Origin of the sequence: Siphonobacter sp. BAB-5385 (genome assembly GCF_002261125.1) — a bacterium.
Lineage (GTDB): Bacteria > Bacteroidota > Bacteroidia > Cytophagales > Spirosomataceae > Siphonobacter.
Genome location: NZ_NMPS01000089.1, coordinates 1 through 57,671, shown reverse-complemented (window position 1 = coordinate 57,671; position 57,671 = coordinate 1). Strand labels below are relative to the sequence as shown.

At 47.2% G+C, this 57,671-nt stretch carries 44 protein-coding genes (1 of these 44 running past the window's edge); 16 read left to right on the top strand and 28 right to left on the bottom strand.

From position 1 onward, the window contains the following. On the bottom strand, positions 1 to 1,346 hold the 5' portion of the coding sequence (locus BWI93_RS08870) for an NADP-dependent malic enzyme (RefSeq protein ID WP_094810336.1). Its footprint begins 919 nt before the window's first position; only the first 1,346 of its 2,265 coding nucleotides appear in the window; its start codon is at positions 1,344 to 1,346; the stop codon falls past the left edge of the window. 388 nt (positions 1,347 to 1,734) lie between these two features. Beyond that, on the bottom strand, positions 1,735 to 3,015 hold the full coding sequence (locus tag BWI93_RS08865) for a citrate synthase (protein WP_094810333.1): 1,281 nt from the start codon (positions 3,013 to 3,015) through the stop codon (positions 1,735 to 1,737). 192 nt (positions 3,016 to 3,207) lie between these two features. On the opposite strand from BWI93_RS08865, the gene pepT reads away from it, so the two are divergent. Together pepT and BWI93_RS08855 are read left to right on the top strand one after the other, a co-directional pair. Continuing rightward, positions 3,208 to 4,461 (top strand): peptidase T, encoded by a 1,254-nt coding sequence (gene pepT / locus BWI93_RS08860; protein WP_094810331.1) that lies wholly within the window; start codon positions 3,208 to 3,210, stop codon positions 4,459 to 4,461. Between the two features lie 123 nt (positions 4,462 to 4,584). Next, positions 4,585 to 5,418, top strand: coding sequence for a DUF3298 and DUF4163 domain-containing protein (locus BWI93_RS08855; RefSeq protein WP_094810329.1), 834 nt, complete (start codon positions 4,585 to 4,587; stop codon positions 5,416 to 5,418). 54 nt (positions 5,419 to 5,472) lie between these two features. Here the strand turns inward: BWI93_RS08855 and miaA are convergent, their stop codons facing one another. The 4 genes from miaA to BWI93_RS08835 form a co-directional block, all read right to left on the bottom strand. Further along, complete coding sequence (miaA, locus tag BWI93_RS08850; RefSeq protein ID WP_094810327.1) at positions 5,473 to 6,390, bottom strand: tRNA (adenosine(37)-N6)-dimethylallyltransferase MiaA; 918 nt, start codon at positions 6,388 to 6,390, stop codon at positions 5,473 to 5,475. Positions 6,391 to 6,419: 29 nt separating this feature from the next. Further along, positions 6,420 to 7,193 carry a hypothetical protein gene (locus BWI93_RS08845; RefSeq protein WP_094810325.1) on the bottom strand — a complete coding sequence of 258 codons (774 nt, stop codon included), beginning with the start codon at positions 7,191 to 7,193 and terminating at the stop codon, positions 6,420 to 6,422. Between the two features lie 128 nt (positions 7,194 to 7,321). Continuing rightward, a complete protein-coding gene (locus BWI93_RS08840) occupies positions 7,322 to 7,939 on the bottom strand; it encodes an LEA type 2 family protein (protein ID WP_094810323.1) in 618 nt (205 codons plus the stop codon). Positions 7,940 to 8,049: 110 nt separating this feature from the next. Continuing rightward, positions 8,050 to 8,592: a ferritin-like domain-containing protein gene (locus BWI93_RS08835; protein ID WP_094810426.1), complete on the bottom strand. Its 543-nt coding sequence runs from the start codon at positions 8,590 to 8,592 to the stop codon at positions 8,050 to 8,052. 299 nt (positions 8,593 to 8,891) lie between these two features. Here BWI93_RS08835 and BWI93_RS08830 point away from each other — a divergent pair, with 299 nt between their 5' ends. Next, the gene (locus BWI93_RS08830; RefSeq protein ID WP_141217401.1) at positions 8,892 to 9,494 is read left to right on the top strand and encodes a hypothetical protein; all 603 of its coding nucleotides are present in this window, start codon (positions 8,892 to 8,894) and stop codon (positions 9,492 to 9,494) included. Between the two features lie 1,226 nt (positions 9,495 to 10,720). Beyond that, entirely contained in the window at positions 10,721 to 11,263 is a 543-nt protein-coding gene (locus tag BWI93_RS08825) for a TonB-dependent receptor plug domain-containing protein (protein ID WP_141217400.1), read from the top strand. Here the strand turns inward: BWI93_RS08825 and BWI93_RS08820 are convergent. Further along, positions 11,253 to 12,005, bottom strand: a complete 753-nt coding sequence (locus BWI93_RS08820) for an NUDIX domain-containing protein (protein WP_369679127.1) — start codon at positions 12,003 to 12,005, stop codon at positions 11,253 to 11,255. The genes BWI93_RS08825 and BWI93_RS08820 overlap by 11 nt on opposite strands. Before the next feature lie 272 nt (positions 12,006 to 12,277). Between BWI93_RS08820 and BWI93_RS08815 the strand changes: the two genes are divergently transcribed. Both BWI93_RS08815 and BWI93_RS08810 read left to right on the top strand, forming a co-directional pair. Beyond that, entirely contained in the window at positions 12,278 to 15,103 is a 2,826-nt protein-coding gene (locus BWI93_RS08815; RefSeq protein ID WP_094810319.1) for a PQQ-dependent sugar dehydrogenase, read from the top strand. Positions 15,104 to 15,302: 199 nt separating this feature from the next. Next, the gene (locus tag BWI93_RS08810; protein ID WP_094810317.1) at positions 15,303 to 16,565 is read left to right on the top strand and encodes an Hsp70 family protein; all 1,263 of its coding nucleotides are present in this window, start codon (positions 15,303 to 15,305) and stop codon (positions 16,563 to 16,565) included. Between the two features lie 13 nt (positions 16,566 to 16,578). Here the strand turns inward: BWI93_RS08810 and BWI93_RS08805 are convergent, their stop codons facing one another. Further along, the gene (locus tag BWI93_RS08805) at positions 16,579 to 17,046 is read right to left on the bottom strand and encodes a response regulator (RefSeq protein WP_094810315.1); all 468 of its coding nucleotides are present in this window, start codon (positions 17,044 to 17,046) and stop codon (positions 16,579 to 16,581) included. A 781-nt stretch (positions 17,047 to 17,827) separates the two neighbouring features. Here BWI93_RS08805 and BWI93_RS08800 point away from each other — a divergent pair. Continuing rightward, entirely contained in the window at positions 17,828 to 20,218 is a 2,391-nt protein-coding gene (locus tag BWI93_RS08800) for a PAS domain S-box protein (RefSeq protein WP_176454176.1), read from the top strand. A 2-nt stretch (positions 20,219 to 20,220) separates the two neighbouring features. Here BWI93_RS08800 and BWI93_RS08795 read toward each other — a convergent pair whose 3' ends face one another. Then, positions 20,221 to 20,613, bottom strand: coding sequence for a hypothetical protein (locus BWI93_RS08795; protein ID WP_094810311.1), 393 nt, complete (start codon positions 20,611 to 20,613; stop codon positions 20,221 to 20,223). 230 nt (positions 20,614 to 20,843) lie between these two features. On the opposite strand from BWI93_RS08795, the gene BWI93_RS08790 reads away from it, so the two are divergent. Then, positions 20,844 to 21,062 (top strand): hypothetical protein, encoded by a 219-nt coding sequence (locus BWI93_RS08790; protein WP_094810309.1) that lies wholly within the window; start codon positions 20,844 to 20,846, stop codon positions 21,060 to 21,062. A 1,042-nt stretch (positions 21,063 to 22,104) separates the two neighbouring features. Next, complete coding sequence (locus BWI93_RS08785; RefSeq protein ID WP_094810307.1) at positions 22,105 to 22,338, top strand: hypothetical protein; 234 nt, start codon at positions 22,105 to 22,107, stop codon at positions 22,336 to 22,338. Between the two features lie 104 nt (positions 22,339 to 22,442). On the opposite strand, the gene BWI93_RS08780 is transcribed toward BWI93_RS08785, so the two are convergent. After that, the gene (locus tag BWI93_RS08780; RefSeq protein WP_094810305.1) at positions 22,443 to 24,347 is read right to left on the bottom strand and encodes a T9SS type A sorting domain-containing protein; all 1,905 of its coding nucleotides are present in this window, start codon (positions 24,345 to 24,347) and stop codon (positions 22,443 to 22,445) included. A gap of 802 nt (positions 24,348 to 25,149) precedes the next feature. Between BWI93_RS08780 and BWI93_RS08770 the strand changes: the two genes are divergently transcribed. Further along, complete coding sequence (locus BWI93_RS08770) at positions 25,150 to 25,461, top strand: isochorismate lyase (protein WP_094810301.1); 312 nt, start codon at positions 25,150 to 25,152, stop codon at positions 25,459 to 25,461. Between the two features lie 368 nt (positions 25,462 to 25,829). On the opposite strand, the gene BWI93_RS08760 is transcribed toward BWI93_RS08770, so the two are convergent. The 3 genes from BWI93_RS08760 to BWI93_RS08745 all read right to left on the bottom strand — a co-directional run bounded on the left by BWI93_RS08760 (position 25,830) and on the right by BWI93_RS08745 (position 28,638). Next, positions 25,830 to 26,183: a hypothetical protein gene (locus tag BWI93_RS08760; protein WP_141217399.1), complete on the bottom strand. Its 354-nt coding sequence runs from the start codon at positions 26,181 to 26,183 to the stop codon at positions 25,830 to 25,832. Positions 26,184 to 26,900: 717 nt separating this feature from the next. Beyond that, the gene (locus BWI93_RS08750) at positions 26,901 to 27,308 is read right to left on the bottom strand and encodes a Fur family transcriptional regulator (protein ID WP_158242661.1); all 408 of its coding nucleotides are present in this window, start codon (positions 27,306 to 27,308) and stop codon (positions 26,901 to 26,903) included. Between the two features lie 124 nt (positions 27,309 to 27,432). After that, complete coding sequence (locus tag BWI93_RS08745; RefSeq protein WP_094810291.1) at positions 27,433 to 28,638, bottom strand: GTP-binding protein; 1,206 nt, start codon at positions 28,636 to 28,638, stop codon at positions 27,433 to 27,435. Between the two features lie 124 nt (positions 28,639 to 28,762). On the opposite strand from BWI93_RS08745, the gene BWI93_RS08740 reads away from it, so the two are divergent. From BWI93_RS08740 to BWI93_RS08725, 4 genes are read left to right on the top strand one after another with little or no spacing between them, the layout of a single operon-like run. Next, positions 28,763 to 31,468: a TonB-dependent receptor gene (locus BWI93_RS08740; RefSeq protein WP_094810289.1), complete on the top strand. Its 2,706-nt coding sequence runs from the start codon at positions 28,763 to 28,765 to the stop codon at positions 31,466 to 31,468. 30 nt (positions 31,469 to 31,498) lie between these two features. Further along, a complete protein-coding gene (locus BWI93_RS08735) occupies positions 31,499 to 32,725 on the top strand; it encodes a DUF4876 domain-containing protein (RefSeq protein ID WP_094810287.1) in 1,227 nt (408 codons plus the stop codon). Further along, a complete protein-coding gene (locus BWI93_RS08730) occupies positions 32,722 to 34,206 on the top strand; it encodes a DUF6850 family outer membrane beta-barrel protein (protein WP_094810285.1) in 1,485 nt (494 codons plus the stop codon). Before BWI93_RS08735 ends, BWI93_RS08730 begins: the two co-directional genes overlap by 4 nt. After that, positions 34,203 to 35,048 (top strand): hypothetical protein, encoded by an 846-nt coding sequence (locus tag BWI93_RS08725; RefSeq protein ID WP_094810283.1) that lies wholly within the window; start codon positions 34,203 to 34,205, stop codon positions 35,046 to 35,048. The genes BWI93_RS08730 and BWI93_RS08725 overlap by 4 nt, the downstream gene beginning before the upstream one ends. Positions 35,049 to 35,761: 713 nt before the next feature. Here the strand turns inward: BWI93_RS08725 and BWI93_RS08720 are convergent. Further along, positions 35,762 to 36,370 carry a hypothetical protein gene (locus tag BWI93_RS08720; protein WP_094810281.1) on the bottom strand — a complete coding sequence of 203 codons (609 nt, stop codon included), beginning with the start codon at positions 36,368 to 36,370 and terminating at the stop codon, positions 35,762 to 35,764. Between the two features lie 184 nt (positions 36,371 to 36,554). On the opposite strand from BWI93_RS08720, the gene BWI93_RS08715 reads away from it, so the two are divergent. Further along, positions 36,555 to 38,036 carry a T9SS type A sorting domain-containing protein gene (locus BWI93_RS08715; protein WP_094810279.1) on the top strand — a complete coding sequence of 494 codons (1,482 nt, stop codon included), beginning with the start codon at positions 36,555 to 36,557 and terminating at the stop codon, positions 38,034 to 38,036. A gap of 375 nt (positions 38,037 to 38,411) precedes the next feature. Here BWI93_RS08715 and BWI93_RS29495 read toward each other — a convergent pair whose 3' ends face one another. The 7 genes from BWI93_RS29495 to BWI93_RS08685 all read right to left on the bottom strand — a co-directional run bounded on the left by BWI93_RS29495 (position 38,412) and on the right by BWI93_RS08685 (position 50,073). Continuing rightward, positions 38,412 to 39,386: a glycoside hydrolase family 32 protein gene (locus BWI93_RS29495; protein ID WP_369679126.1), complete on the bottom strand. Its 975-nt coding sequence runs from the start codon at positions 39,384 to 39,386 to the stop codon at positions 38,412 to 38,414. Continuing rightward, positions 39,329 to 39,973 (bottom strand): glycoside hydrolase family 32 protein, encoded by a 645-nt coding sequence (locus BWI93_RS29490; protein WP_369679125.1) that lies wholly within the window; start codon positions 39,971 to 39,973, stop codon positions 39,329 to 39,331. Before BWI93_RS29490 ends, BWI93_RS29495 begins: the two co-directional genes overlap by 58 nt. 60 nt (positions 39,974 to 40,033) lie before the next feature. Further along, positions 40,034 to 41,752 (bottom strand): RagB/SusD family nutrient uptake outer membrane protein, encoded by a 1,719-nt coding sequence (locus tag BWI93_RS08705; protein WP_094810276.1) that lies wholly within the window; start codon positions 41,750 to 41,752, stop codon positions 40,034 to 40,036. Between the two features lie 14 nt (positions 41,753 to 41,766). After that, positions 41,767 to 44,871 carry a TonB-dependent receptor gene (locus BWI93_RS08700; protein ID WP_094810274.1) on the bottom strand — a complete coding sequence of 1,035 codons (3,105 nt, stop codon included), beginning with the start codon at positions 44,869 to 44,871 and terminating at the stop codon, positions 41,767 to 41,769. A gap of 25 nt (positions 44,872 to 44,896) precedes the next feature. Further along, entirely contained in the window at positions 44,897 to 45,787 is an 891-nt protein-coding gene (locus BWI93_RS08695) for a carbohydrate kinase (RefSeq protein WP_094810272.1), read from the bottom strand. A gap of 46 nt (positions 45,788 to 45,833) precedes the next feature. Beyond that, on the bottom strand, positions 45,834 to 47,147 hold the full coding sequence (locus tag BWI93_RS08690; protein WP_094810270.1) for a sugar porter family MFS transporter: 1,314 nt from the start codon (positions 47,145 to 47,147) through the stop codon (positions 45,834 to 45,836). Positions 47,148 to 47,340: 193 nt separating this feature from the next. Next, entirely contained in the window at positions 47,341 to 50,073 is a 2,733-nt protein-coding gene (locus BWI93_RS08685) for a substrate-binding domain-containing protein (RefSeq protein WP_255157778.1), read from the bottom strand. Between the two features lie 455 nt (positions 50,074 to 50,528). Between BWI93_RS08685 and BWI93_RS08680 the strand changes: the two genes are divergently transcribed. Further along, on the top strand, positions 50,529 to 51,047 hold the full coding sequence (locus BWI93_RS08680; RefSeq protein WP_094810267.1) for a hypothetical protein: 519 nt from the start codon (positions 50,529 to 50,531) through the stop codon (positions 51,045 to 51,047). Between the two features lie 141 nt (positions 51,048 to 51,188). On the opposite strand, the gene BWI93_RS08675 is transcribed toward BWI93_RS08680, so the two are convergent. The 7 genes from BWI93_RS08675 to BWI93_RS08640 form a co-directional block, all read right to left on the bottom strand. After that, positions 51,189 to 51,701, bottom strand: coding sequence for a DUF998 domain-containing protein (locus BWI93_RS08675; protein WP_176454175.1), 513 nt, complete (start codon positions 51,699 to 51,701; stop codon positions 51,189 to 51,191). A gap of 530 nt (positions 51,702 to 52,231) precedes the next feature. Then, positions 52,232 to 53,002: a hypothetical protein gene (locus tag BWI93_RS08670; protein ID WP_094810263.1), complete on the bottom strand. Its 771-nt coding sequence runs from the start codon at positions 53,000 to 53,002 to the stop codon at positions 52,232 to 52,234. 148 nt (positions 53,003 to 53,150) lie between these two features. Next, complete coding sequence (locus BWI93_RS08665) at positions 53,151 to 53,876, bottom strand: hypothetical protein (protein WP_141217398.1); 726 nt, start codon at positions 53,874 to 53,876, stop codon at positions 53,151 to 53,153. A gap of 632 nt (positions 53,877 to 54,508) precedes the next feature. Then, a complete protein-coding gene (locus BWI93_RS08660; RefSeq protein WP_094810259.1) occupies positions 54,509 to 54,700 on the bottom strand; it encodes a hypothetical protein in 192 nt (63 codons plus the stop codon). 160 nt (positions 54,701 to 54,860) lie between these two features. Further along, positions 54,861 to 55,391 carry a hypothetical protein gene (locus BWI93_RS08655; protein ID WP_094810257.1) on the bottom strand — a complete coding sequence of 177 codons (531 nt, stop codon included), beginning with the start codon at positions 55,389 to 55,391 and terminating at the stop codon, positions 54,861 to 54,863. Positions 55,392 to 55,521: 130 nt separating this feature from the next. After that, positions 55,522 to 55,932, bottom strand: coding sequence for a VOC family protein (locus BWI93_RS08650; protein ID WP_094810254.1), 411 nt, complete (start codon positions 55,930 to 55,932; stop codon positions 55,522 to 55,524). Between the two features lie 659 nt (positions 55,933 to 56,591). Then, on the bottom strand, positions 56,592 to 56,891 hold the full coding sequence (locus BWI93_RS08640; protein ID WP_094810250.1) for a hypothetical protein: 300 nt from the start codon (positions 56,889 to 56,891) through the stop codon (positions 56,592 to 56,594). Positions 56,892 to 57,671: the final 780 nt, after the last annotated feature.

Here is a 57,671-nt window from a genome sequence, read left to right as displayed (position 1 = left end):
TCGGCAAATACGACTTTCTTAGGATCCTTTTTGGCTTTGTTGACAATGGCCCGCGTCAACTGGTTGTCCTGACCGAGGCGTTTGGCCAGTACCTGTTCGTAGGCTTCCCAGTCTTCAATGGGTTGCGTCGCCAGTCCTGATTCCATCGCGGCTTTCGCCACGGCCGGAGCTACCGTCGTCAGCAAACGAGGGTCCATGGGCTTCGGAATGATGTACGTCCGGCCAAAGGTTAGATTCTTTTCGTTGTAAGCGATATTGACAATATCGGGGACGGGTTCTTTCGCCAGCTCGGCCAGAGCGTACGTAGCAGCCATTTTCATGGCTTCGTTGATGCCCGTAGCCCGTACGTCGAGGGCACCCCGGAAAATGAAGGGGAAACCGAGTACGTTGTTCACCTGGTTAGGGTAGTCACTACGACCGGTGGCCATGATAATATCCGGACGAGCGGCGGTAGCGTCTTCATAGCTGATTTCCGGTGTCGGGTTCGCCATCGCGAATACGATCGGATTGTCTGCCATGCTGCGTATCATGTCCTGCGAAAGCACGTTTGCCGCACTCAGTCCGATGAATACATCGGCACCTTTAATGGCCTCAGCCATCGTGATATGCGTCGGAACGGCAAAATCCTTTTGCTTGCCAAACAGGTTGGTACGCTCCAGACAAATCACGCCGTCTTTATCAAACATGGTGATGTTTTCTTTGCGGGCTCCCAGTTGTACGTACATCTGGGTACAGGAAATGGCCGCAGCTCCGGCTCCACTCACAATGAATTTGGCGTCCTGAATATTCTTCCCAACGATTTCCAGAGCATTCAGCAGAGCCGCACCAGAGATGATGGCCGTACCGTGCTGATCGTCGTGCATTACCGGAATTTTCAACTCCTTCCGCAACCGATCTTCGATTTCAAAACATTCCGGAGCCTTGATGTCCTCCAGGTTCACGCCTCCGAAGGTAGGTTCGAGAATTTTTACCGTCCGAACAAACTCATCGACGTCTTTGGTATTGAGTTCAATGTCGAAAACGTCAATGTCCGCGTAGATTTTGAATAGCAGACCTTTTCCTTCCATCACGGGTTTACCGGCTTCCGGACCAATATCGCCCAGCCCCAGCACGGCCGTACCGTTGGAAATTACCGCCACCAGATTTCCCTTGGCGGTGTATTTATAAACATCTTCCGGATTTTCGGCAATGGCCAGACAGGGCTCGGCTACTCCCGGCGAATACGCCAGAGAAAGATCGCGTTGCGTGGCTGTTTCTTTCGTCGTAACTACTTCAATTTTTCCCGGACGACCCTTGGAGTGATAATCCAGAGCGTCCTGACGGCGAAGATTTTTTTTCTCTTCCATTACTACGTTTGTTGTTGAATGAGCGTCTTCCGATTGCTTTATACAGACGCCTTAAACCGCTAAGGTACTAGATTTGTCCGCTGGGCGGTTTGAAATTTTTGCATTCTTTCTCCCCCCGTTCAATGCCTTTAAAAAGTGCATTTGGTGGTTTTAAGAATACAATTGGCCCGTAAAACACCGTACCGACACAGGCCAAAACAACCTTTGGAATTTCAGCGGAATGACTTTTCAAAAATTTGGCCGTGCGTATTCAGGCAAGTTACCCGACTTTGCCCCCGGAAATCAAAGAAGGCTTTCCCGAACCGAGAAAGCCTTTCCCATAAAAGCCATGAAAAAGTAAAAAGCATAAAAAATGTGGGACGGTGCCCACATTTTGAAAATTCAGTAACTAGCGTTGTTCCATGGGAACGAAATCACGCAGGGTAGCTCCCGTGTAAATCTGACGGGGACGACCAATGGGTTCTTTCGCGGCCCGCATTTCTTTCCACTGGGCAATCCAGCCCGGCAGACGGCCAATGGCGAACATCACTGTAAACATATTGGTCGGAATACCGAGGGCCCGGTAGATGATTCCAGAATAGAAATCGACGTTCGGGTACAGCTTGCGAGCCACGAAGTATTCGTCGTTCAGAGCGGCCTCTTCGAGTCCTTTGGCGATTTCCAGTACGGGATCATTCACGCCCAGTTTCGTCAGTACATCGTCGGCTGCTTTCTTGATGATCTTCGCCCGGGGGTCGAAGTTTTTGTACACCCGGTGACCGAAACCAAACAGACGGAAGCCCGTCGTCTTGGCATTCTTCGCCATGTCAATGTACTTGCTTACGTCGCCACCGTCGGCCTTGATGGCTTCCAGCATTTCGATTACTTCCTGGTTTGCACCACCGTGCAGGGGTCCCCACAGGGCACTGATACCGGCAGAAATCGACGAGTACAGGTTCGCCTGCGAAGAACCCACCAGACGTACCGTTGACGTCGAGCAGTTTTGTTCATGATCCGCGTGCAGAATCAGCAGCGTGTTCAGAGCAGAAGCAACTACGGGATCTACCTCGTATTTCTCAACGGGCAGCGAGAACATCATGTTCAGGAAGTTCGAGCAGTAGTCGAGATCGTTTTTGGGGTAGTTCACTGGGTGTCCCTGAGCTTTCTTATAGCTCCAGGAAGCGATGGTCGGCAACTTAGCCAGCAAACGAATGATGTGACGATCGTCTTTTCCTTTTTCGTCGTACGAATCCGGATAGAACGCACTCAGGGCACTTACCAGCGATGACAATGTAGCCATCGGGTGAGCGTTTACGGGGAAATTATCGAAAATGGCCCGTACGCCTTCGTTTACAATCGTGTGGCGACGGATGGAGTCTTCAAACTCAGCGTATTGCTCCTGGGTGGGTAACTCCCCGTAAATAAGCAAATAAGCGACCTCGAGAAAAGTCGCTTTAGCCGCTAAATCTTCAATACTGTATCCACGGTAATTCAGAATACCTTTTTCACCGTCCAGAAAAGTAATCGCACTTTTGGTGGCTCCGGTATTTTTGTACCCGGAATCCAGCGTGACGAAACCCGTTTCATCGCGGAGTTTACTAATATCTACGGCTTTTTCAGCCTCAGTTCCAACGACAATGGGAAGTTGAACCTTCTTACCTTCTACGGAGAGTTCTGCAAAATCAGACATAAAGCAAAAATTTGTTTGGCAACGGCCAGTATGAGGAGAGGCAACGTTTTGATGACAGCGAAAATACACAAAAACCCTTCACCCGGCACAAAAATAAATTTGAATGCGGGAAAAAAGCCGCCTTCATTCCCCAAAAAAACTTGCTAATTTGCTATATTGTTTTGTACAAAACCTTTATTTGTTTGACTATCAATGCCTTTAAGTCCTTATTCTTTTACCGTAACCGAACGTTTTTTGCGTTACGTACAGATCGACACCCAGTCTGATCCGCATTCCGAGACCTACCCTTCGACCGAAAAGCAAAAAGACTTGAGTCGCGTACTGGTGCAGGAATTGCAGCAGATGGGTGTTACGGAGGTCGAACTCGACGATTATGGCTATGTGTACGCGACGCTGCCCGCCACCACCGCCAAAACGGGCGTCCCCGTGATTTGCTTTTGCTCGCACGTGGATACCTCACCCGATTGTTCAGGGGCGAACGTGAAGCCTATCGTTCATACCCGCTACGACGGCTCGGATCTGGTACTGCCCGACGATCCTGCCCAGATCATCCGCATGAGCGATCATCCCGACCTGAAAGACCAGATCGGAAACGACCTCATCACGGCTTCCGGAACCACGCTGCTCGGAGCGGACAACAAGGCCGGTGTGGCTGAAATCATGGATGCGGTGCATTACCTCATTTCGCATCCTGAACTGGAACACGGAACGATAAAAATTCTTTTTACGCCCGACGAAGAAATCGGTCGGGGTACGGCCAAGGTGGACCTGGAAAAACTGGGTGCGGATTTCGGCTATACCATCGACGGCGAAACGCTGGGCTCGCTGGAAGACGAAACCTTCTCGGCCGACGCCGTGCATATTCGCATTCAGGGCGTAAGTCAGCACCCCGGCTTTGCCAAAGGCCGTATGGAAAGTGCCATTAAAATCGCCTCGGAGCTGATAGCCCGCTTACCCAAGGATCGCCTCTCTCCGGAAACGACCGAAGACAAAGAGGGTTTCGTACACCCTACCTATCTGCACGGTACCGTGGAGGAAGCCGAAGTAGAACTCATCATCCGGGACTTCGCCGAAGCGGGTCTACACGAAAAGGAAGCCTTTCTGAAACAACTGACCGAGGAAGTACTGGCTCAGTATCCGAATTCAACGGCGGCTATCCAGGTGGTTGAACAGTACCGCAATATGAAAGAGGTACTCGATCAATATCCACAGGTAGCTCAGTACGCGGTGGAAGCCATCGAACGCAGCGGTATTGCCGCCCGGCAAATGAGCATCCGGGGAGGTACGGACGGCTCGCGGCTTTCCTTTATGGGACTGCCCTGCCCCAACATTTTCGCAGGCGAACACGCGTTTCACTCTCGTCACGAATGGGTGTCCCGGCAGGATATGGAGAAAGCCGTGGAAGTTATCGTTAACCTTGCTCAGATCTGGGCAGAGAAAGCCTAAGTGCCCCGCCCCCTTCTCTGGTTTCTGGAGAAGGGGGTTGCTTAACAATCAATCCCGATTCTTTTTGCTTGCATCCTTTTTTTGAATTCGGTAGTCTTGTATTCCCAATCCCCTTTTCTAGTCATGAAACAAGTTTCCCTTTTCTTCCCCCTGTTGCTGCTGTTAGCGGCCTGTGAATCGAAAAAACCGGAGCAACAATCGGCCGCTGGAGCCGACACCCTCGCGTACACCATCAAGGGCGATTCCGTTCACAGTCAGCTTTGCGTACGCCCCGACTCGCTGTGTGCCCGTGCTCAGTTCACCTACCCGGTTTTTGAAGGCAATCAGGTCCTGACGGATTCGCTTCTCCGACACGCGGTAGCGGCCTCGGGCTACCTCGACAATCCCGATGCTACGGCCGCTCAGGCGAAGGCTTCCCCTACGCAGGTCGTTCAGGATTTCGTCAAAGATTTCGATACGTTCATTGCCGATCAGCGGAAACGCTTCCCCAATGAGCCCGTCATGGGCAGTGCCTGGGAAACGGATATCCGGACGCAGGTTCTCCACCAAACGCCCCAGCTTATCGCTGCGGCTACGCTCACGTACAACTACTCGGGCGGTGCTCACCCCAACACGAATCTGGTCTACGTAAACCTGACTCCCAAAGGACATCAACTAACCTTGAACGAATTATTTAAGCCCGGTTATGAGAAGACCTTAGCGGCCACGGCGGAGAAATTATTCCGTACACAGGAAGGCCTGAAAGCAGGTGATCCGTACGGTGAAAAATACTTTTTTGAAAACAATGCCTTTGCCCTGAACGATAATTTCAGTATTCGTCCGGAAGGCTTATTGTTTCGCTACAACCCGTACGAAATTAAAGCCTACGCCGAAGGGCCCACGGAGCTATTGATTCCGTATGCCGAATTGAAATCCATTATCAATACTGACGGTGTTTTAAAGTCCTTCGTTAAGTAAGGATTAGGTTTATAGAATCGGATCGATCAGGGTATTCCCACCGGGATAAAAGCCTTAATCGATCCAATTCTTTTTTTCTTCCACCCACTGCCGGGCCTGTAGTAACTGTTCTTCAAAAGAGCCCGTTAGCCAATGAATGCGTAAGCCATCGCGTTCCATTTTCCGAAAGAAGGTCATTTGCCGTTTAGCATATTGGTGAATCGCTACATTGAGTCGTTCGACCATGGTTTCATAGGCCCAGACGCCGGACAAGTATTCCGTAATGAATTTATATTCCAGACCGTAGTAAATTAACTGGTCCGCCGCGATTCCCTGATCCAGTAAGCCCTGTACTTCTTCAATCATGCCGTTTTGCAAACGCTCGTGTAAGCGTTTGGTAATTCGCTCCCGCCGAATTTCAACCGGCGGATTTAGACCCAGTACCAGCGGATTCAACGCGGGTTTTTCTATGGAAATAGCGAAGGGAAATTGCTGCAGGTACGTCGCAATTTCAATGGCTCGCAGGGTACGTTTACGCGTCGACAAATCAGCTACGGCGTGATACGGCGAATCGAGTTGCTGAAAGTGTTCACGCAGGGCTTCATCGCTTTTCGTACTTAACTGCTCTCGCAATTCCGGGTTATTAGGAATGGCGGTAAACGCGTGGTTTTTCAGAACCGCTTCCAGATACAACCCCGTACCTCCGCACAAGATGGGTCGTTTATTACGGCTCTGCATTTCGTCGTATACTACTTTAAAATCCTTCTGAAATTCGTACAGATTATACGCCTTACCGGCCTCAATAATATCAATCAGATGATAGGGAATCGTGCCGTACTCAGACAGATCTTTTCCCGTTCCAATGTCCATAGTTCGGTATACCTGCCTTGAATCAACGCTAATAATTTCTCCTTCAAATTCCGTGGCTAAGGCTACGGCCAATCTGGTTTTACCAGAGGCCGTAGGGCCTAGCACTACAATTGGTGTATGCATACAAACCATTCCATGCGTCGAAACGACGGCTAGAGTTTTTTGATGTATTTGTAATTTCCCGTATTAAAAATCGAACGCCAGTGACTGGGTTTTTCGTCTTTGACTCGGTGCGGATAGTGGCGTAGAAACGTGTTAGGATCGAGCCAGAGTTCCTGCGGCGGCGTGGTACTGACGCGTTCAAATCCCAGTCGTTCGTAGCTTTTCCCCGTCGACCAGTCACGGTCCGCGTAAGTCATCAGATCCTGCATGGGATGTTCCTTCAAAAAGGCTTTCAGTAGTTTATCCAGCCCCCCTACTACCGTATGATTTCGCACATTGGCAAAGCGAATTAATTCGCCCGAATAATAGTCATCACCCCGACTTGGCATGGGCCGTACGGGACCAAATCCGGCTACGGCTACACAATCGTTAACAATCGTAGGATCGTTTAAAAACGGTTCGTTCTGATGCATTTCCTTCAAAAATAAGCCGTATCGAAACGCACATTTCACTGGAATTTGCAAATGATTCTGGGATAAAAATTCCTGAAAAAAAGCGGGTGTTAAGGGCTGAATAAGCGTCAGTCGGGCGGGAATGCGTTGTGAAATACTGACTAAAGATTTCAGGCGACTTTCAACCAGGGTTCGTTGCGTCACCCACACGTCTTCCCAGAGCTGAACCAACTGCCAGCCGCGGGTTTCGTACCCTTCAGAATCTTGTAAAAGTACAATTGGATCTGCTTCTGTCCGTAAGGCTACGGCTAGTCGGCGGGTTTGATTTTCATAGATCACTTCATCAACTTTCTGCCAGTTCTCCTGGGGCATTGTCTCTTGCAGAAAGTTTTGAAAGCTTTCTAAAACCTACGATTCATGGTCACGTTGCTTCGCTTTAATAGATACACAAAAGGGCAGAGCCTGGCTCTACCCTTTCGTTAGCTGGATGATCAGACCGATCAGCGGCCTACCAGAATTTTATTCGTTACTTCCTGGTCGATGGTTATGTAACCGGGATAGTTCACCTGCTTGTTACCCAAGGACAGCGTAGGTTTGATTCGAATGGTTAGTTTACTGGGCTGGCTTGACTTGTTACCCGCCAGGTTCTGCACGAACTGAATGAACGAGTCCCGCGTCTTGGCGTCTGACAATAACTGAAAAGCATTAGCCGATACGTGAATGGGAATCGTCGTACGACCGCCCGGAGCTACCGCAATCCGCTGGTTGATATAACCCGTGGCCAGTTCCTGCCCAGTCAACAGAACTTTGTACTCAAGCTGATTGATACCCGCCAGTTTTCCCGAAGGATTCCGAATATCCAGATTGACCCGAGCATCCAGGGGTACATTCTGGCGAAGCAATGCCGCACTTAATTGCGGGTATTTTAAGGGGTTTAAAGCTTCAAAGCTTTTCAGCTCGCGGACCGGAATGCCGGCCAGGAAAATGCTGTCGGCAGAAACGATGTCGTATCGGCAATTCCCCAGGGCTTTGGCCTCGGCAATTTGCTTGTTAACGCCGCAATGACTTAAACTTACGGCCGCCGCCAGAAGCGAGCACCATAGAATAACCTTTTTCATGGAAGTAGATAACGCTGTTCGTGTGGGACAAAAGTAAACGAAAAAGCGATACCTTGGAGGATACCGCTTTTTGTATATACAATATATATTGTATTAAAAATAATTTACTATTACGCTTCAGTCGCAGCTTGTTCGTTCACGTACTCTTCGGCAATAACGGTCAGCTTTTTATCGGTCTCTCCCTCTTCATTGAGAGTCGTCTGGAGCAGATCCGCTACTTCAGGGTAACCTAATTTTTCGGCCAGCGTACGCAGACTGCCGTAGCTCGCAATTTCGTAGTGCTCTACTTTCTGAGCTGCCATGATCAGGCCACAATCACGAACCATCGTACCTTTTTCAGTTTCTTCGGTAATGGTTTCGCTTTCCTTGATGAGCCCTTCCATGGCTTCACATTTCTTGGCTACTGCTTTTACCTCGATCATGGAAAATACTTTCTCCAGCCGTTCCACGTGTACTTCGGTTTCTTGTTTGTGGGTTTCAAAGGCCGTTTTCAAATCAGAAGACGTGGCTGCTTTCGCAAGTTTGGTTAAGGCTTTCGCCAGGTGCTTTTCGGCCCAGTAAATATCTTTTAAGCCATCAACGAAAAGTTCTTTTAAAGCAGGAGAATCTTGTTCAGAAACCGAGGCTACATTGTTTTTTTTTGTGGTTTTCATGACAATCATAGGTTTGTTTGACAGCTCGTAGGCAAAGAAAATCGTACCTGTAGAGAAGTGTCTATGGATGGGGATTTCTTTGCAACGGTCCTCTATACGTCATAAATAAGATTGGAGATCACTATTCATCTTCTCATCTTCAATTGGCATATTATTAGTATTAAATCTAATATTTTGATTTTATTAGTTTAAATACTAATAATTTTCATTAATAAGCTTATTATCTTATATTTGAGGGAAAATAACGATCAATGAAGATAGCTGCTGTATTATCAGGTGAGGTGATTGATTCTACAACCTTGAAAATTCCCGAACGTAAAAAGCTTCAGAAAAACCTGGAGGATCTCTTTCATCGCCTGGGTGGAAAGAATCCATTAAACTTAAAGTTACCCTTTGAAGTCTTTCGTGGCGATCGCTTTCTGGGGATTGTCGATACCCCCGCCGAGTCCTTACGCGTAGCCATGTTGATTCGGGCGTATCTGAAGAGTGACTTCTACTCGGGCCAATCACTCGATGCCCGCATTTCCATAGGTATGGGTACCATCACCTACCGCTCCCCGAACGTTGGCGAATCCGACGGTGAGGCTTTCCAGGCTTCGGAGCAACTTATAACGGGTATGAAAAAACATCCCAATCGCGTGGAAGTAAAATCGCCCTGGAAGGCTTTCGACGACGAGTTGAATACCGGTCTGGTACTGCTTGAAACCATCGTCAGCCGCTGGACAGGACCACAGGCTGACATTATGTATTTAAAGTTACTAGGGCATACGGAAGTCACTATATCAGGTATGCTGGGCATTACACAGTCTGCGGTCAATCAACGCTCCACTGCTGCCTGCTGGAATGCCGTCGATCGGTTTACCAAACGCTTCCACCAAGTCACCTTGCAGTATTCAAAATAATTTATATACCATAGTTTTTGCATATTCATTCATTATTAAATATTTGTAGTATACCATAATTATTGATTATTCAATAACGAATCAATACCCTATTGCGTTAAGCGTTTCCAGGATAGGGGTCTTGGGAATGGAATACATAGCTACTGACATCAAGCCGGAGAGGCGGCAGATAAGCATCTGCCTTCTAATTGGGACTGGTGCAGATTTGGAAACCTGCACCAGTCGGTCTCTTCAACCGAACCTCTTCCTACCAGAGTACTCACCCCCGGGGAGCATCCTAGGTCCGCATGAAATTTAGTGAATACAAGGCAAGCAAAAGCGGTCTTCCCGCACAGTAGAAAGCTTCTTAACCTGTACCCATCGGCGAGCAGGTTCCGACCTGCCTTTCTCATTTAAACCAGTACTATGGAACAGGCCCATTAGAAACTACACTCTCTAGTAGATACATCTTTGGCAATTGGCATCCGTCGTCCTGCTCTGTTCAGTCGAGCACCCCAACGCCGAAGGGATTTGATGGAGGATTATCCCTGGCCCTGCCCACAATTCAGAGTAATACCTCCGTACCCGTACGCTTCCAGGGAGATAGTCAAACTCAAAGCTCTATATTCGCCGAACCCAGTTACCCTTTTTAAAGTGCACGCACACGATGACGCTTTAGATCCGGCTCAACCAGACTAAGACGCGATACCTTTTTCATACCTCCCACGAACCAGTGGATCTCAAGACCCAAACCTCAATCAAACCATGTCGCTGAGATTTCGATAGAGCATTTCTACCCGGGATTTGGTCCGTATAAACGATTCTCGCGGTATTCTCATTTTATAACTTTCCCTTGCCTATCTATAACAAAAGACATAAAGGTTTCTCATCGGATTTAATGTAAGCCTTTATTGCCTCACGAATACCCTTGTTTGAAGAACTTAGTCTAACTATTGTACAGCTAATCTTTGTTTTGTCCAATTTCAGGATCAGTGATACAGATTACTTTTCCAGCCTTTTCATCGACCGATACGCTCCTACCCCAGGCTTTCCAGTGAATTTTTACCCTTGTTACGTAACCCTATTTTTCAAACTAATTAGTCAGGGTAAACCTGCAACTCTACGACGGTGCATCCGTCCTTTTTTTCCAGCAATAAAAAAATTACCGCAATTCCGAAAATTTCGGAATTACTCCTTAAATTTCGGAATCAAACTTTTAAATCATTTTCAAACCCTTACTTTTTGCTATGAATACATTACAGCGAATTTCTCCGATATTAGTAGTAGCTGGTATCCTACTGATGAGTGCGTGCAGTAAGCGTTCGGACATTGCTCCGATCAGTGCCGGTAAGGAAATCCGGTTAAACGGTGACAGTCGTTTATCCGCGAATGCCACCAATCGGATCCAGTTGACTGGAAAGAATACACCATTAATTATTGTGGATGGAAAAGAGTGGACCGCGGAACAATTGGAAAAAAAGATATCTCCAGACGATATCACTTCTATTGAAGTTTTCAAATCCGGTAAAGAGCCTATTCAATTACTCGAAAAATTAGGAAAGACAAAGGCAGAGAATGGAATCTTAATCGTTCGTACGAAAGCTGGGAAAAAAGCAGAACTTCCCACCGCTTTGTATCTGGTTGATGGAAAAGAAATGGATCAGCAATCCGTTGAAAAGATCAGTCCCGATAAAATTGAAAGCATCAATGTTTTGAAAGACGCCAAGGGTGTAGAAAAGTACGGGGAAAAAGCGAAGAACGGCGTGATTATGATTACCCTTAAAAAGTAACTTTCCAGTCAAAGAAAAACCGCATGGATCGCCTACGATTCATGCGGTTTTTTTGTGGATTTAAATCGGTATACATACGGGGCTTTGTGAGCCCCTCCCGTATATTTTTTTCAATACGCTCCAGTATTTCCAGACTCAGGATCTTGCGTTGAAAATTGGTACGAATCAGTTCCTTTCCTAAAATGGTTTCGTAAACCCGCTGTAATTCAGCAATTGTAAAACTTTCCGGTAATAGATTAAAAGCAATAGGTTTATATTCGAGCATAATGCGTAAAGTATCTAACGCTTTCTGAATCATTTGATGGTGATCCATCATCAACATGGGTAACTGATTGATGTCGTACCAATCGCAGCTATCCGATAATGCATCGGGTGTTGCCTTCACTAGTGAAAAATCAACCAGAGCGTAATAGCCTACTGAAATAAATCGCTTCTGTAGCCACTCTGCCGAACTGAGTTGATTCACTTCAGCCAGTTTTTGCTGCATCTCTATTTCACCTCGATTGCGTTGGCCGAAGGTGTAAAATTGTTCGAGGTACAATTCGGTTAGTCCCGTACGCTCCTGCAAAACACGCTGGGCTGCTTCGTCCAAAGCTTCTTCCTGCCCAACAAAACCTCCGGGCAGTGCGTAGTACTCCATACTCCGAACCCGTAGTAATAAGACTTTCAACTGATGAGCGTGAAAACCAAAAACGACGCAATCGATGGATACTTGAGGAATACAGTTTTCGCCAAACTTCATGGTGCTTCCAATACCAACTTTATTTTCTACAATTTTTCCAAGAATACATTAAAATAATTGGAAACAAAAATCGCAACCTGCATTATTGTATCGAATTGATACAATAGTTTGATACGGGTCAATCTTTGCTTCATTATTGATTAAAAGTAGATCGAAAAAGAGCTAATTTTCTATTCCGAAACTACTTATCTATTCATTTTCAATAGCGATTAACGTCCGATCGCAAGTCTAGTATTTGTTAACTCTAAACAGCATTTTAACTGACAAAATCTATGAAACGAATCCGTACGTATAGACGGGTTACACTGGTTGCCCAACTCGCTCTGGCAGCGGGCCTGGCTTCGTTTATTTCCAGGGACACGCACGTTCAGGACAAACCCGACGAAAGCCGGTTCACCCCCGTAACCGTCGTGGAAGATCTGGATGAACCCATGACGTTTGAAGTCATGAAAGATGGAACCGTTTTCATTATTGAACGGAAAGGTGGACTGAAACGCTACAACCCTAAAACTAAATCGGTAGATCTACTCGCGACGATTCCGGTTAACACCAAGTACACCAGTAAGGAAGGGAAAGTTACCGAAGCCGAAGAAGGACTGATGGGCATGACCGTGGATCCTAACTTCGCTCAAAACCACTGGATCTATCTGTACTACGCCCACCCCACTGAGCACAAACACCTGCTGACTCGCTGGAAAGTGGGCGAAGATGACTTGCAGGAAAACTCCGAAAAAGTACTGCTCGAAGTACCGACGCAACGGGAAGTATGCTGCCACACGGGTGGAGGTATGACCTGGGACAAAGCGGGTAACCTCTTCCTTACCGTCGGTAATAATACCGGAAACCAGAAAGCGGCTCAAACCGATGAACGCCCCGGTCGCAGTAGTTGGGACGATCAGGGACACGCCGGAAATACGAATGACCTCCGCGGAAAAATTCTTCGCATTCACCCGGAAGCGAACGGCACGTATACCATTCCTGCCGGAAACTTGTTTCCCAAAGGTACCGCCCAAACCCGTCCGGAAATTTATTCGATGGGCCACCGCAACCCCTGGCGAATTTCGGTGGATAGCAAAACGGGTTACGTGTACTGGGGAGAGGTAGGTCCGGATGCTACGGAGGACTCGGAAATTGGCCCACGCGGTTATGACGAATTAAACCAGGCTCGTAAGCCCGGTAACTTTGGCTGGCCCTGGTTTGTCGGAAACGATCAGGCATTCCCGGTTTACGATTATGAAAACAATAAACCGCTGGCGAAGAAAGACCCGCAACGGCTGGTGAACAATTCGCCGAATAATACGGGTTTGAAAGAATTACCTGCGGTAGCTCCGAACTTCATTTATTATCCCTACGGCGTTTCGGAAACCTTCCCACTCGTGGGTACGGGTTCGCGAAGTGCGACCGGCGGACCAGTCTATCATCAGTCCGACTTCAAGGGAGCGAAACGTCCCTGGCCCGCGTATTACGAAGGCAAGTGGATTGTTACTGATTTTTCCCGGGGTTGGATTATGGCCATCACCATGAATGAACAGGGTGATTATCAGTCGATGGAACGGGTACTACCCAGCTACCATCCGGTTGAACCGATTGATATGAAGTTTGGTCCCGAGGGTGATATGTACGTGCTGGAGTACGGGAGCAACTGGTTTCGCAAAAGTGACAACGCCCGGCTGGTTCGCATCGAGTATAACAGTGGAAACCGCAAACCTATCGTGCAGGCATCGGCCAGTACCAAAGGAGGAACCGTTCCGCTGAAGCTGACCCTCTCGGCCGATGGTACCAAAGACTACGACGGTGACGCTCTGAAATATCAATGGAAGGTAAGTTCGGCGGGTGGTACGCCTAAAGTGTTCACAACAGCTAACCCCGCTTTGACGCTTGACAAAGCGGGTGTGTACACGGCAACCCTTACCGTGACGGATGCCAAGGGAGCGTCGAATAGTCAGTCGGTGAAAATTACGGCCGGCAATGAACCTCCCGCAGTCGCCATTAACCTGATGAGTAACAAAACCTTCTTCTTTCCGAATCAGCCAATTCAGTACGAGGTAACTGTACAGGATAAGGAAGATGGCAGTCTGGCGGATGGGAAAATCACGCCGGCCCGGGTTGCACTCAGTATGGATTATACGTCAGAGGGGTTTGATTACGCGGAAGTGATTCAGGGTCAGCGGAGTGTGGACGCTTCGACCCAGTACGCGGTTGCTCAGACACTGATCAGTCAGAGTGACTGTAAGGTCTGCCATCAGGTGAGTACGAAATCAGTAGGTCCGAGCTTTACGGACATTGCCAACAAGTACAAAGGTGATGAAAAAGTGAAAGACCGTCTGGTGCAGAAAATTCGGAACGGTGGTGTTGGCGTTTGGGGTGAAGTAGCTATGCCCGGTCACCCGGCTATGTCAGTAGCGGACGCGAATGTGATTGTCAATTACATTCTCAATGTCACGACTAAAACCTACAGCACCCTACCGACCAAAGGCAAGTACACCCCGGAAATTCCGAAGGATGATAACGGCCGGGGTTCCGTGCTGGTTCGCGTAGCGTATACCGACCGTGGTAATACAATCAATGCAAAGACCATCCCGATGCTGACGTCCGAACAACTCATCGTGCTGCACAGTCCGCAAATGTATGCCTCCGAAGCGGCCGTGGTACAGGGTGCTGACCTGAAAGTACGCGGCATGGGCAAGGGTACTAACGTAATCCCCTATGCCAACGCACTCATTGGTTTCAAGAACATTGACCTGACGGGCGTGAAACAATTGGAAATGGGTGCGACTGTTCAGGATCGTGAAGGGAATGTGGGTGGTACCATTGAAGTGCACCTGGATTCACCAACCGGACCCCTGCTGGGTGAAACCAAAGTAACGCTGGCCCCCCCCGTGGATGTAGAAAAAGTGATGGCCCAACTCGAATCCGGTGATACGACGAAGACCGGCAGTAAGGTTCCTGCCAAACGGGATCCCTTCTACCGCCCCCCCGTTCGCGTGAAACTGAAAAGTACGGAAGGTCAACACGATTTGTACTTTGTTTTCAAGAATGATACAGCCAAACCTATCCAACCCCTGATGACGGTTTCGACCATCAAGTTTATGGATTAGGATCCTTTTTATACTAACAGAAAATCCCGGCTTGTCACCGGGATTTTTTGTTAGATGCCCTTCCATTCCCATCTCCTTTTATCGATTGCTCTTTCATTTCTTTTCTTTGACCTGAACTTTTCCGTCAGTAATTTAGTAGATTACATTCTGGCATTTTCTTATCCAGGCCATTCTTTCTAGTATTGAGATTCTTTTATCTATGACCCAAATTTCCTGCGGCATTGACTTTGGTACGTCCAACTCCAGCATTGCCCTAGCCCACGCGGGTGCGATCCACCTGGTTCCCGTTGAAAATGAATCAGTTACCATTCCGAGTGCTTTATTCTACCGCCGCAATGACCGTCATACGTATTATGGTCGCAAAGCCGTTCAATTATTTCTGGATCGGGAAGAAGGCCGTTTTATGCGAAGCCTCAAGCGGGTGCTGGGTACGTCCATCATGAAGCAGGGTACGTTTGTGAATGGTACTTTGATGAATTTTAGCACCATCATCGCTACTTTTTTACAACAACTGAAAGACAAAGCCGAAGCAAATGCGGGTCAGTCCATTGAGCATGTAGTACTCGGGCGACCCGTTCATTTCATTGATAATGATCCCGCGGGCGATGCTCAGGCCCAGCGAGAATTATATGCCATCGCCGAACGCATTGGTTTCAAACATATTGAATTTCAGTACGAACCCATCGCCGCCGCCTTTGCTCACGAAGTGAATTTGACAGAAGAGAAGTTGGCCCTGGTAGTGGATTTGGGGGGTGGTACCTCTGATTTTACGGTCATTCGGCTGTCTCCGGAAAACCGTACGAAAGCCGATCGCACCTCGGATATTCTGGCCAATACGGGCGTACGGGTGGGGGGCAATGACTTCGATAAAGATCTGAGTCTAAGCGAGATTATGCCCGAACTGGGATACAAAACCACGTTTGGAGAGAAGAAACTCGATGTACCCCTCAAACCCTTTCACGATCTGGCGGAATGGAGTAAGGTAAACTTTTTGTATACGCCGAAAATGCTCATGCAAACCCGGCAAATTCTGGGGCAATCCCAGGATCCCAGGCGTTACCAGCGGTTACTGAAAGTACTCGAACAGGAATCGGGGCACACCTTACTGGCTGCGGCCGAGCAGGCGAAGATTGCTCTGACGTCTTCGATTGAGCACGAAATGCCTTTTGATTTTCTGGAAAAGGATTTCAGTATTCCTATTCAGCGGTCTCAGTTTGAAACGGCCATTACGGAAGAAATGGAGAAGATTTCCCGAGCGGCAACGGCCTGTCTTCAGGCAGCGGGCGTTTCGGCCGAAGCGATTGATCTGGTTATTCTGACGGGTGGTTCAACGGAAGTTCCGCTGATTCAATCGGAATTTCGTCGTCTTTTTCCGAAAGCTTCACTGGCGGATGAAAACAAGCTTTCGAGCGTAGGTCTGGGACTGGCGTATGACAGTCGGTATAAATTTTCAGGTCTGTAAATCAGCTGATTACTTATTGGTACTGCGGATCAGGCAAGGACACGATGTTCCACCAGTACCGCCGGAATTCCTTGAAATAATCAACCCACTGCTGGATCAGCGTGGGTTTTATTATGTACGAACTACTGCCCGTTTCGTAACAGCGGCTAATGTCCGTTGCATCACTGGAATGGCTTAGTACAATGGTTGGAATATGGTGAAAGGAAGAGTTTTTCGACTTGATCGCCTGAAGTAGATTCAAACCTTCCTGCGAACTGGGCAGATACAAATCCAGCAAAATGACTTTAGGCAAAATGTGAAGTTTGGACTTACAATCATTGAGATACGTCATGGTTTTTGCAGCATCCGACATCCAAATGACTTCTACTTCCGGCAATTGCTGTTTCAACACTGACTCAATTACATACCAATGATCCGCGTTATCTTCAACAACCAATAGTTTAGCCTTCTTAAAATTACGCGGGGTTGTATCTGTATTCATAGGTGGTGGAATAAACGCATATCAATAGAGCACTAGCAAAGATACTGGTTATTTTTTAAACTCTTTCGGTCCATAAACTTGATTATTCAAGGATTATTTCTGGGGTTAAACAACCCGTAACCCCGGCATTTTGTCACCGCTATGGGCAGCAAAAGAATTCAATACATTAGTCAAACGTTTATTCCTACTCTTTTTTAATACAGCCCGTTATCCTGATTCAGTCCACATAAAAAGAAATCCTGCTCGCATCTACAAGCAGGATTTCAGGAGTTGTTACTTCAGTTACTAATGACTTTTTCAAGTCATTCATCGTATTTATTAAAAATGTAGTACCAAAAGCAAAAGCTCCCGTTGTCCGTCGACAAACGGGAGCAGAGTAGCTACTCGATCTCTAAACACATTCCGCCAAACGTGAAAGAGATTTGAGTATATAACGGCCTGACTAACTGATTGTTTTTCAATTCTCAAAGCAAGTACCTATCATACCGCATTTATAGGCATATACGTAAGTAAAAAACCCCATTTTTGACACGTATATTTATTATAAAAAGGATATTTTTTGTAAAAAAATGATCGAATCCTTAATTTAGAATTTACTTGTACGCTACCGCTGCGACGCTTTTCTTTGTAGTATCAGGTGACAGCCGTCAGTATCCTGAAATGTAGGCAAGAGAACTTATACACCCGTAATTCGTCTTTGCTCAAAAATGGTTATGGGTGGGTTTTGAGGACGACGCCTTCGTTCGCACTCATGTACAGTTACCATACGCCAGATCAGTACATGCCTTTCAGTTCTACATCAGATATCAGGGATGAACAACTCAACCCTTCTACCCTTCACCAGCTCCACGAACAGGGCGAACATTACCGCTACGCACTTGAAGCAGCTGGCGTAGGCACCTGGGATTGGAATATGTTACGACAGACCATTCACTGGGATGGTCTTTGTCAGGAACTGTTCGGCTTCCCGAATGAGAGTACTGTGACCTACACGGAGGTAATCAGGCATATTCATCCCGATGATCATGTCCTGTTGCGACAAGCGATTCGGGCGGCCATCCAATCACCGCATAACCGTACCTGTGACGTACAATTTCGGACGATTATCGATGGCAAACAACGCTGGCTGGATGGCAAAGGTAAAGCCTATTTTGATGAGGAAAACCGTTTGTATCGATTTGCCGGCATTGTGCGGGATGTAACCGAAGAAGTTTATACCCGACACATTCTTCAGGATAATGCCAGCATCTTTACGAGCATTACGCAGGCCGTACCCGTTGCTCTGTGGATGTCAGATCAACAGGGCTATACGACGTATACCAGCAAAAAATGGGCCGACTGGACCGGGCGTGATTTAGATAGCCACCTGGGTTTGGGATGGCTGGATGCCATCGTTATGGAAGATCGCGAACAGGCGGCCCGCGTATTTCAGGGGGATTTTCAGGCCCGTCGGCCACACCGGAGCGAATTTCGAATCAAGCACCTCGATGGGTCCATTCGCTGGGTGGACTGTTCAGGCAATCCACATTACGATTCAAACGGGATCTTTAAAGGATACGTGGGAGCCGTACTGGACATTACGGATCGAGTGATTACGCAGCAAAAACTGGAAATTAGCCAGGATCACTTTTATAACCTCATCTGGCAGGCACCTTTTGCTATTGGTTTGTATGTAACCGAAGATATTCGTATCGAAATGGCGAATGATGCGTTGTTACGGATGTGGAGTAAGGACTCTTCCGTTATCGGCAAAAAGCTTGGTGACGCCTTACCCGAACTGAAAGGCCAGCCCTTTGAGGCGATCCTAAAGGAGGTCTATCGGACGGGTATACCGTACGAAACTCAGGAAGAACGGGCCGAACTATACGATGGTGATCGGCTTCGTCCGTACTGGTTTAAGTTTACGTATAAACCGTTGAAAAATGAACGGGGAGAAGTTTGGTCTATTTTGCACATGGCCGTTGATATCACCGAGCGGGTACTGGCCCGGCAAAAGATTGCCGATGCGGAAGCGAACCTTCGCCTTGCCATTGACACCGCCGAACTCGGCACCTGGCATCTTGATCTGCGGGATAGAACCCTTAGCCTTTCCGATCGGATCAGCGACTGGCTGGGTATGGAGCCAGTTTCGAACCTTGAGTCCATCCTACTGCGTATTCACCGAAAAGACCTTGAGCACGTTGGCACTAGTCTGAACCGGGCCATTGAGGCCGGTTATTCTGAACCTTGCAACGAAGAATTTACGATCGTTCATCGCACCACGGGACAGCAACGCATCGTTCACGCTCAGGCCCGTACACTGATGGATGAAGATGGCGTTGCATATGCATTGACGGGTACGGCTCAGGATATTACCAACCAGAAACTGGTGAAACAGGAGCTGGAACGTCTCGTGCAGCAACGTACCGAAGCTCTGCGACTGAGCAATCTGGAACTGGAACATTCGAACGAAAACCTGCGGCAATTTGCTTTTGTAGCAAGCCACGATTTGCAGGAACCGCTCCGCAAAATTCAGTCGTTTATTACCCTGCTGTACAATTCTGATGCCAAACAACTTAGCAGTAAGGGTGTTAGTACGCTGGACCGGATTCATGCTTCAGCCAGCCGGATGTCGACGCTTATCAGCGACCTGCTGGTATTTTCCTCGCTCACGCAAAAAGAAATCCCCATGGCTGAGGTATCCCTTAGTAAACTGGTGGGCGAAGTACTGGAGGATTTGGAAGAATCCATTCGCCAGGCAAATGTGCAATTAGACGTGGGACCACTACCAATCGTGTGGGGCAATGCTTCACAGTTAAAGCAACTCCTGCAAAATTTTCTAACGAATGCCCTGAAATTTGGGGCCAGTGACCGAATCAATCACATTAGAATTAGCGGCAGCGAGGCGGCCGAAGAAGCCATAGAAACTTTCAATGGTTTCGTTCGCCGGTATCACTGGATTGAAATTTCGGATAGCGGTATTGGGTTTGAACCGACTTATCAGGATCGCATCTTCCAGATGTTTCAACGCCTGCATTCAAAGGAAAAATACGAAGGAACGGGTATTGGACTGGCCGTCTGCCGAAAAGTGGCCGAAAACCATCAAGGCAGCATCACGGTATCCAGCATACCTGACCAGGGAACTACTTTCCGTGTGAACTTGCCTGCCACACCTCCCCTGCCCATGTCGTAACACTACAAAGCGTTATTGATAAAACTACGAATGGAAACGGAGCGTATTACTTCGCTACAAAATACGGTCAGACCTTCTTCATCCAGGGTATTCCATTGATCATACGCCGCATCCTGCCTGAGGGACGCCGCTACGGCATACGCTACTGAACAGGTTAAATCCCCCACCACTTTGATGCGGTCGATGGTTTGTTCCAATCCCTCGGCAGCGTTGATGTGACGAGCCCAAAATCGTACGGATTCGACCTGAGCCACATTTTCAATTTTCTGTTTGAGGCGATCAATGCGTTGCGTTGATTGCCCATAATGCTGATGGACAAAGTTTTCGTGGATGGGTTCATTCCCAATGATCGCTAACGCTTCGATTAGCTTTCTTTTCTGTTCGGCGGTTAACATAATTAGTAATGCTTTGAGAGAAACAGCGTAGAAACCGTTGTGCTAAAACTCAACTTTTCCCGTATTTACGTCTAAACCTGATTCGGCTTTAGAACGATTTTTTATGCTTTTGTAGCTACTTGAACAATACCATTTTTACAGCTTTAACGTTCAAATTCCGACGCTGAGGTTAGCCAATATACACGAATACGAATTTCGTACATTACACGCATTAAAACCAGCTAAAGATCATGAAATTCATCAAATTTATTACTCAAAAATACAATCAGGAAGTTCAGATTAAAGCGTCAGCTATTGTCGCGTTCGAAGAAATTACGAACGATACGACTGGAATTTATCTGGAAACCAGTCATTATTTAGTTGTAAAAGAAACGTATCAATCGATAGCAAACAGCCTTACTACTGCCCTCGAACCTGACCATCAGGACGATAAATTCGGATTCTCCTGATCCTGTATATCAGCTCATTAAATCATATAATCTGAAATGAAAAATTTCATAAAGGGATTTTGTATGCCTGGCGTTAAGCAATTTCAGCATTCGTTTACCTCAGCAATTGATAAATCAGTCCAATAAGAAATCAGGATTTAAAAAATTTAATTAAATCGATGAACAGCATGAGTTTGGCAAAAAAATCGATGAGGAAATTTATTAACAGATGATAAATTCATAAGCACTGAATCAGGCAGGTTAAGTTCTTAATTACAGCCGATTGATTGCTAATTAAGCCTTATTAAAAATCGTTTATCTTAGAACACCGAAATCATTTTCAGAAAAATTTATCACAAAAAAGGCCTGTTCGTCGTCACGAACGGGCCTGCATATTCAACATCCTCAGTTGTCAAAGCCGCCACTTATTCAACTGATTCAGTGGCACAAAGTTGCCCATCAAAAGGATACCTCTGCCCAAAGATCGATCAATGGAGAAATTTACCGGTTTACTGGTACTATCTGAGCAGAATTCTGCCAGTGCGAGTATTGTTATTCAGTACCTTATCCATTTATCACAAAGCGATTAGTCCATGTTAGCACATACATAAAAAGAGAAAGCCCTCCATTAGGCAGGGCTTTCTCTTTCCTAATCTGGTTGCAAACAGAGAGTCAGGAGGGTTAGTGAACCATTTGTTAAAGCCTCTCTGCACGAAGCAGAGAAGCATACTCAAATCTAAAAAATATTTTAGTTGACAGCAAGCTTTTGTACTTTTTTTCAAAGGCTTCTTCATACAAACGGCCTGGTCCCACAGGACAGGCGTTTAGAACCCAGATCTTCAAAGCCGCCACTTTTCGATCTTAGTACTTATCTAACGTCAAGGCTTCTTCTGAAAGTATAGATACACCTATAAATTTTATTGAAAAAGCGAATCTTTTCGCTCGCCTCTTTACAACCAGTAACGGGGCTACCTGACGAACGAGCTACTCAACTAGCGGACGGAATACCCCAAGCACGCTATTTTTTGCAAGTACAGCCATAATCATTTAAACGTATACTGCTATGAAACAGGACGAGATTAATGCCAAGAAGGCCGCCAGTCCGAATGGACTGACTGATACTTCCGTTGATGGGCTTAGTGGAGTGTCAAGCGAAGTACCTTTAAAAGATGCTCCGGCGACGGATCGAATTGACGAAGAATACACGGATGGCGACGAGCTGGACCCCTCGGTCAAAGTGAGACATCCCAATCGAAACGAAGACAAACCCGATATTGATAAGCCACGTTATCCCTAATTCAAAAAAGCTGCCTTTGGAAGGCAGCTTTTTTGCTTAACTGATCATATTGCTCTTCGTCAATATACGGTCATTCCTGATGAAACCTATGCCAGTACCAGACTCTAGTGAATATAAATTCGCGTGGAGAGTGTTTGCGAACCCTGACTTACTTTCAATATGTACAGGCCCCGGGCCAAGGACAAAGTCAAACGCTCCGAATGCTGACGTACAAATGATTGTTGATGTACGCGTCTACCTACCGGATCAAAGATATCCAGGTGGGCCGTTTCCCAGGTCTGGGGCCACTTCACGTAAAAGCTTCCGTTCGTTGGATTAGGCGATACCCATAAAGCTTCCTGCTCAGGGCTCTCGATGGCAGTAACGACCGGGGGATCGAGCTGAAGCAATGGATCTCCCAGTAAGTATAAAGAAGAGATGTAGCTGTTGGTTGTACGAATCGCATCACTTACATACTCCCCTTTACTAAGGCGATTGAATACCTCACCAGGTTGAAACAAGCGTGGGAAAACGGATTGATTGGCCTCTCCTATTTGAAAGAGATTAACGGAATAAGCATTTACAAAGAGTGTATTGCCCGTATTGAGATAGGTCCCAGCCAGATAATCCCTCACCTGCACCCCGGCTACCCGGCAGGAAAAAAAGAAAAACATCATGGAGTTAAGTTGCTCGTAACTCCGGACGCTGTTCGCGTTGATTCCCAAATAATGATACGTCTCACTGCCATGCCCTTGAAGTAAAACTAATTCATAGGACTTTTTAGTTAGTTTTTGGTTATAGCTTCGTATCCATGTCAGATCCTCGCCATGATAATTTACATCTTTGACATGACTTACGGCTACGGTATCCACTTCTTTCCATCTCGCATTTAATTCTGTTAATTGTTCAGACAGCTTGGAATCATCATAAAAGGTATCGGCAGACAATACGCGTCTATCAAACTTGATTTCCCCTTGTTTGAATCGATGAAGCTTGTTGAAGTAATTCAGAATGTAGCTTTTCCCCTCTTCTTCCCGGGTAGGTACCAGGGCACCAAAGGAAAGGTCACACATGTAAGAATAGTCGATTGAGCTAGTTAATCGATTTTGAATAGCAGGCCCATCGCCACAGGTGTACCTGCGATTAACAAACCCTTCTCTCTGTCTGTCATACAGATAATCCTGAGCGGTTACTTTAGTGTAGATCGATAGTGAATATCCTGAATCAGCGAGGGTTCGTTGATTGGTAGTAGGATCATATAATTCCGTTACAAACTTTGCGTTAGCATTTTGCCCTATGAAGAACAGGTATTCAAGGGGAGCGGTTTTACTGTAAAAGTCTTTCTTGATTTTCTCGTAAAGCACTTCTTTCTCAACTGGATTTTTGGAGAGATAGAACTCTTCAAAAACTAAACGGCCATTAGCCCGTAAAGCATCCTGCTGATAGCGAGCTACTGCTTCCTTTATTTGCTGATCGCCCTGGTATTCCTCATCCAGAATTAACAAAACTTTTTGCACGTGTCTGGAGGCGGCAGGCGTCTTGTAAGGCATTGTGATGGGTAGGTCTCCCATGCAATTATTTTGGAAACCGCAGCTAAAGGTATATTCAGTATCAGCTCTCAAACCAGCTACAGGAATTCGAATCGTACGGCTAACCGGATCAATAGCTTTACTATTGAGATAAATACCAATATCTTTTTTAACAAATAAAAAGACAGAACCATTTTTAAGAGCAACGTCTGGCCCAAGCGATACAATAACAGTGGCGTGGGTAGAAGGCCGAGCCGTATCGGGTACAATGACCATCTGCATGGAAGCCGATGTACTCTTGTGAATTGGATTCTTTTTCGTAATCGGTTCTACTGGTTTGAATTCGCCAGTATGATCTGGTTGTTTCTGAACCCTTTGTGCCGAAAGTACCGAAACGTTTCCTACGACTAACAGATAAACCCACACATAGAAAAGTATACCCCTGGGGAATACTATCCTCTTCATTTTTTGATTGATTAAAAGAGATAAAGGTATATACATACTGATTAGGCCGAACAAAGGAGGTGTTAATGTAAGGTCTCAAAGTTAAGACAAGAATTTAGTACTTATGATTATTCTACGGTGCAGACGGAATACGCTTAATGTAAAGTCGGCTGAAATGTTGAAAACCATACCGACACAATCTACCACAGGGTCGATAAAGTTTTAAAGGTGCTTCATTCTTTTCATGCGGAATACCTAAAGACTTCAGGTTCTGCGGTAGACAGCATGACGTTAGTTATCGCTCTAAAAACCTTTACCCTGACAGCAGGAATCTTCCGTACGAAAGACTATCCGTAAACATGGATAAGCTTTTGGATCAGGCTGTTTACAGAGCCCCGCCAATTCTTTGAGCGATCAGTAATGAATAAAGCTCTAACACTCCTGTACACTGGAAATAGTTTGTAGTAAGTTCTATTTTGATTTGTAAAGTCTTCGTGCTCTATCTACCGGTGCCATTAGTAGCTCATCTGATTTTTTTGTAATGTTGAAGGTAATTTAATCTACTCAAGTATGAATCCCGTTTTTATTCAAGTGATCAGTGCCGCCGATCAGATGCCTTGTATGGTTAACGTTAATTGTATTAGTATGGTAACTTGCACGGCGGACATGTCCTGCAAACTCTTCATCACTACCCATGCGGAACCCTTAGAGGTACGGACAGCCTACAAGGAAGTCCTATCCCTGATCGAGGCTGCCACTAGCCGTATGGTAGCAAAATAAACTTTTACCCGGATCGAAGTACATTCTTTCTAAATCTATTTCGATTTACTTTTTAGATTGTATTGCCTACAAGTTATTTATGGAGCAGCCCCTGAAACACCCCAAAGACTGTCAAAACATGACCGATATTCGAACGGCCATCGATCGACTCGATCAGGAAGTCATTGATCGATGGGCGTTACGATTTGAGTATATCAAAGCGGCCGCCCAGTTTAAAACGGATGAGACGGCGGTGCGGGCTCCCGAACGCTTTGCCGCTATGCTGACTCAACGTAGACAATGGGCTCAGGAACAGGGATTAAACCCCGATGTGATTGAAGGGCTTTATCGAAACCTGGTAACCCATTTCATTGAAGAAGAACTCAAGCACTGGCAGCAGCATAAACCCTAAAAGTCATTTTATGCGTAAAGTAGCTGGAAAGCTTAATCGCCTGATGGATAGGGAGTAAAAGGGATAGGGATATTCAATACGCATTGCCTTACTGATTTCAATAAACTCACTTAAATGATCGATCAGATGCCTATAATAGATGTATTTTTATCACCTAAGGCTAAAGCCATTTCCTTAGCCTGTTTGGTCGTACTGACTCTCCTATACATAAGTGGTATTGATACAGAAACTACGATCATTCACTCCCTTTGGAGCGTGTTTCTTGTCATTGGCTTCATACAGCGTGTTTCTGAGTGGAAGGAGAAACCCCAAAATCGTACCTAGAGTTTTATGAATGCACGTACGTAGAAGCCAGCATAAACTACCCTCTAGTTTTGGAGTACGTAACGCTTACGTTGACCACTCAGAGCCTGAACCGTAAACGCTTTGATGGTTTCATTGTAATGATAGGTGAATACGTAATTATCCGGTTTGAGATTTTTAATAATCAGGCTTACTCTACCATTCCCGTCTGTTTTTAGGTCTCCTAAATAACCTTTCTCCAGATAGGGTATATTCTTGTAGTTTTCGGCTGGATATAAGTACCAATAGAAACTATCTGACTTAAGGCTGTTAGCTATAGGATAGAAACTCAGGGATAGGCTGCCATTGAATCTTTCTTTGCTGCAGGAGATCAAAAACACCAGCATAAACAAAGGTATAAGCGTAAGGATTCTTCTCATAAAAAGGTTGGGATCAGGTGGCAATATACACCAATTTATATAAGGGTCGTTGGTAAAAGTTACAGCCCATTGACTTCCAATGAAAAGACCTTTGGCTTATTGCCATACCTGACTTTAGCTGTACCTTCTTGATTTACAAACTCATAGGTGCAATTTTGAAATCTATTTTTCTTTCTACCAGTCTCAATACTATTTATAAACTTTTGCATGGTCTTGCTACTGAAAACCATCCAAGTCTTTATAATGATGTTAGTATGCTTATTAGCTTTAAAATAGTTTATCGCTAACGTATCTTCGTACGATGCTTCGTATAGCATAAAATTCATCTACCCTGTTTGTGCTTATACCTTCAGGATAAATTGTTAGGATCATTTGCTTATCCAGCACATGATCCTGACGGTCATCTTCTACGTTTAAATAGCTTCAAATGCTCCCCACACTACTACTAGCAACATGGCCATCAGAAGAAATCTCTCATAAATAATCCATTATTTCCTAATTAATGAAAGTAAACATTAGCATCAACTTTTTTTTAAAAATGAACCACGATTTTCTACAAAGTTGATGCTTTGAAAAACTGAACGCAGCTTCTTGATCGTTGATTGCCTCTTCTCAAAAAGAGCATAAAAATTCATTCACCCGCATCTCTACCAATTCCCATAGCTATTTCATTTCATGGAATTTACTTTAAATGGATTTATCAACTGAATACTATTTCTACTTTTGACGGCAATGCTGACAAGTGCCTTCAATGAAAAACTGAATGGTATCTATTTCGCAGGTATTAACGCATTGCAGATAACTGGCGGGCAGTTCCGGCAAACAGCTGATTTGCTGGCATTTTTTGCATTTAAAATGCGGATGTACATGAGATACCTCAGGCTCCGTAGGACGTAGGTAAATACGGATGCCTTTACCGTCCTTGAGAACATGCAATAGTCCGGCTTCCTGCAAATCCTGTAAACAGCGGTATACACTAACGCGATCCATGGTTGAACCTACTTGCCTGACCAGATCCGTATGGGACAGCCCCTGACCTGACTGGGTAAAGCAGTTCAGCACAACCTGCCGATTTGGGGTAGGCCGAAGTCCTTTTTCTATCAAAAGCTCTTTTGTGGAAAGCATAGACGCTGAATGAAGTTTTAGGCAGAGTCTGATTGCAGGGTAAACCGGAGCGTATCCAGCCATGGACGGAAATACAGGAAGACGAGTTTCCTCTTTGTGAAGTAACTCGTCCTCTTGCTTATGACTAATCTTCCCATTTCGGAAAACGATCCCGGAAACGAACCCCCGACTCCATTTGACGGATTTCCGCGGGCGTACACAAACACGCCTCCAGTTCGCTGATTATCTGTTCTTTAGGCAAGTCCTGACCGATGATGACCAGTTCGTTCATGCGGTCGCCAAACTGCGGATGCCATCGTTTGCGGATCAGCAACTCATTTTCCAGATACGCTGGATAATACAGCCGTTCTTTTTCCGGGATGGCCGCCCACCAGGTTCCTGCGGGTTCGGCCCGTAGAGAACCTCCAGCCTGTCCCCAGCTTAAGGCTTTATTGGGCCGGGAAGCCAGCCAGAATAATCCCTTGGAACGGATGACACCCGCGGGCCAGTCTTCGGAAATGTAGTTCCAGAAACGTTCGGGATGCAGGGGCCGCGAATCCCGAAAAACAAAAGAGCTAATGCCGTACTCCTCCGTTTCGGGGGTATGATGACCTTTTTCCAGCTCGGCCAGCCAGCTCTCCGATTCAGAAGCTTCGTCAAAATTGAAAAGACCCGTGTTCAGAATCTGTTGCGGCTCTACGTGTCCGAAGCTCGATTCCAGAATTTTAGCTTTGGGGTTTAGTTGATGAAGAATTGCTTTGAGTTCCCCCAGTTGTTCCGGCGTAACCAGATCGCTTTTATTAAGAATAATAACGTTGGCAAATTCAATCTGATCCGTTAACAGGTTAACGATGGTTCGCGTATCTGCGGGATCGTCCGCATTGAGTTTACGGCTACGAACGGTGTCAATCGAGCCAAAGTCTCGCCCAAAATTGAACGCATCCACTACGGTCACGAGCGTGTCCAGGCGACTGTATTTGGATAGATCAATACCCATTTGTTCGTCTACGTAACTAAAGGTCTGGGCGACGGGCAAAGGCTCCGAGATACCCGTCGATTCAATGAGTAGGTAATCAAAGCGGTTTTCTTTGGCCAGCTTTTCAACCTCAATCATCAGATCCTCCCGGAGCGTACAGCAGATGCAACCATTAGACATTTCAACGAGTCGCTCCTCGGTTCTTGACAGTACATTCTGAGACTGAACCGTTTGAGCATCGACGTTTACTTCGCTCATGTCGTTCACAATCACGGCTACTTTCAACCCATGCCGATGGTGCAGCAGGTAATTAAGTAAACTGGTTTTTCCTGCTCCCAGAAAGCCACTTAAGACGGTAACGGGTAATTTTTTCATGATAACAAAAATGTTAGGGGTTCATATTTGCAACAATGATGCAAATATGAACATTAAATGCAACAATGTTGCAAATATGATTTACTTTTGAGCCTTTAATTCGTTCAGAAGTGGCTTCAGAAGTATGATGCATCGTTACTTATCCGGTTTCCTGGGGGTTTGTGTCAGTTGGGCAACGTTTGCTCAAACGCCGAAATCTATTGTTAAAGGCGTAGTCATTGATGCTGAAACGCAACAGCCACTGGAGGGGGTCGTCCTGCAAAACCCCGCTTTCCATCATACCACGCTTACGACCCGGGAAGGCCAGTTTCAGATCGTCGGCAATGCCGGGGACTCGACGCTTCTCACGGCCCGTCTTCTGGGCTACGAACCAGCTCAGCAGTGGGTTTCTTCGATTCAGACATCCATCGTATTTCGTCTACAGCCCACAAGTCTGTCTTTAAAGGAAGTACGGGTTTCTGCTCAGGAGCTTTCGCTGGGTTCAGGGTCAAACATCGGACGGCAGGCTATTCAGCACGTACAACCCGTCAGTTTAGCCGACATTCTGCAGCTCATTCCCGGCCAACTGGCTGGCAATCCTGATTTAAATACTGTGCAGCAAAGTCTGCTCCGCCAGGTGGCTACCAATGCCGCTGCCGACCGTATGAATGCCTTGGGTACGGCTCTGATCCTAGATGGAGTCCCCCTTTCCAATAATGCAAACCTGCAAACGGACGTAACGATTCTAAACGCCGCTCCCGGAACCCAGCCCCCGTTTGCCTCAGCTGCCGGTCGGGGTAACGATCTCCGCCAAATACCCGCCGATCACATTGAAAGCGTAGAAGTGATTCGCGGCATTCCTTCCGTACGCTTTGGTGATCTGACTACGGGCGGGCTACTCGTTACCACGCGAGCGGGTGTGTATAAACCCCGAATCACGCAGAAGCTTAATCCCAGTCTGTCGCAGACTTCGGTTGGGTACGGCGTTCGGGCGGGTCGATTGGCTACCCTTAGTCTGGATACGGATCTGGCCTTTTCCCGAAGTGACCCCCGTGATTTTCTGGATCGGTTCAGTCGCTGGAGCAATCAGCTTACGGCTACCCGAACCGACGGAACCATCAGCAATACCCTCCGCCTGATTTATACCACCACGCTGGATCAGCTCCGCAAAAACCCGGATGCCCAGGATCCTTTTCAGGAACAATACGCCAGGGATCAGGCCATTCGTATCAATCTTCAGGGAAGCTGGCGACCCTTGAACCAGACCCTGCGTTCCCTCAGCTATACCCTGGGGTATTCCCGGTCCCGACAGGTGGGTTTCTATCAAAATCTGGTCACGCGGGATGTTTTTCCCTTGAGTACCGCTCTAACGGATACGACTCAGGTAGGCGAATACGGAAAAAGTGAATACCTCAATCAGACGCACGTAGACGGAAGGCCTGTCAATGTATACGGAAGAATTGAAAGCAGCTGGTTTTTAAAAACGGGTTCACTGACGCATAAACCTGTAGTGGGTAGTGAATGGCGAACGGAAGTCAATCGAGGTTTGGGCCGTCAGTTTGATGTTCGCACACCACCCCGGCAAAACTACAGCATGGGAGACCGACCCCGTTCGTACGCCGAAATTCCTGCTCTGCATCAATGGTCGGCTTATCTGGAAGATCAGTTCTCTATTCCCCTACGCAACCGAAGCTGGATTATTCAGGCGGGGGTCCGACTGGATCAGGTTTCGGTTGTACAAACGGGTCAGCGGTTCTGGCAACCTTCGTGGGCTCCCCGTCTGAATACCAGCCTGGAAATCATTCCTAAAGGGTTTCTGCGGGCCGGGTATGGCCACATGAGCAAAGCTCCTACGCTTTCCTACCTCTACCCTAATCCTACTTATTTCGATCTGGTTAACTTTAATTATTTCGCGACGAATCCAGCGGAACGGCTGGTGGTTTTAACGACCCGGAAGATTGTTCCGGACACGCGTTCTTTGAAGGCTTTCCAGACCAAAAAATGGGAAGTGGGCTTCGACTGGAATCGCCCCCGGCAACAACTGCAACTCACGTATTTTCGGGAAACCACGGGCCATGCCTTCCGGATCGCCCGGGATTTGATGCCCTTATTGTACGGCCGTTACGAAGCCCAGTCTATGCCTGGGGGTGCACCGCCCGTTCTTGCAACAGAACCCTACGCGTACGAAACCTTCATGGCTCCCTACGACCGTCCGCAGGCGGATGTATTCATTCGGAATCAAGGCCTTGAGTTTACCTGGGAGCGTAATCTAAGTGCGAATCAACGCACGTCACTCAACCTCACCGGAGCCTGGATTCGGACCACGAGCGGGACCAACGGACTCATGCCCGACAGCGACCGGGCCATGTTCAGCAGTCAGCGGCAGGACCGCATTCCGATGTATCAGCCGAATGTTTCGGTTGGTGAACGGCTCAATACGAGTCTTCGGCTCATCTACCGCATTCCTTCGCTGCAACTCGTTGCCTCGGCTCTGGTGCAAACGGTATGGCTGGAGAAAAACCGCTATACGCAGCGGGACAGTCTGGCCTCGGGCTACCTGACTACAACCGGTCAGCAGGTCTTACTAACCCGGCAACAGGCTACTTCCACCGAATACGCCTCCTTACGCCGGGGCGTTAATCCTGCCGAACTATCGTGGCAGACGCGTCCTCCGCTCTGGTTATTCAACTTCCGATTGACCAAAGAATGGAAGCGGGGCAGTGGCTTCGCTTTCTACGTCAATAACGTCTTCTCCAGTAAACCCACTTACTACGACATCGTCCGGCGATATCCTGTACAACGGAGTCAGCCGACCCTGTTTTTTGGTGTAGAGCTTTTTTATTCCCTGTAAATCAATTGTTCCATCAATTTCTCTGTACTCATGATTCAACTATTCTATTCCCATTTGCGTTTATCATGCCTGCTGCTAAGTTTAGGGTTTCTGCTTGTTTCCTGCCGCGACAAAGACGTCGTCGAAGCCCTTCCGGTGACCGTAACGGTGTCGTACCCGAGCACCTACGCCGTTAAAGCCGGAGCGGGGATTACCGTAACCCTGGAAAGTACTACGGGTGGTGAGAAGCTTCCAGCCCAGACCACCGATGCCAACGGGACCGTTCGCTTTCCCAGTGTACTGCCCGGAACGTATACCGTTTCTGCTACCCAGGCCTTATCCGCTACCGACGCGGAACGAATTACCAACGTTTTCAGGCAAGCCCTGACGCTGAATGCCGTTCAGCGTTCGGTTTCGATTACGGCTTCCTCAAATCAAACGATTTCCCTGGAGCTGGCGGGGGCTCCGGCGGGAACACTGCTCATCAAGGAAGTGTACTATACCGCTTCCAAAACGCCGAACAATGGCAATTACTTTTCAGATCAGTTTGTTGAAATTTACAACAACTCCGACTCAACCATTGCTCTGGATGGCCTGTGCATTGCGGATGTGTACGGAGTATCCGGTCAGATTAATCCCAATTCAACGCCCACGGATTTTAAAGACGATACCCGCCATGTGTACCTAAATAGCGTATGGCGTATTCCGGGTACGGGCCGTCAGCATTTACTCGAACCCGGCAAGAGTATCCTTATTGCTCAGGATGGAATTAACCATCAGACTGATCCGGCGGGGAACCCCAACAGTCCGGTTAATCTGGCAAACGCCGATTGGGAAACCTATAATCAACGCCCCGACAATCGGGATACAGATTCTCCCTCGGTACCTAACCTGGAACGGGTCTATTTCACCGGCGGCTTCGACTGGCTTTTACCCGTTTTTGGACCCGGCCTGGTGATATTCAGAACGTCCGATTTCAATACGCTTGAGAAAGTGGCCATTCCTTCGGCGGCTTCGCTGGAACCCCGCATTAAACTGCCCATCGGGCAAATCATTGACGCGTTTGAGGGCTTACAGGATGCGAACAGTGGAGCCTTCAAACGCATTCCGGCCAGCGTCGATGCCGGCTTTGTGTTTGCCAGCGGCACGTATACCAGCGAGAGTTTCCGTCGCAAAACGGCTACCACGCTCAACGGCCGCCGGGTTTTACAGGATTTGAACAATTCGGGGAGTGATTTCGAAAAGTTAAGTAAACCCACGCCCCGCTCCTTTCAATGAAACCCTGCTATCTGATCGGATTGCTGGGCTGGCTGGCCGGGTTCCCGGCTCTGGCCCAGCTATCCGATTCGTCTTTGTACGTTCGCAATCGATTCCTTGTTCCCGTAAATACCTGGAGTCAGGCCCGTAATCCGGCGGGCCTGCTCGAAGTACCCATGCCTGATTACAGCCGGACGGGCCTGCACGTCTTACGACAAGCCGGGGCGTATCGTCGTCCCCAGCAGGCGGGCGAAAACCGGCAGGCGGGTTTTCACAGTGAAGGACTCAAGCGACTGAATAACTGGCGACTACAGGGTTCTTTTGAGTATCAGAAACACGAAGATCGGGATCAACGCTGGGGCAATACGGCTAATCCGCTGAGTGGCAATCCTTTTGTCTGGGCTGATGAATTTGGCGGGGACTGGCAACGGGATCACATTCACCTGCAACTGGCCGCCGCCTATCCACTGACAGCCCGATGGCGTCTGGGTTTGCTTACGCAGTATCAGGTGGGACAGGGAGCCCGGTTGAATACTCCCAAACCCTTTTATCGTTTTCGTACGATTGCCTTGCGTCCGGGCGTTCAGTGGGCCCTATCGGAGCAGACCTGGGTTGGAGGCTGGATGGCGTATCAATCCAGTCGGGAGGAAAATCAGGTGGGTTACTATTCGTCCCAAAACCCGCAGTTGTACCGGCTCAGGGGTTATGGTAGTTTTGACCGCTCCAGTGTCGTCACCTCCGACTTACTTACCACGGGCAACGCCTGGAGCGGGGGCCTGCAAGTGGGCAAACACCTAACCCGCACGCGTACGCTACTGGTAAGCGTTACGCTCCATCAGCTTCAGGAGCAGGGACTGGAAGGCATTTCGACCACCCGTTGGAATGGACGCTACACGCAGCGAAAAGGGACCGTCTTAGCCGAACTGGAACGGCGGGCAACCAACCAGTTACAACGCCTTTCCCTTTCAGGCACTTATCAATCCGGGGATGGAGAAGATCCCGTTTTTCAGGCCATTAACGTACGAACCTCTCATCAGAACCTCGGCCTTACCTGGACCAGGCAAGGGCAGCATGGTTTGAAAAGCCGACAGTTTCAAGGCAAAATTTTTTATCAGGGACAATCCATTCAGAACATTCTGAATCAAACTTCCTGGGTGATTGATCAGCTGGAAGCCGGAGGCCGGGTCATTTTTCGAAGGCCGGTTTCTTCTCGCTGGTCTTTCTTCACGGAATCTGATCTGACGGGTTTCTACACTCTTGCTTCCCAGTATCAAGCCCTACGCCCTACGGAACTGACTTCCCTACTGGTAACGCCGGATTTTCACCACCTCGGTGCCCATCGAGCCGAACTGGAGACGGAATTAGGGCTGGATCATCGGCTGCGAAAAGGCTTTCTGCGAATCAGCGGGCGAGTATGGTTTCAACAACCCCTAAGTTCAACCGCTTCGGGACATCGACTACTGACCAGCTTAACCCTCCAATTTTTTAACTACGCTCAATGAAACACGCTCTTATCTATACGTTTCTTTTGATGGCCTTGTTGCTGGCTTGTCAACGGATGCCTTCCACTTCGGCTCGTCAGGCCCCACTTCTTTTTGCGGGTTACGAAGCGTTGAACCCCTCCGAGAAAAGATGGGCCGATAGTCTGCTCCACTACGCTCTCGACCACGAAGCCCTGTATACCCTGGCCGACACGCTTAAACCCATTAGTACGGTCAAGTCTTTTGCCTTTACGGTGGAAGATAGTACACTTTCGGAAGGGACGGCCGAAGTAGCTCTGAATCAGGCGGCTCTGGATTCCGTTCGCAGCTTGCAGCGGATACTCAAGGCTCTAAGTGGGCCGGAACTTGAATTTGTTCTGATGCCCTTTCATCAGTTGTACGAACGGCATCGACGCTATCTGGATGTGGTCGTGTGCAGACGATCCGTATTGGACCGGAAACTTCGACAGTATGCTCCCTTCTTTGGGCAGTGGGGTTTAACGGAAGGAGCTTCGGCAGGTATGGTGGTTTTGCTCACGGAGTATGAAGCTCCGCACGATCGTTACCGGGCCTATGGTTACCTGTTCGGCTATCCCAAACATGCGGTTGACTTTTTTGTACAAGCCAGTCAGCAGCAAAAGAAAACCAGTCAGTTTGTCAAGCGTGATTTCTTTCATATTCCTACGCACAATGCCAAACAGGGCTATTTTACATACGCGGTTCCTAAAGGCTACCGGGCCGCAGCCATCGATTCAGTTATTTATCAACGAGCTATGCATACATTAAACCGATATCGAAAGCAACGTATGCACTATGTAACCCCTCAGGGCTTGAAAGCGATTGATTTACTAAGAGCCTGGTAATATTCGTTTGTTTTTAAAAGGAAAGAACCATTCAACAGGAGCGGTTCTTTCCTTTTTATGAACATAGCGTAAGTTTTAATACGTAATCGTTGACTGACCTGCCATTCCTTTAACGTGTTAGTAGGTTTACTTTATGATTTAGTCCCAGGATACAAAAATTTGAATTCGAGAAGCCTAACCGGCTGACTCCCCCTTTATTTACCCACTAATCAAAGAAGCGTTTGTCGATCATCCCCACAGTGATCACGCTGAACCGTTGATTGTAGAACGGCTTAGATAAACAGCCCGCTTACCTCTTCACCGGTCACAGACTCTCAAACCGAACTCGTTGGCTATGTCGCTTTTTCTCCCATTACGATTGATAGCCAGTATACCTGAGATAACCAGCACGGGTAAGCAACGACGATCGTATTACACCAAACGCTTCCATTGCAGAAAAGCAATTTTTAACATCCTGTCTCACCTAACTGGGGTATTTTTAAACACTGCTTCCGGGAGTAACTTTAAAAAGGGCAATTTAGCAACCTTGACTTTTGTCTTACCTCTTTTATTACCTAACATCTAATGGGTTATAGAACCATTGACTTTACTTATAAAGATCAAATAAATTTTAAAATACTTATGAAATCTGCTTTGCCATCAATCTAAAACCAAAATTCCCTGATACGATACTATCAGGGAATTTTGATATAAAAATAAGCATACTTTCATCATTACATTTCGCTGGTGAAACGCTCGTAGATGGTTGTAATGATCACTTCCCTGACCCCCTGTTTTGTATAGAGCCTACGTTTATTTGTCAATCGAATTCGATCTTTTGCTTCTATAAAGGCTGATTCAGGCTTAACCCAACGCACTGGATGTGCTTTCTCGTTAGGTGTAATTATGATCTGACTCAAATCATCAGCGAAAGAGAACCTGTAGCCTGAACCCTGCTGATTGTAATGAACACTATACTTCTGGTTATAGCTCAGCGTATCAGCACCATTCCAATCTGGATTAGTCCCGGTATACGTGTACACATATTGTTCTGACCAAAATTGTGTGAATAAGAAGACAGCTTTATCAACGTTTTTAACTCTGATTTCCAGAAAGTTACCGTAGTTATTTAATTCGCCTATTTCCTGAAGCAAATTACTGGAAGAGATCCCGTCAAAATTGACGTCAACGGGCTCATTACTAGTGGCACTGATGATCTTGTATTTCCCATGGAAACGCTGGTAAAGCAATTCTACATCATTTTTGGGTTGAATAGATTCTTTTTTCTGACAACTAAGGGTGAACAGAAGCAATACTAGTAGTACAATCGAAGTTGTTTTCATAGGTTAAAGTTTAACTGATGCAATTTAGTGTATAATCTTTGCTACTTTATGGGTATTGATCCTATCTCTGTTTGTTTACTTTAACGTACCGGTATTTACGCAACGAAGTAGAGATGTCTGAATCATGAATCGATAACGGATTCGTATTCATTTTAGCTTTAATGATTACTGCAACCTTAGCTTTATGAAACGATTAGTCTTTATTCTTAGCTGCTTCTTACTCTTCTATCCTGTCTTCGCTCAGCAGGAAACCACGCATTGGTATTACGGCCGTAATGTCGGCTTAAGCTTCCGTAATTTTCCACCAACTCCTCTGTTTGATGGAGCATCGAGTAGCCCGGAAGCCATTGCCGTTACTTCACACCGGCAAAGTGGCGATCTACTTTTTTATTCAGACGGCGTGACCGTTTGGAACCGTCAGCATCAGGTCATGCCGCATGGCAAAGACTTGCTCGGGTTTCAAACGTCTACGCAGGGGGCATTAATTGTACCTTCCGTAACGGATGAACAGGTGTACTATCTCTTTACCCTCACCTGTCCCCGCTACGACATTTACAAAACACCCGGTTTGTATTACAGCCTGGTAGACATGAGGCTAGATGGTGGAAAAGGAGATGTCTTGGCGACTACTAAAAACATCCAATTGCTGCCACAGGTAACCGAAAAGTTAACTGCGGTCCGGCACACGAATGGCAGGGATTACTGGGTGATTACCCACGGTTACGACAATGACCTGTTTTATGTTTTCCTGCTAAATGATCAGGGGATTTCCGCTCCGCAAACTTTTCAAATGGGTACCATTCATAATGACATGACTCCGCAATTGACGGAGGCCGCAGGTTACTTAAAAGCTTCTCCGAATGGTAAAATGCTGGCCTGTGCCGTGTACAATGAGCTAGAGAGCCGTCCGTTCGAATTATACGATTTTGATGCTAATACTGGAAAAATCTCTAATTACCGAAGCCTGGGATCTTTTTTTGATCAGTACGGCGTATCCTTTTCGCCAGATAACTCTAAATTATATCTGACGGTTAATAGTCAGCGTGTACCTGCCACTACTGAAACGCTTGTCCAATTTGACCTGTCCGTGGTGCTGGCTGACGGCACTTTTCCTTCTACCTACCTTTCGTATCCGGTAGTTATAGGGCAGAACCCCGTGGCAGGCGAGGAAAATCCGAATCAGGAGAGACCTATTGGCCTGACCTGGGCCTTGCAGTTAGGACTAGACGGTAAACTTTATACGTCTAGTCCTTACGTAATCAACCGACCGAATGAAAAAGCAGAAGCTTGTCAAATTAGTACCTTAGAGCCACAACTAAGGGATCGGCCGAACAGGGGATTCCAATACGGCTTACCTAATTTCCTGCAGGAATCCTTTGCGAACTTGCCAGCGATAGATGGCCTGGGAGAAAACTGTACGATTGAGCAGGTATTCAGGATTGGTCCCAATCCTTCGGCGGGCCCGGTTATTATTGAGATGCAGGAGCGTTGCCGAAACCCCTATGGTTTGAAAGTCTACACCGTGCTGGGTCAGGTAGTTTACCATCAAATGAATGTGACAGCGTTAAGTCATGAGCTGGTCTTGACTTCCTTACCAGCCGGGTTGTATTTGGTAGAAATCCAATACAACCAGCAACGTAAGATTTATAAACTGGTTAAACGTTAGTTATTTCATTTACGATAACGATTTACTAACGATCCCTCCTGAAAGCTCATCCGAAATCTCTGCCAGGGCTGGTTTGACAATTGAGCAATTACCTTTCGTTGTTCTTTGTTCCAGGGAACTTCATCGATACTAATCTTCATCACCTTGTGCAAACGACTCTTCGAGAAAATGAAGCACTTTACCTACCATAGATTTTTTTCAATGTCCTCAGTAACATAAGCCTTTCAGAGCAGATTCTGGTTGTTATACCAGACTTATCACCGGAGCTAACCATCACAGGTTAAAAGCTAAAGCATCCTGAAGAAGAAGAGCTGATTTGACGGATTAGCTCTTCTCTTCAGGATGCTTTAGAATTATACCTAACGAACCATTAATTTACTCAAGGGATCTGATTTTAAGGTCTTTAAATAGACCGCTACCATCCTTTGTAAACAGTTCAATCTTTCCGTTGGTCTTTTCCGGGAACACCAGCTCCGTTAGTACGGCTTCTCCGTCATTCACATACACTTCCAGCACCGAAGCATCGGCAATGATGCGTACCTTCACTGCTCCGTTCTGCAGCGTTACGGGAGCTTCTTCTACGCTGGGGAAACGCTGGTTGAAAGCCACCTTTCCCGATGTGCGGCGGTCCAGGTGTATGTTCCCCCTTTCGTAGGATAACACCGTTTCTTCGGAGCCATTTTTGTAAAGGCGGATGCCCTGAGTCTGAGACTGGCCCGGTACCAGCGTCACTTCCAGTTCAAACGGCGAGCCGATTTCTACCGGTATCCCCTGACTGGCATTGTTCAGGGAAAGCGACTTCTGCTGGTAGCGTACCTGCTTTCGTAAGCCGGAAAGTTTAGGCTGCTGAATTAACATAAGCCCTTCACTGGTCCGCTTCAGGGCTATTTCCCGGGGCAGTGACATGGCACCCTTGAATGGTTCGGTCGGCAGATCATTGGCGTATTCCCAGTTATTGATCCAGCCTATCATCACGGGTTGTTTCGCTGAAGCCGGCAGGTGGTTGTACGGAATGGCTGCGTAATAATCCTTTCCGTAGTCCACGACATTTCCCCATTCAGGAGAAGCAGGCCTGGGATTTTCTTTATCGAGGGTAAAGTTGGTACCATCAAAATCGCCCACAAAGTACTGCATCCCCACGTAGCCTTTCTGGCGATGTCCCGAAGAAATGAATAATACCCAGCGGCTTTTACCCGGCTCATTGAGAATAGGGACCTGAATCAGCGAAGGACATTCCCAGATTTTGCTTTGATCCCCCTGTTTGCCAAACCGACTCATCTGCTTCCAGGATTTCAGGTCTTTCGACTCAAAAAACAGCACGCTGTACTCATCCGGTTTAACGGCGGCCATAACCCATTTTTTTGGGGTTCGTACCAGAATACGTTGGGGTCCCGAAACTCGTTCGTGTTCAGTTCCAGTACCGGATTCTTCGCATACTGCTGCCAGGTCCGGCCCTTGTCCGCACTGTAGGCTAAACTCTGGTGCTGGGCCAAAGCCTTGCCTTTCTCATCGACGTGCGAGGTATAAATGGCGACCATGCAATCTTTTGTACCCGTCGGGCAAAGCTTACTGGTGTTGCCATAGTCGATGACAGCACTCCCCGAAAAGATCATGGTTACACTTTTTCCGTCCGGGTTGGCAAACTCGTTGAGTGCCACGGGCAGTTCGTTCCAGTGCAGCAAATCCTTACTCACGGCGTGTCCCCAGCTCATGTGCCCCCAGCGATTACCCTGGGGATTGTACTGGTAAAACAGGTGATATTCGCCGTCATAGTACACCAGTCCATTGGGATCATTGATCCAGTTCTTTTGAGGAGTAAAGTGAAAGGCCGGGCGGTACTTTTCGGTGGAAGTAGCGGGAGCCGGACTCTGGGCCTGCACGCTGGAATCCATTATGATCAATGCGGCAACAAGGGCCGATACTAGATAACTTTTCATAGTAAGTAGGGGTACAACCCCCGTTAGTTCGGTAAAGATAAAATAGCAAAGACTCCAGAATTACCAGCCCGGGTTTTGCTGGTACAAATTAGCCGTGTAGTTAATCTGATTTAAAGGGATGGGTAGATACTCATCCCTGTTTTTGGTGAAACGGGCTTCTTTCAGGTATTCCCGCTTGATTTTTTCCTGGGTGAAATAGGTATTCAGGTATTCAGCTGCGATCCCCCACCGAACCAAATCAAAGAATCGGTTTCCTTCCATGGCAAACTCCAGTCGTCTTTCCCAACGCAGAGCCTGTCGGGCGAAAGCCTGATTCCAGGTACAGTTCACACCGGGCTGATACGTTTCCAACTTGTAGGAAGAAACAGCCTTCCCTGCCTTATCCTTCAGCAGAGCCGTACTTTGCTTCGCCCGCTGCCGAATCTGATTAATGAGAGGCAAGGCTTCATTTTCCCGACCGAGTTCGATCAATGCTTCTGCTTTCCACAAGAGCACATCGGCGTATCGGAGCAGAATATTGTTTTTGGCACTTCCCATAAACGGCGGTACTTTCTGAAAACCCGGACTGTCGTACGCTACCGTTTCTTTCATCGAAGCGTACGAACCGTAAATGTCCGGAGCCCGTGCCCAGCTGGCCTGATAAATAAAGTCGGGCTTATACTTGTAGGGATGGCCCGGAATCGCTACCGTATGGTCCAGCCGCGGATCGAACGTATGTTGCTGAAAATCGCTCAATTCCTTGACGTCTTTCTGATTGAACGTATCGAACAGGGGTAAGCCCTGCGAATCCGTTTGAAAGGCATTGACCAGATTTTGACTGGGCTGATGAAACCCACAGCATCCGTACTCGGAATTCATGGGATAACTCAAGGCACTGCTCCAGTCCAGCCGACCTTTGGGCGTTCCATCATTTTTGGAACGCTGGATGGCGAAAATCGACTCGGTACCGTTATCGTACTCATACAGGAAATTCTTGCTGAAGTCATCAAACAAACCGTATCGGCCGGAAGTGATTACGGCGTCGGTAAGCGTCACCACTTCCGTTAGCTTGGCTTGGTTAATGCCCGTCACGTTATGGTTCACATCCTGCTGATACGCCTGATACAGTAACACTTTGGCCAGATAAGCTTTGGCGGCGATCTGATCGACCCGTCCTTTTTCGGGTTGCGTTACGGGTAAGTTTTCCGACCCAAACCGAAAATCATCGGCAATCTTGTTCCAACTTTCTTCATTGGATAAGTCAACGTTGGAAATCTTACCGTACTCCTCAGTCAGCACACTCTCATCAATATAGGGAATATTCTTGAACAGGATTTTCAGATCAAAGTAGGAATGACCCCTCAAAAAACGCATTTCGGCCTGTCGTACTTTTTTGTTCGGGAAAGCTTCCTCACTCATTGCATTGAGGCGTCTCAACGCATCATTCGCCCGAGAAATGGATACATATAAACGATACCAGATCACATCACTCTCGCTTAGATCGGGCCGGATATAGGAAAAGGTTTCGTAAAAATGGAAGGCACTAATATCAGCCGTACCCGCTCCCCCCTTATAGGCATCCCCTGAACGCAGGTTCCCGTAGGGCCACAGGGTGAAGGGTGCGGTATAGTGGTCATTCCCGATGGCTGCATAGGCAGCGGTGCATAATTTTTCAATGTTCTCCGGGGTATTGAGTGCTTCTCCATCAATCACGGCATTGGGAGCAACGTCTAAGGCTCGCTGGCAGCTATTTCCGGCTACGATCAGGAGCGTAGCCAGTAAAAGGCGTGTTAGTTTCATAACGGATTTCGAGGTTAAAAGGATAGATTAAGTCCCAGTGTGTAAACAGCTGGGATGGGATAGGTCGCATTCGGAGTTTCGGGATCTACTCCCGTGTAGGCGGAGTTGCCGGTTTTCTTGCGAAGCGTCAAAACATTTTGAGCCTGTACATACAACCGGGCTTGCTGCATTCGGTACCGCTTGAGAAGTGTTGCCGGAATGGTATAGCCAACCTGTACGTTTCGGAGTTTCAGATACGAACCCTGTTCGACAAAATAGGAAGATCTTCTCTGTTCGTTGTTCTTATCCGTCAGGGTTAAGGCAGGAATCGTAGATGTAGGATTGGTCGGCGACCAGGCATCTAAGGTACGCTCCCCCCAGTTTACGCCCGAAGCCAGCGAGGCAAAGTCCGTCAGGAGCTTATTATCATTGTAAACATCCGCCCGTTGTAGGCCCTGGAAGAAAAGCACTACATCAATTCCCTTAAAGGAAAAATCAGCGTTCAGTCCGTACATGAATTTCGGATTACTGTTACCGATCCAGGTCCGATCTCTGTCATCTACTACGCCATCCCCGTTCAGGTCTTTGTAACGAATGCGGCCCACCCCCTTTCCGATCTGGGTCGCGTAGGAATCTACCTGCTCCTGGGTTTGAAAAATTCCGTCGGCGACGTAGCCATAAATAGAATTAATCGATCTTCCCAGAATGGTAACATCCCGACCATTACCGCCGTAGGAGTTTACGACTTCCCGGGGCAGGTAGGTCACTTTATTTTGGTAGGAAGAAATATTACCTGACAAGTTAAAGTTGACCTTGTTGGCAATTTTCCCCTGATACCCGAGTTGCAGCTCAATGCCGGAGTTTTCCATGGAAGCTCCGTTCACCCACTGGTTCCCTCCTTCGCCCACGACGCCCAGGTAAGGCGGACTGACGAGAATATCTTTCGTTTTCTTTACAAAATAATCGACTGATCCGGTAAGCTTGTACTCGAATAAACTGAAGTCAATCCCGTAATTGGTTTGGGTCGTGGATTCCCATTTCAGTTTATCATTTCCTTGCTGAATGAGTCGGTACCCGGAAGGGAGGCTGCCCGTATTGGCTCCCGTTAGGTCGTAAGCGGTTCCGATGTCAAAATCCCAGGTTGGGTCAATGCCGTAGTTAGACTCGTACAGGCGATAAATGGCGTTGTTGGCAAAATCCTGATTTCCAGTAACTCCCCAGCCAAAGCGTAACTTCAAATCGGAAATGGCCGTTACGTGGTCTTTTAGGAAATTCTCTTCGCTCAATCGCCATCCTAGCGAGAACGCCGGAAAGGTTCCGTACCGCTGGTCGCTTCCAAAACGGGAAGAGCCATCCCGCCGAACGGTTACCGAAGCCAGATAGCGATCGGCCAGTGCGTAATTTACTTTGCCAAAGAAAGACATGAGGCCGTAACCAAATGCGGAGCCACCGTTGTCTTTGTTCGCAGAGCCGGCATCCAGGTACATGTATTCGGGCGTTTGTAAAGCAAAGCCCTGGCGACTGGCCCAGAAACTCTGGTTGTTATAGCGAATCCGCTCGGTACCCGCTAAAAAGTCAAGCCGATGCTTATTACGCTCTAAACTATACGTCAACGTATTCTGCCAAATCCAGTTTCCATAAAAGTTTTCTGTATTTGTCGCCCGGTTCATCGGGTCGGATAAAAATCCTGACGTGTAGGCTTTGTAAAGGACTCGCTGACTGCCGAGCGTATAATCCACGCCAATACTGGTGCGAAGCTGAAGTTTGGGCAGGATTTCTAAATCAGCGTACACATTCCCAAATAGGCGACCCGCGTACGACTTGTTCTGCTGGTTATCGGCGATGAGGCGTACCGGGTTCTGCCGATCACTCATACTGGCCACGGGTCCACCCCAGCCACCCGTAAGCGTACGAACGGGTACGATGGATTGCTGGATCAAGGCCATATTCATGATCTCTCCTTCGGGCAGTAAAGTTTGTCTCGTTTTCGCGAAAGTCAGGTTTTCACCCACCTTGAGTTTCCCCTGTAAGAAATTATAATCTGAATTAAGTCGAAGCGTGAGGCGGTTCAGATTCGTTTTCCTGATGATGCCGTCATGATCCAGGTAATTGAGTGAAAAAAGCATCGTTCCCTTTTCTCCACCATTCGAGAAGTTCAGGTTATACGACTGCATCAATCCCGTTTGAGAAATTTCGTCAAACCAGCGTGTATTAGCTGGCCGCATGGTTTGAGCGGCGTCAATAAACTCCGGATAGCTTACGCCGTCCAGGACGGGTTTTCCCTGAGCGTCCAAATGCGAGTTAAATTGGTACAGGGGGCTGGAGGGCGTAACGCCGTCATTGACCGCCGCTTGCCAGTATACGCGGGCCCGCTGCTCCGTGTTCAATACCTTGAGTTTGGATTGGTACCGTTGAAACGACCAGAATGAACTAAAGTCAATGCGACTAAAACCGGCTTTCGCCCGTTTGGTGGTGACGATGATCACGCCATTTCCCGCCCGTGACCCATAGATACTAGCGGCTGAGGCATCTTTCAGTACCTGAATGGATTCAATATCATTTTGATTGATCGATTGAAGCCCTTCCTTGGTAGGAATTCCGTCGATGACGTACAAAGGATCATTATTGTTGAGCGTTCCCTGGCCCCTGATGCGGACACTCGCGGTGGCTCCGGGCGAGCCACTCGTCGTGACCTGCATGCCCGCCACGCGTCCCTGTAGATTTTTGATGGGGTCAGCCGTTGGAATATCCTTAATGTCGCTCAGTTTAACCACCGAAACGGCACCCGTCAGGTCGGCCTTGCGTTCGGCTTTATAACCCGTGACGACGACTTCATCCAGCTTTTTCAAATCTTCCTCAAGGATCATATCAAGGACACTGGAATTACCCAGGGCGGCTTCCTGAGAAACCATGCCTATGAACGAAAAAAGCAAGGTTGCCCCCGGCGAAACCCGTAGTGTATACTCGCCTTTTTCGTTCGTGGTGGTGCCATTGGTGGTGCCTTTTTCCAAAACCGTTACTCCAGGGATCGGTTGAGCATCGGTCTTTGACGTGATTTTCCCGGAAATGGGTAATTTATCCTGGGCCATGGTAGCCCCCATCGTACTGACTAGCAGTACGAGCCATAAAAAGTGTTTCATACAGGTTTTAGAGAAAGTGTTAAGGTTATACCATCTGCATAAAGGATTCAACCGTGGTGTGGGAAAGGGTCGGCGTAGCTCCGTGCTGCGTAGCTACGTAAGAGCCCGTGGCACAGGCAAAATCAAGGGCGGCCTGAGTCGATGGGTTGACTTGTAACTGGTACAATAAGGCCGCCAGAAAGGAATCTCCACTGCCAATGGTATCCTGTACCTCCACGTGGACGCCCTGACTTTCGTAAAAGAGATCGTTGTGTAAGAGGCAGGCTCCGTTCTCTCCCCGCGTCACACACACCGTACGTAAGTCGTACCGTTCGGCCAAATGCCGCATGGCCGTTTCGGGTTCGCCCGGATACTCATACCAGGAAGTCACTTCGGCTAATTCATGGTGGTTCATTTTAACGATGTCAGCCTTTTCGATCAAATGCTCCACGATCGCTCGCGTGTAATGCGGGGGACGCAGGTTAATATCAAACACTTTGCAGTTAGCTTCTTCGAGTAATTGGTAAAGGGTTTCCCGACTCCGGGCACTGCGGGCTCCCAAACTCCCGTATACGAAGAGGTTCGCTTCTTTTACCCAAGCCGATACCGTTGAATCATAACTGATGTAATCCCAGGCCACGGGTTGTACAATTTGGTAGGTGACTTCACTTCGGTTGCTGACATTGGCTTTTACTACGCCCGTCAGGTGCGTCTTGCCGCGTTGAACCGATGAGGTTTCAATCCCCTTTTCCTCCATGAAAGCCAGTAATTCGTGACCCAGCTCATCTTCCCCTACCCGACTGATCAGTTTCGCGTTGAAACCTAGCTGGTGGGCGTGAACGGCTACGTTAAACGGAGCTCCGCCCGCTTGCCGTCCCGTGGGTAATATGTCCCAGAGTACTTCTCCGAAACAAACCATTGTAAGTGTAGAGTCCATATGGATAGGTGTTGCCTAGAAACGAAAAACCGTTTCTTTTTGAAGATTAATGAATGACCAGAGTTCGATCCGTCTGTTCCAGACTAGTCCCTTTGGTTTCGGGCATAATACGCCAGACAAACAGCAGTTGCAGACCCATCATGACGGCAAAAAAGGAAAAGGTATGTCCGCCGCCGATCTTCTCGGACAAATACGGAAAGGTAAAGGCAATCAGGGCCGCCATGAACCAGTGCGTGAAGCTTCCCAGAGCCTGACCTTTCGCCCGGATACTGTTGGGAAAAATCTCAGAAATGAATACCCAAATAACGGCTCCCTGCGAAAAAGCGAAGAAGGCAATGTAAACGAACAGGTAATACGGAACCGCATCAAACTGCTGCGTATAAAACGCCCGGGCTACCAGAATCAGCGTACCAATGACGCCAAAGGAACCAATGAGCATGAGGGTACGGCGACCAAACCGATCGATGAAATTCATGGCTAGTAGCGTGAAGCAAAAGTTCACCAGCCCAATGCCCGTCGTCGAAAGCAGAGAAGCTCCTTTTTCAAAACCGGCCATTTCAAAGATGCGGGGGGCGTAGTAGATGATCGCGTTGATCCCCGAAACCTGGTTGAAGAAAGCAAACACCAGGGCTAGCACCACCGGGAAACGATTGGGTTTCGCCCATAGTCCATCGGCCTGGTGTTCCTGACTGGATTGTCCAATCAGAATGGCCTGCACATCCTGCTCATACGCGTTCGGATTGATGATTTGTAAGATCTGACGGGCCTGATCTACCTCACCTCGCTTCGTAATCAACCAGCGGGGGCTTTCGGGAACGCCCAGTAATAAAAGCAGGAACAACAAGGAAGGAACGGCCTGTACGCCAAGCATCCATCGCCAGGCGTTGTCACCAATGCCTTCAAAGGCGTAATTGGATAAATAAGCAATGAGAATGCCTAATACGACATTCGTCTGAAAAAGAGCCACCATACGTCCCCGGGATTTGGCCGGCGAAATTTCCGATATATATAGCGGAGCCGTAACCGAGGAAGCCCCTACGCCTAAACCTCCCAGAAAACGAAAGAATAAAAAGGGAATCCAGGTCGGAGATAACGCAGCTCCTAGCGAGGAAACCAGGTAAAGAGCGGCCACACCAATCAGGGTTTTACGTCTGCCTAATCGATCGGAAGGGATACCGCCCAGTAAGGCTCCGAGGACGGTCCCGATCAGAGCAATGGAAACGGTCAGCCCGTGTTCAAAAACGTTCAGGTTCCAGAGTACCTGAATGGCTCGCTCCGCACCCGAGATTACCGCGGTATCAAAGCCGAAGAGAAAGCCTCCCAATGCAATGACAATCGACCAGAGAAATACTTTTTTCATAGAGGAATTTTTCCTCAAAACTGGCCTGAATATCCCTTGCGATAGTTAAATTCAATATCAAAAAAGTTAAACTTTGTTACGTGTTCAATGCGTGGAAGTAATCCGCTCTGAATCAGGTCAATTGTACTTTTAAAATTTAAAATTGCACTCGTTTAGCTTTAACTGAGGTTACATCTGTTTAACTCATGTTACATCATGACTTACGCTGGTTCAAATTTTTAAAGTCGGAAGGTGAAATATTGTACTTTCCTTTGAAGGCCGTTGAAAAATACGTAGGTGATGAGAAGCCGACCTGATACGCTACCTCAGCAATACTGATGGATTGGGTCGCTAATAATTCGCGGGCCTGGGTCAGTCGAAGGCTTTGAATAAAGTCCGTCACACCACAGTCTAACAACGCCTTTACTTTTCGATAGAGCTGTACCCGGGAAAGGCCCATTTCCCGGGCTAACTCTTCCACACTTAAATCAGATCGCGTCATATTCTTTTCAACCAGGGCCGTCAATTCCTGAATAAACTTCCGATCGTTTGCCTGAGAAATAGGTACGGATGTATCGATGGCTAATTCCCGCCTGAAATGTTCCCGAACCAGCTGTCGATTCTTCAAAAGCGTTTTGAGGCTTTCAAGCAGAAAAGCCGGATCAAATGGCTTAGTCAGGTATAAGTCGGCCCCCGACTGCACGCCCTCTACCTGGTGCTCCTGAGCGGTGCGGGCCGTTAACAGAATGACGGGAATATGAGACGTTCGCCAGTCCTGCTTCAAGGCCTCCACTAACTGAGTACCCAGTGTTCCCGGCAGCATTACGTCAGAAATGATCACATCGGGTAGCGTATCAAAGGCCAGCCGCAGACCAGCCGTACCGTCGGCGGCTTCCATAATTTGATAATAGGGTTTCAGCTTTCGGGTCAGAAAGGCCCGAAGCTCCGTATTATCTTCGATCACCAGCACCGTAGCTGCTTCGGCATTCACACGGGTATCAGCCTCCGAAGGGACTTCCGTTAACCAGTCGTGCTGATTCGGCGGGCTCTTCGGTAGCAGACTCACTTCGCCCAGAATGGGTTTAGTCGAAGGAAGGCAAATCTCAAAACTGCTTCCCTGATTCGGGCGGCTCCGAACGGTGATGGTGCCATTATGAAGCTGAATAAGTTCTCTGGCTAACGCCAGTCCAATGCCCGAGCCACCGGTTCCTGCGGTAGTACCCTGGTAAAACCATTCAAATACGTGCTTTTGCTGTTCTTCCGTCATGCCATATCCATTATCTTCAATGGTCAGCCGAATGCTTTCTTTAGCATCGTCCGGTTGGAGAATGACCGTAATTTTTCCCTGATCGGGGGTAAACTTAAAGGCATTGGAAAGGACATTCACAATGACTTTATCCAGCAAATTGCCGTCAAACCAAGCTTTCATGACCGGTTCAGAAGGCAGGAAACGCAAGTCGATACCCCGCTGTCGAGCCGTTTTCTCAAACGCCTGCACTAGATTGCCCGTAAATTCAACCAGATTTGTTTCCACTACCTGAATGGGCATTTTACCTACTTCGATCTTTCGGAAATCCAGTAACTGATCCACGAGTTTAAGCAGCCAGTGAGCATTACGCTGAATGACTTCCAGATCTTTCCGCTGGGAACTGCCCGGCAGAGAGGCCGTAAGTAGCTCCTGTACTGGACTTAAAATAAGGGTTAGCGGCGTTCGTAACTCATGGGAAAAACTGGTAAAAAAGCCCAGTTTCGCTTCGGTAGATTGCCGGGCCTGTTCCGCCAAATCGGCAATTGTATTTTTCTGATTGGAGATTTCTTCGTTTTGGCCTTTGAGCTGCTGCGTAATCCGTCGATTCGAACGGAGCGAGGTATAGGCAATGCCCCCAAAGACTACGGCAGTCAACAGCGAAACACCGAGTATATAAAGAACCGTTTGCTGACTGCTGTACAGCCTGTTTTGCTGTTCTATTCGAAACTGCTGTTGCTGAATATCCTGCCGCTGGTCAACGATTTTTTCCGTCTGCTGTTTTAAGATGTGTACATTGGTTGAGTCAATAACCATCGTACCCAGGATGTTTTCCTTGACGTACGGCTCTTTGTCCAAAATCCGGATCGCCGTACGGATCGCCTCCTCCCCGCCCGTAGGATACAACAGAGTAGCCTTAAAAATACCATCTTCAACAAACTGCAGACCTCCACTGGGGCCCGAAAGTCCGTCTACCCCCACTATCTTGATCCGCTTTTCCAGGCCCATTGCCTTGCAAACCTGATAGACGCCCAGGGCCATGCGATCGTTCTGAGCAAAGATTAAGTCAAGGTCAGGATGAGTTTTCAAAACGTCCGGCAAACGTTGAATGACGAAAGGCTGTTCCCAATCACCGTTCAGGCTAGTGACCAGCTGGATATTGGGGTAGTTTTTCAGTGTAGCGGCAAAGGCCTGATGGCGGTCACTGGCCGCCGAAGCACTGGGCGTACCCGTTACTTCTAACACCCGACCTTTTTTCTGAAGTAATTCTCCAACGTACAACCCGGCCGTATGGCCAATCTGATGATTATCTCCTCCAACGTAAGCCGTGTATAGTTTAGACGTAGTCCGGCGATCCACAATAATAACCGGAATTCCCTGATTGAAAACTTCTTCCACTACGGGCGTGATGGGTTGAGCCTCGTTGGGAGAAATAATCAGCAAATCCACATGAGCGGCTACTAATTCACGAATTTGCTGGACTTGAAGCTGACTGTTATCATGAGCGTCTTTCATGAGGAGCTTTACTTCCGGATGAAAACCAAGCTCTTTTTCCATCCCCGCGACCATGGCCTTTCGCCATTCGTCTCCGTTGGTACACTGAGCGAAGCCAATAGTAATTTTCTCCTTCTTTTCATGGGAAGAGCATCCCATCACAACAAAGAGCAGACCCCAAAGAAGGAATTTCTGAATAATAGACACGATGTTTCAAGCTGTTAATCCTACAAGATACTAAAAAAGCGTAAGCAGGGCTGGCTCTCCAAAACCGTTACGTTTTCTTACCTGCTTACGCTACCCGCTCTCTCATCCCGTGGTTATAGATAGACTAGTCTTCGCAGAAGGTGTAATACCCTTTTTCAGGTAAGGTATATTTTTGTAGTTTTCAGCTGGGTATAAGTACCAATAGAAACGATCTGATTTAAGGCTATTAGCTATAGGGTAGGCTGAATCTTTCTTTGCTGCAGGAGATCAAAAATACCAGCATCAATAAAAGATTCTTCTCATAAAATAATTTAGACAGGTGGTAATGTGTACTATCTTGTATATGGGTTCGTTTGTAAAAGTGAATGAAGCATCACCATTTTAAGTATAGAGGCACAATTGAATAGAGAATACGAATAATTGATTAAAGCTTTTTAAATTCTAAAATAACTACTATGAAACAGCTACGATTGATTATTATGCTTGGCCTTTGCGGGTTAGCGTTCTTACAATGCAAAAAGCAACCCGTAGCTATAGATGAAGCGTTACCTGAAGAAGTTGACCCTTTGACCACAATTGATTCCGTTACTACAGGTTCGCAAAATATTAAACTCAATGGATATCAAGCCCAATGTTTTGAAAAAAATATAAGCTTACTTAATGAAAGAGAGCCCTTTACTATCAATGACCATCAGACCTATAAACGTTATTTGGGTTGTCATGATGGAGATTTGCCAGCCATCGACTTTTCTAAGCAGACATTATTGATTGCTAACATCCCACGCACCTGTATTCCTGGATTTTTGATTGAACAATCCATTGAAAGCAAGAATGGTCACCTCGATTGGAGCGTAAAATTCCCATCTGCCTATGGTTGCACTAATTCACCCCTAATAAGAAGACAAATTTGTTATCTGTATGATGGTGTAATCAATAAAGAAAACGTTACTCTCAGTATTCAAAAGTACAATTAGAACTTATAGAATTCAGAAGCTTTTAGCTATTTGTTTAGTAGATTGTTAGCAGAAATTGGACTATGTGATCGAACGAAAAAGCTTTATTAAAAAGCCGTCTTTTGTAGACTATGACTGGTAAATTGACTCGCGTTGACGCATCTATTCGTATAGAGCTAGCAGCAACGATCCAAATAAAATTCCTTCCATGAACCGCTGCATAAGACCGCGAAGAGGTAAGCCCGGAATTGATAACAGAATGCTCCCTACCAATAGGCTTGCGGCCCCTACCGCATACAGATTATAATGGATCACGATCCATTCAGGACTGACTTGAGTCAGCCAATAGGCACCGCCCAGGTACTCAACGGCTCCCCCTACATTATGCATTTGTTGTCGGCCACTACCTGATACGGGGGAACCCACGTCACAGGGAAAAAAGGTTGCCATGCTATAGCCCGTTGCCATACACGCCGCTAAACCGGCTATAGGCAGCGAATCAGCGAGCATGGCCACCAGGACTAGCAGCAAGCCAACGGGTAAAAACAACCCGTAACTGACCCGGCGGCATTGGGGACTAGCCACTTCGCCCAGCTCACTAATGGTATCCCGCCAATGCGAGTAGGCCCGCTTACGCCAGCCAAAATAACTTATGCCTGCCAGTAGCAGAACCATACTACTAAGAGCTAAACCAAATGTCATTTAACCAGATAGGACGTGTATAAACTGCGTTTTATGTTATGAGTAGCACGGGTCCGTCAGCTTTAACAGGCTGGCGTAAGCAATCTTACATATCGGCTAACTAAAAACAGCCTGTCCATGGCAAGTGAATCTAAAAAGAGCTTGAAAAATGCTGATCACAGAACGATTAATATAGGCTGTCTTATCCCTGCTTCTGGCCATTAAAGGAATCGGATAATTTTGTAAAAATCGTTCGTGGCATGTACACTTTATCAGGTATTGCAGAGATGAAGAAACGCCAAGACTCCTTAGTCAACTCACAGTATAGACACTTTAGTGACAGATAAGCAGCTGCTTTGATCTACCCAGTTCACCGGATATTTTAAATGGGCATTTCCTCTACTAAAGTCAAAACAAAAGGCTACGGTTTTGCTATCTTCAAAAGAGTTTTTCGCCTCTTTATCTGATCTATTGAAGCAGCAATCTTTGAACAAGATACGATCGATCGCAAGATGTAGCAAGCATCACAAATACGCGATGAGCGGTTTTCCTCTCAGGGCCTGCACGAACAACAGCGTAGCTAAAAGAAAGTACACCGCAGACAGGCTAATGAGTACAGAGGTGCGATGAGTTACATAATACCCCAGCAGCGGTAGAATCTGCAACGCGTGCATGCCCCAAAAGTGGGCGATTCGCAAATCTCCGTATTGTTTGCTCCAGTTGAGACCTGGCAGTCCCAGGCTTCCATCGGCGGCCCCGACGGTATGACTAAGCCGGGCTCCCATCAGTCCACCCTCAAAAGCAAAAATCACGAAGAAAAGAATACCGAGCCGGATACCCCAGAGATAAGCCGCATCAGTAACGGTGTGATGCGGTCCAAAAAATAATAAACCGATGTATGCCGTCCACAAAGTTGCAATAGTGATTGCTACTCCCATGGTCGTAAACAGCAGGCTATCCAGCGTAGAACTTACATTGAAGTGAGATAATTTGCCCTGAGCCGCCTGACCGGTAATGATTACCAGTTCAATCACCATAGCGATTACCAGGATCCAGCTGTATAAATTTACCTGCGGCTTTTGGGTAAGAAGCCCGGTATACCAGCCCATGGTCCAGCAAAAAATCCAGATAGCGATGAAAAATTTAGCGGGCTTCACAAACGCATTCACGCCCAGTACCTGCCGGCTGGTCGTGAGTGACAGCGTGATACACCCAACGAAACCAATCAGGCAAAGCATTCCGAACCAGTAGAGAAGAGTGTTTCGTTCGCGAAGCGTTAGTAAAAAGGTATCCATAGTTAATAGCAGGCATAGGGTTAGCTCGCAAATTCATGTACAGAAGTACAGGTGTTCAGCGTAGGAAGTCTCGGAAAAGTCAGTAGGAATTTACACCAAGATGCTCATCACTCACTAAACCTTGAAGACAACAACAAGGCGTTGAGTACTAATTATGGCATTCAGTCATAAAAGCTTTGAATTTCCCAGTACCGATTTTAAAAGCCGCATTTTCATGCCAGGTGTTAGGATTATAAAGTCTTATTTTAAAAGTAGCTTCAATCATCCATCCCTTCTGACCCTTGCGATCTGTATAGGGTTTTACAGATGAAATAGTTACCTGAGACCCTTCCTGACTCAGTTCAAAATTACACCCGTCAGAAGCACTTGCCAGCACCTCATAGTGGTCCGAAGCCGTTGGTACAGGATTATAACGACTGGTGGATACATCGAAATTACCTTCCTCCAGTTTTTGATAACAATTAGAGTTTATAGGCTTCCTGGGAAAAAGGTTAAAGTAATTTTCAAATACTCCTGATTTCGTGTATTGACACATGAGTTCGTTACTCCTTACAGGCTTTTCAAGGATTAGCTTTTTATTAAAATTTAAAGTTATTTTCTCGTATTCTTTTAGGGGTGCTCCACTGTAAGGTTTATGGCGGAATTCAAACGTAAAGCCAATGATTGGTTTGAGTTCATCTCCGTAATGGGCGTAACGTTTGATTCTTGTTACAAACACAGTAGTATCACTAGTGAGCCATTTGGTTTTGTTACCGTCAATATCCAGGTCAATGTATTCAACGTCTTCCGGGATAAGGGGTTCTGGATCATTTTTAGTGGACTTACAGGCTATGGTAAAGACCAATAAGGTAAAGAAAAGGAAGAACTGTTTCATCAGAATTTTTATCAAAGGCGGTTCGAGTGGTGAAATTAGGTACGATGTAACGAAATGTGAGCCCGTGTGTATAACTTTTGTTTTGGAAACAGCAGTAACCAGGTCGGATAGATCTAATACCAATCGTTTAATTACTATCTCTTTCCGTACAAAATGAAAAAAGCTTATCAATTTTTTAAGTTACTTTCAAAATTCAAAGGTACATAACTACGAAAAGCCGCCAGATTTCTTCAGCGGCTTTGTTGCTTGTCTTCTTCGGGTTTATCCGCGTATACTAAACGTCTGCTGTGACTAACTGCACCTGTTCTAGAACTATTAAGAGTAGACGTTTCAGGTATACCCTGGGTTTTGCTGGATCCACTCATCCGCTCAATCTTCAGTGGGAGGATCCAGGGCTTCGCTGATGCCATGAGCGGCTAAGCCTGCACACGTAGCGATCAGAATTGCCGTGTCCAGCTAGGCCCGTAAATACACTACTTTCCCCACCGCATTCTGATGAAGTGCATCCCCTGGTTAACATAGCTGGACCCATCGGCTAACGTAGCCCGGCTAACGTAGCCCGATCCCTCCATTCCACGGCAATCTTCGTCATTTAGGTCCATCCACTGACTGCCACGCTGCGATTTCAAAGTTCAACCCCGGAAAAAGCCGGCAAACCATAGCCGCATGGCTGGAATGCTATGCCGGGTACCTCCCAGGGTATGCTGACCACTGAATGTATGGATAATCAACGGCGACATACCTTTGAGCATGGATTCATAATCTCCCTGACCGAAGCGTTCAAAGTTTTGGAGGACGATCTTTTTTACAATGCGATGGTACATAGCGTTACCGGGTACTAGATTAGAGAGCGGCTAAACGTTTTGTTTACTCGTACTTGTCTTATCAACCCTTGCGTTCGTTGACTAGCTCACTCCATTGAGGAAAGGGATTACCTAAAGAGGCTAAGGTCTGGACTCAACGGTAACTCATGCGTACGACTGGCTATTTGTAGAAGTATTCAACGTAAGCAGTGTCCACCAGGCTGGACTTGTTGAATTCGCTCGCCCACTGTTTTTCTCTGCCTTTTTCTACGTTTAATTGCCAACGGCTGGGACCGTTTAACGCTACGGATAAATGCAGGTGCTCTATCGTAGAAAGCCAGTCCTTTTGATGGGTAGCAGTGAGTTCCTGCAAAACCACAAAAGCTTCAATGCTCCTGGTTGAGTCTACGTAAGAAATAAGGGTCGTACCGTCGGTGAAATTAGGCTTGACAAAGTAAGGTTTACTATACATGTGCCGGGTTACGTAAGCCAGGCTATCAGCGGGCAGCGAAGAAACATAACGTATGTTCAGCGAGCTTACGGAGAGCTTATACGAACTGACCAGATCAAATCCCTGCCGAGTGGAAGTGGCAGGCTTGAAAGCTACAATCACGCGTTCGGGTACCAATGTCTCCGGTTCGGGATCGGTTTGGGGTGTAGGCTTACTGCAGCCGACCAACAGAGCTACCCAAACAAGCAAGTAATGATTCATAGGCAATAGAGTCTTTGGCAATTCTCAGCTACGAACTTAAGCGAAGATGTTGTAACTGCCTGAGATAAAGGCAAATTCTTTGATCGTCTGCACCCGTATCGCCTTCTCAAAAGGCCTCCTTCCTCTCTACCTATTTCCCTGAAGACCTGTAAACGTTAGGTTCTAACAGATCCCACAAATTGCCATAGAGGTCTTCAAAGACCGCCACCGTCCCGTACACCTCTTCTTTCGGCGGTCTTACGAACTTGATTCCCGCCTGCCGATACGCCTGATAGTCCCTTTCAAAATCGTCGGTGTACAGAAAGAGAAACACCCGTCCGCCCGTTTGATTGCCAATCTGACTTTCCTGAGTGGCACCGTCTGCTTTGGCTAGTAGTAAAGCACAGGAGCCATCGCCCTGAGGAGTTACTAGTACCCAGCGTTTCGTTTCGCTTAGTTTTGTGTCTTCCAGCAAGATGAAGCCTAGCTTCTGCGTGTAAAAGTCAATCGCCTCATCGTAATCACGGACTACCAGTGTGAGGTGAGCAATGCGTTGGTTCATAACAAAGAGATAACCGGAATGCTAAGCTAAGCAGTAATTCACCATCGAGTCAGCTCCGGTATTTAACTGAATACGCAGGTCAAAGAGCTACCACTATGAAATGCGATTCCCCGCTTATCAAAGCTGGGAAGGGTTCTATCCGTAAGAAACCCGCTTACCCGGCGGGTGAATTGAACGCATCAAGCGACCGACCGACAAGGGTGTGGCAGATCGTCTTCCACGCCCGCAGGTATACGCAACTCGGGTATTCGTTTATGGACAAGGCTGCCAGGAAGCTGATCGCCAACGATGAGCGGTTTAAGACCAATATTGGCAGTACAGATTATAAGGCCAGCCGCTGCATTCTCCCGTTGCTCTCGTTGTGGATCGTAAGGATCCGTTAGATAGAACACAGTATCGATCTTCCTGAATTCATCCGGAAGATCAAGTACGGTGGCCCCGTAACTCACCTCAACGCCTTTGTTATACGGATCCGGAATGCCCGACTGAGATTCGGGAAAGGTGATGATTGAAGCATTGACCAGACAGTGCCTATGCCGGTGAGTAACGATAAGGGGATGTACGTTGCTGTGATTCATCCGGATATTTCCAGAAACGCTTGCAAAAGACAAAAAAGGGAGCCGTTCCTTTCAACGACTCCCTAAAAATCTTATTTCCCCTTAAGACTGAGCATCTTCAGAGGCTGGTCCCTTTTCCAGACTCTGAATTTGTAAAAAAGCATTCAGATAGTTGCGTAAGTAAATGATCTGAGGCATTTCAAGGTGTGCTATAATTTCGCCGCTGGTTTCACCTTCTTCCTCCCGGTTCACGATTACACTTAAGGTCAATCCGGGATCCGTGGATAATTCAAAGTCTTCTAGCTGAATTTCTACGAAGTCCACTTCATTGGGCACCCCTTCAAAACCCGGTTCAAAAACAGTCAGGGAGCCTGCATCACAAGCAAGATTTAAACGTCCCATTGAGGCATTAGTTGGTTATACAACTCCAAAGATACAGACAGACCGATAGAAGCCCAGCTACATTAAGCCCTGGCTTCAGTTTCCTGTCTTCAACCCTTATCGCCCGTTGAGATGCCTGTTCAGCCATACGTTCAATCGAGCCGTTGCGAAGTGATTACTGCTCCTTTTCTGCTTAATGGTAGCTCGTCGCTGGGTGCGAATGGTTTCGTGCTCATTGACTTGCGAGGGAGTCAGGCTATCCTTTTGTTTAAAAATGTAACGAGTTGAAGTGTACATCAAACTAACAAACCCTTGCCGGAGGGCTCCGTAAAGCGATTTTTGAATCACTAGTGAAGAAATCACCCTAATGTTAAGGGTAAGAATGTAGTAAGATTACATCGGAATAGGTAATCGGTATTGTCTCTACCTTTGATCATGTTCCGAATAGCTGGGGCTTGGACTGGCCTTCACCCCGGCTCCTTTCAGCAGGTTGAATCGTGAAGATTCTTTCGTCAGACGGAAGTCCATGAGAAGAAGGCAACTACCTGACGAAATTCTGGTTGAAGGGACTTTTAACCTATCGACTCATCATTTAATTTCTCTGAAAGACCTGCCTGGAATTCGCCAGACAGGTCTTTTATTGCGTGGTTGAAAAACAGCACTGGACGCCCAAGAGTGAATGTCTTCCTACCTTCAACCTATGATTTATAGCGTGTTCTCTGGCGAAAAGCAACTCAATAACAAATCTTGCAAGCCGTTTTCCGCATCCGGATGGCTTCTGCCCTACTCACTTTAGACACC

Excerpts from the sequence above, each read along its gene's own strand:
- BWI93_RS08725 (WP_094810283.1), top strand. The coding sequence starts at position 34,203 with ATGAAACACGCTCTTATCTATACGTTTCTTTTGATGGCCTTGTTGCTG.
- BWI93_RS08745 (WP_094810291.1), bottom strand. The coding sequence starts at position 28,638 with ATGAAAAAATTACCCGTTACCGTCTTAAGTGGCTTTCTGGGAGCAGGA.
- BWI93_RS08840 (WP_094810323.1), bottom strand. The coding sequence starts at position 7,939 with ATGAAAAAGGTTATTCTATGGTGCTCGCTTCTGGCGGCGGCCGTAAGT.
- BWI93_RS08815 (WP_094810319.1), top strand. The coding sequence starts at position 12,278 with ATGAAACGAATCCGTACGTATAGACGGGTTACACTGGTTGCCCAACTC.
- BWI93_RS08735 (WP_094810287.1), top strand. The coding sequence starts at position 31,499 with ATGATTCAACTATTCTATTCCCATTTGCGTTTATCATGCCTGCTGCTA.
- BWI93_RS08855 (WP_094810329.1), top strand. The coding sequence starts at position 4,585 with ATGAAACAAGTTTCCCTTTTCTTCCCCCTGTTGCTGCTGTTAGCGGCC.
- miaA (WP_094810327.1), bottom strand. The coding sequence starts at position 6,390 with ATGCATACACCAATTGTAGTGCTAGGCCCTACGGCCTCTGGTAAAACC.
- BWI93_RS08700 (WP_094810274.1), bottom strand. The coding sequence starts at position 44,871 with ATGAAACACTTTTTATGGCTCGTACTGCTAGTCAGTACGATGGGGGCT.
- BWI93_RS08655 (WP_094810257.1), bottom strand. The coding sequence starts at position 55,391 with ATGAATCATTACTTGCTTGTTTGGGTAGCTCTGTTGGTCGGCTGCAGT.
- BWI93_RS08845 (WP_094810325.1), bottom strand. The coding sequence starts at position 7,193 with ATGCCCCAGGAGAACTGGCAGAAAGTTGATGAAGTGATCTATGAAAAT.
- BWI93_RS08865 (WP_094810333.1), bottom strand. The coding sequence starts at position 3,015 with ATGTCTGATTTTGCAGAACTCTCCGTAGAAGGTAAGAAGGTTCAACTT.
- BWI93_RS29490 (WP_369679125.1), bottom strand. The coding sequence starts at position 39,973 with ATGAAAAGTTATCTAGTATCGGCCCTTGTTGCCGCATTGATCATAATG.
- BWI93_RS08805 (WP_094810315.1), bottom strand. The coding sequence starts at position 17,046 with ATGAATACAGATACAACCCCGCGTAATTTTAAGAAGGCTAAACTATTG.
- BWI93_RS08835 (WP_094810426.1), bottom strand. The coding sequence starts at position 8,592 with ATGAAAACCACAAAAAAAAACAATGTAGCCTCGGTTTCTGAACAAGAT.
- BWI93_RS08790 (WP_094810309.1), top strand. The coding sequence starts at position 20,844 with ATGAAATTCATCAAATTTATTACTCAAAAATACAATCAGGAAGTTCAG.
- BWI93_RS08705 (WP_094810276.1), bottom strand. The coding sequence starts at position 41,752 with ATGAAACTAACACGCCTTTTACTGGCTACGCTCCTGATCGTAGCCGGA.
- BWI93_RS08730 (WP_094810285.1), top strand. The coding sequence starts at position 32,722 with ATGAAACCCTGCTATCTGATCGGATTGCTGGGCTGGCTGGCCGGGTTC.
- pepT (WP_094810331.1), top strand. The coding sequence starts at position 3,208 with ATGCCTTTAAGTCCTTATTCTTTTACCGTAACCGAACGTTTTTTGCGT.
- BWI93_RS08750 (WP_158242661.1), bottom strand. The coding sequence starts at position 27,308 with ATGCTTTCCACAAAAGAGCTTTTGATAGAAAAAGGACTTCGGCCTACC.
- BWI93_RS08770 (WP_094810301.1), top strand. The coding sequence starts at position 25,150 with ATGGAGCAGCCCCTGAAACACCCCAAAGACTGTCAAAACATGACCGAT.
- BWI93_RS08720 (WP_094810281.1), bottom strand. The coding sequence starts at position 36,370 with ATGAAAACAACTTCGATTGTACTACTAGTATTGCTTCTGTTCACCCTT.
- BWI93_RS08650 (WP_094810254.1), bottom strand. The coding sequence starts at position 55,932 with ATGAACCAACGCATTGCTCACCTCACACTGGTAGTCCGTGATTACGAT.
- BWI93_RS08820 (WP_369679127.1), bottom strand. The coding sequence starts at position 12,005 with ATGAAGTTTGGCGAAAACTGTATTCCTCAAGTATCCATCGATTGCGTC.
- BWI93_RS08660 (WP_094810259.1), bottom strand. The coding sequence starts at position 54,700 with ATGTACCATCGCATTGTAAAAAAGATCGTCCTCCAAAACTTTGAACGC.
- BWI93_RS08785 (WP_094810307.1), top strand. The coding sequence starts at position 22,105 with ATGAAACAGGACGAGATTAATGCCAAGAAGGCCGCCAGTCCGAATGGA.
- BWI93_RS08760 (WP_141217399.1), bottom strand. The coding sequence starts at position 26,183 with ATGAGAAGAATCCTTACGCTTATACCTTTGTTTATGCTGGTGTTTTTG.
- BWI93_RS08695 (WP_094810272.1), bottom strand. The coding sequence starts at position 45,787 with ATGGACTCTACACTTACAATGGTTTGTTTCGGAGAAGTACTCTGGGAC.
- BWI93_RS29495 (WP_369679126.1), bottom strand. The coding sequence starts at position 39,386 with ATGGCCGCCGTTAAACCGGATGAGTACAGCGTGCTGTTTTTTGAGTCG.
- BWI93_RS08795 (WP_094810311.1), bottom strand. The coding sequence starts at position 20,613 with ATGTTAACCGCCGAACAGAAAAGAAAGCTAATCGAAGCGTTAGCGATC.
- BWI93_RS08825 (WP_141217400.1), top strand. The coding sequence starts at position 10,721 with ATGAATACATTACAGCGAATTTCTCCGATATTAGTAGTAGCTGGTATC.
- BWI93_RS08715 (WP_094810279.1), top strand. The coding sequence starts at position 36,555 with ATGAAACGATTAGTCTTTATTCTTAGCTGCTTCTTACTCTTCTATCCT.
- BWI93_RS08670 (WP_094810263.1), bottom strand. The coding sequence starts at position 53,002 with ATGGATACCTTTTTACTAACGCTTCGCGAACGAAACACTCTTCTCTAC.
- BWI93_RS08780 (WP_094810305.1), bottom strand. The coding sequence starts at position 24,347 with ATGTATATACCTTTATCTCTTTTAATCAATCAAAAAATGAAGAGGATA.
- BWI93_RS08675 (WP_176454175.1), bottom strand. The coding sequence starts at position 51,701 with ATGGTTCTGCTACTGGCAGGCATAAGTTATTTTGGCTGGCGTAAGCGG.
- BWI93_RS08810 (WP_094810317.1), top strand. The coding sequence starts at position 15,303 with ATGACCCAAATTTCCTGCGGCATTGACTTTGGTACGTCCAACTCCAGC.
- BWI93_RS08680 (WP_094810267.1), top strand. The coding sequence starts at position 50,529 with ATGAAACAGCTACGATTGATTATTATGCTTGGCCTTTGCGGGTTAGCG.
- BWI93_RS08665 (WP_141217398.1), bottom strand. The coding sequence starts at position 53,876 with ATGAAACAGTTCTTCCTTTTCTTTACCTTATTGGTCTTTACCATAGCC.
- BWI93_RS08690 (WP_094810270.1), bottom strand. The coding sequence starts at position 47,147 with ATGAAAAAAGTATTTCTCTGGTCGATTGTCATTGCATTGGGAGGCTTT.
- BWI93_RS08800 (WP_176454176.1), top strand. The coding sequence starts at position 17,828 with ATGCCTTTCAGTTCTACATCAGATATCAGGGATGAACAACTCAACCCT.
- BWI93_RS08640 (WP_094810250.1), bottom strand. The coding sequence starts at position 56,891 with ATGGGACGTTTAAATCTTGCTTGTGATGCAGGCTCCCTGACTGTTTTT.
- BWI93_RS08740 (WP_094810289.1), top strand. The coding sequence starts at position 28,763 with ATGATGCATCGTTACTTATCCGGTTTCCTGGGGGTTTGTGTCAGTTGG.